Origin of the sequence: Lysobacter zhanggongensis (genome assembly GCF_046638635.1) — a bacterium.
Classification (GTDB): Bacteria; Pseudomonadota; Gammaproteobacteria; order Xanthomonadales; family Xanthomonadaceae; genus Novilysobacter; species Novilysobacter luteus.
This window is the reverse complement of the sequence record NZ_JBJXHK010000006.1, coordinates 1-54,989: the sequence shown is the minus strand read 5'-3', so window position 1 is coordinate 54,989 and position 54,989 is coordinate 1. Positions and strand designations below refer to the sequence as shown.

Here is a 54,989-nt window from a genome sequence, read left to right as displayed (position 1 = left end):
CATCACGTGGACGACGACGTCGCCCAGGTCCACCAGCACCCACTCGGCCTCGCGCTCGCCTTCCACGCCGAGCGGCATTACGTCCAGACGCTTGGCGAACTTGACCACCTCGTCGGCGATCGACTTGACGTGGCGCGACGACGTGCCGGAGGCGACCACCATGAAGTCGGTGACGCTGCTCTTGCCTCGCACGTCGATCTCGACCGTGTCCTTGGCCTTCAACTCCGCCACCGCTTCGCGTACGGCCTGCAGCAGGTCCTCGACGGCGGGTGGGGGGCTCGGCAGGCGGGTCTTGATGACTTGGGCGGGTGTGGTCAAGTGCGGACTCTGGGAACGGGTGGAGGCGGATTATAACCGTGCCGAGGATGCGTCCCGGGCTGCATACAGGCGGTGACGGGCGATGTAGGCGGCCACCGCCGGGGGCACCAGCCCGTCCAGCGGTTGCCCGGCGGCGACCCGCGCCCGGATCTCGGTGGCCGAGCCGTGCTGGAGCGGCTGGCGCAGTCGCAGCACCCGACCCGCCGGCACCTGGTGCAAGGCTGCGACGGCGTCCGTCCAGCGATCGGCGAGGAATGCCGCAATCGGTCCAGGCAGCACCGAACGGCCGATATCGACGCCAGGACGCTCGGCGACGATGAAATGGGCGAGGCCGAACAGGGCCTGCCAGTCTTTCCAGCCCGACAGGCCCAGCAGGCTGTCGGCGCCGATCAGTAGCGCGACCGGGGCTTTGGGTCCCAGTTCGCGGCGGACCTCGTGCAGCGTGTCGATGCTGTACGAGGGCGTCGCCCGCTGCAGCTCGCGCCGGTCCACCGTGAGCCGCGGCTCACCCGCAACCGCGAGGTCGAGCATCCGCGCCCGGTGGACCGCATCGGCGCCCGGAGGCGCCCGGTGCGGCGGGTCGGCGGCGGGCATCAGCCGGATCGTCGCGTCCAGCCGGTCGCGCGCATGCCGGGCCACGCCGAGATGGCCCCAATGGACCGGGTCGAAGGTGCCGCCGTAGAACACGGTCAACGCAGGCGCCGGGACGGCGACCTCAGGCACGCGCGAGCATCCGGGTCGCACGCGGTTCGGCCACGGCCAGCAACAGCCGCTCCAGCGCAAGCCATGCGTCGGCCGGGTCCTCGCCCCGGACACCACGTCCCTTGGCGATGCGGTCGACCCGCCCCGCCTGCGACACGAACGCATCCCAGCGCGGCGCAGGGTGGCGCTGCAGCGCGCGCTGGTACATCGGCTGCTTGGAGTCCCAGATGCGCTGCGCCTTGAACTCGGTCGACAGGTTGCCGCCGGCCGCCTTGATCCGCGCCAGCGCCGCGGTGCGTTGCAGTTCCATCACCACCATGCCGAGCAGTGCCGGCACGGCTTCGCCTTCGGACCGCAGGCGCGCCAGCATGCGCGCCACCTGTGCGGCCTGGCCGTTCATGGCCGCGTCGAGCACGCGGAACACGTCGAAGCGCGCCGCATCGGCCACCAGGGCGTCCATCCGGGCCACGTCCAGGCGCCCGCCGTCGGCCAGCAGGGCCAATTTGTCGACTTCCTGTGCGGCAGCCAGCAGGTTGCCGTCCACCCGCTCGGCCAGCCGCTGGATCGCGTCGCGGTCGGCCTGCAGGCCACGCGAACGCAGGCGCTGACCGATCCAGTCGGGCAGCTCGTGCGGCTTGACCGGCCAGCCCACCGCGACCTTGCCGATGCGGCCGATGGCATCGCTCCACTTGCCGGAATGCTTCCTCGACCAGTCGCCCGTCGTGACCAGCAGCACCACGTCCGGCGGCGGCGCCTGGCAATAGTCGACGATCATCTGCGCGCCCGGCTTGGCCGGCTTGCCGGAGGGGATGCGCACCTCGATCAGGCGGCGGCTCGCAAACAGGCTCGGCGCGGCCAGGCTCGCGTGCAGGGCGTTCCAGTCGTCCTCGCTCTGCCGGCCATCGAACTCGAACACTTCGCGCTCGTCGATGCCCTGGGCGCGGGCGGCCGCACGCACCGCATCGGCGCCTTCCAGCACGCGCAGGACCTCGGTGCCGGCGATCAGGTACGCCGGCAACAGCGGGCCGGCTTCGAGCTGGGCGGCCAGCTGTTCCGGCTTCAGCTCCATCTCAGTTCGCGGGGTCGGGCTCGGGCGCCGGCTGCGCGGGCGCCTTGTCGTCGGCGGCGTCGGCCGCCGGCGCCGTTTCCACGTCGGGCAACGGCATCGCGTTGGCGGCTTCCATCGCGGCCTCGGCCGCGTCGGTCAACTCGATGAACACCTTGTCGGCGCCGACCACACCGCCCTCGGAGGCGGCCGCGTCGATACGACGCAACACCGAGGCGGCCATCTCCCGGCGCATTTCGCGCACGAGGATGTCGCGCTCGCCCTCGGTGCCGATGGAGGCCTCCGGCACCGAAATGTAGTCGCGCGAGAGTTCGATGTTCTGCCGCGGCACCAGCAGCGTGCCGTCACCATTGCGCAGCTCGAACACCACTGCGTAGCGCAGGCTGAACTCCTGCGCGCGACCGCGCTCGTCGACGCTGACCGGGGTATCGCCCCAGCGCTCGGCCAGCAGTTCCAGGACCGCCGGGTTTTCCGTGTCGGCGGTTGCCGGCGTGGCACCGGCACGCGTCAGCGCCTCGGCCAGGGTCAGGGCGAGCGGGCTGTAGCGGTCGGTCGAGACCACCTTCACCGGATCGAGGTTGTACGGCAGCGCCATTGCGCCACGCAGGTGGAAGCCGCAGGCCGACAGGGCCAGCACGAGGATGAGTGTCGCGAAGCGGAAGGTCATGCCGGCAGTCTGTATGAGGGGAATGGGGGCGGCAAGCAGGAGAACCCGGCGAGGCTTAACCGGGCGCGAAAGCGGTCAGCCGGCGTCGGCGACGCGCTGCGGCGTGCCGAACCTGCCCAGCGGGGCACCGGCGAGCAGGTGCATGTGGATCTGGAACACGGTCTGGCCGCCGTGCTCGTTGCAGTTCATCACGATCCGGTAGCCATCCTCGTCGAAGCCCTGCTGCCTGGCGTAGTTGGCAGCCGCCAGCGCGAGCCGCCCGATGATGTCCGCCTGGGACGATTGCAGGTCGTTGAGCGTGGCGACCGGCGTCTTGGGCACGAACAGCACGTGCACCGGTGCCTGCGGCGCGATGTCGCGAAAGGCGATCAGGTGCTCGTCCTCATGGACGATGTCGGCCGGAATCTCGCGCCGGATGATCTTGCCGAAGATGGTGTCGTCGGTCATGGGTGTGCTCCGGAGTGCTTCAGGTCATCTCGCTGCGGGTGCCGAACGCATGCGACAGCGTCCCGCGATCGACGTACTCCAGCTCGCCGCCCAGCGGTACGCCGTGGGCCAGGCGGCTGGGACGGACACCGTGCTGGCGCGCCAGCTGGCCAAGGTAGTGGGCGGTGGCCTCGCCTTCGACCGTCGGGTTGGTCGCGATGATCATCTCCGATACCTCGCCCTCGGCCAGGCGCGCGCCGAGCCGGTCCAGCCCGAGCTCACCGGGGCCGATGCCGTCCAGCGGGCTCAGCCGCCCCTGCAGCACGTAGTACAGGCCGCGATAGCCGGTCGCCTGTTCTATCGCGAGCCGGTCGGCCGGCGTCTCGACCACGCAAAGCTGGTGCACGTCGCGCGAAGCGCTGGCGCAGGTAGCGCAGACCTCCTCCTCGCTGAAGTCACGGCAGCGCACGCAGTGGCCGATCTTCTCGACCGCCGCGGCGAGGGCATCGGCAAGCCGCCGACCCCCGGCGCGCTCGCGTTCGAGCACGTGGTAGGCCATGCGCTGGGCCGACTTCTGGCCAACCCCGGGCAGGACCCGGAAGGCCTCGACCAGCTGTTCGAGCAGGGGGGACGTCATCGATGCGGAAGCGGCAGGATCAGAACGGCATCTTCATGCCGGGCGGCAGCTGCATGCCCGCGGTGGCCGCGCCCATCTTTTCCTGGGAGGCCGCGTTGACCTTGTTGACGGCGTCGTTGATGGCGGCGGCAACCAGGTCCTCGGTCATTTCCGCATCCGTGATGACGCTGGGGTCGATGCGCACCTTGCGGCACTCCATGCGGCCGGTCAGGGTAACGCTGACCATGCCGCCGCCGGCGTTGCCGGTCACCTCGATGCTGGCCAGTTCTTCCTGCGCGCGCTGCATGTTTTCCTGCATCTTCTGCGCTTGCTGCATGAGTTGGGCGATGTTTCCGCGCATGTTCGTGTACTCGTCTTGTTGAAGGATGGGGCGGTGTCAGGCGGCGTCGTAGGGGCGGATGGAATCCGGCACCAGGCGCGCGCCGTGCTGGTTGATCAGGCGCTGGACTTCGGGGTCGCCCATGAACGCTTCCTCGGCGGCTGCCTGGCGTTCATCGCGCGCGCGCTCGGTACGCTGGCGGAGGGATTGGGCCGGGCTGTCGGCGGTTTCGAAGCGCAATTGCGGGCGGCTGCCGAACACCGGCGCGAGTGCGTCGGCGATCTCGTCCACCAGCACTGGCAGCTTGAGCATCTCGTCGTCGGCGGACAGGCTCAGGCGCAGCACGCCGGCGTCGCTGCCGATAAACCCCGCGTGTTCGGCCAGCACCCGGGCCGGCCCGCGCAGCGTGCTGCCGCCGACCCAGTCGATCCAGCCGTCCTCGTCAACGATGCCGTCGGCGGCGCGGTCGTCGTCGACGGCACGTGCGGCGACCGGCGGAGGTTCGTCGGAAGCTTCAGCAACCGGCGCTGCTTCCCGCTCGTGGATGACCTCGCGGGCAGGCGGTTCGTTGCGCGGTGCAGGCGTTTCGACCGCCGCACGCGTCGTGGCGACCGTCGGCGATGCGGCGTCTGGCGTGGTGGTCGCGGATGACGGCACCCGGGCAGACGGGATACCGGCGCGGACGCCCTCCCCGCCCGATGGCCGGAAGGCCAGCATGCGCAGCACGGTCATCTCGAATCCGGCGCGCGGGCTCGGTGCCAGCGGCAGGTCGCGGCGGCCATGCAGCGCCATCTGGTACCAGAGCTGGACCAGTTCGGGCCGGACCGCATCGGCCAGCGCATCCAATGCGACGCCGTCGGCCTCCATCGCCGCCGCCGGCACCAGCTGGCGCACCTGCAGCCGGTGCAGCGTCTCGGTCAATGCCTCCAGCACGCCGGACCAGTCGGGCGAGAACTCGGCGAGCGCGGCCACCTCGGCCATCAGGGCCTCGCCGTCGCCGCCGGCGAGTGCATTGAGAAGCGCGCCCACGCGGGTACGGTCCACCGTTCCGAGCATGGTGGCCACCGCCGCGTCGGTCAGCTGGCCGCCGGTGTAGGCAATGGCCTGGTCGAGCAGCGACAGGCCGTCGCGCAGGCTCCCGTCGGCGGCGCGGCTGAGCTGGCGCACCGCCCCGGGCTCGACCGCGATGCCTTCGGCCTCGAGGATGCGGGTGATCTGGCCACCGATCTGGTCCTCGTCGAGCCGCTTGAGGTTGAACTGCAGGCAACGCGACAGCACGGTCACCGGCAGCTTCTGCGGATCGGTGGTGGCGAGCAGGAACTTGACGTGCCCCGGCGGCTCCTCGAGCGTCTTAAGCAGCGCGTTGAACGCCGGCTTGGACAGCATGTGGACCTCGTCGATGAGGTAGACCTTCATTCGCCCGCGCGACGGCATGTACTGGGCGTTGTCGATCACCTCGCGGACGTCGTCGACACCGGTGTTGGAGGCCGCGTCGATCTCGAGCAGGTCGAGGAAGCGGCCGGCGTCGATGTCCTTGCAGGAATTGCACTCGCCGCAGGGTTCGGCCGAGGTGCCACGCTCGCAGTTGAGCGACTTGGCGAAGATGCGCGCGATGGTGGTCTTGCCGACGCCGCGGGTGCCGGTGAACAGGAACGCATGGTGGACGCGGCCGGTATCGAGCGCGTTGCTCAGCGCGCGCACCACGTGCTCCTGCCCGACCAGTTCGGAGAAGCGCCGGGGGCGCCACTTGCGGGCGAGGACGAGATAGGACATCGGGATCCCTGGTTGAGCGGCGGGGGGCGGGATTGCGGGCGCGGACGCGCCGCGCAGCCGGTCCCGGCATTGTGCCACGGCCATCGCGCGGCACCTGCGGCCTGGCACGTCGCCCTTGTCCACAGCCCCCGCGACAGCTAGAATTTGCGGCCCTGTTGGCGGCCGGATGCCGCATTCGGGGCTGCGTGGCCCAGGTGCGGAGAGGTGTCCGAGTGGTTGAAGGAGCACGCCTGGAAAGTGTGTAAGCGTCTAAACCGCGCTTCGGGGGTTCGAATCCCCCTCTCTCCGCCAGTTCACGCAGTTTCAGGTTTGCACGGACGCAGCAGCTTCACCGCAACCATCCATGGTGGCCCCGTCGGCCCCTCGCGACGCTAGGTCGAAAACTCCGCCAGGGCCGGAAGGCAGCAACGGTATCGACTGACGCGGGTGCCGAGGTCAGCCGGCGGGGCCATCGCCATTCGCGACGCCGGACGTGCCGAGAGCGCCTACCCCGCCCGCATCGCCGTCGTGTCGCGCAGCGCGACCCGCTCCCCCGGCAGACCGACCCGGTAGCCGCGCGCCGCCAGTACCTCGCCCTCCGCCGCGCTGGCGTAGTGGTACAGCAGGCAGCGCTCGAGCAGCGCGCGCGGGTACTCGCGTTCCAGATCCTCGATCCCGCTGTGCGACGGGTTCCCGTGCAGCGCACAGTCGTGGGCAACCAGTTCACCGGCGTCGGCGAACCGCGCCAGTACCTCGGGGATCGGGCGGGTGTCGCCGGTCCAGACCAGGCTGCCGTGCAGGCGCAGGCCGAAGGCGGTGTCGGGCCAGTGGTGCCTCGTCGGGAACACCTCCAGCCGCACGCCGTCGTGCCAGAACGCATCGCCCACCGGGATCACCTGGAACGCATCCCAGAAGTTCGCGCCGCCCTCGGCCAGCGGGTTGGGGTAGTCGCCCACGCGCTGGTGCAGCAGGTGTACCAGCCGCGCCGGCACGTACACGCGCACCCGGCCGCGCCGCGCCTCGTTGAAATAGCTCTCGACGAACAGCCGCTCGAACCCGGCGACGTGGTCGAGGTGGGTGTGGGTGATGAACAGCGCCCGCGGAGCCTCGCCGTACTCGTCCATGCAGGCGGTCAGGCCCTCGCCGCCGCAATCGATGGTCAACCATGGGCGACCATCGCGTTCGATCGTGGCCATCGCCGAGCCCAGTTCGACGGCCGATGCGTTGCCGACCCCGTGCAGGCGCAGCGACCAGGCCATCTCAGTACCCCTTGGCCCAGGTGCTGTCGTAGGCGCCGCGCAGGCGCGCGAAGTCGCGCTCCACGGCATCGGCCGGACGCTCGCCGCGCACCTTCAGCAACGAGCGCTTCAGCCGGGCGAGGTTGCGCTCGCGCCAGCCGGTGGCCGGGATGTGCAGCCGGCTCCGGTCCAGATCGATCACCCAGCCCTTGCCGGTCGGATCGAACATCAGGTTATGCGCGTTGAGGTCGGCGTGGTCGAGCCCGGCCCGGTGCGCACGCGCCACCAGCCGGCCCGCCTCTTCCCACGGCGCCCCGTCTCCGGCCACCGCGGAGCGGTCGGCCAGCGTGCGCACGTTGGGCAGCCGCTCGATCAGGATCGCGGCCCGGTAGTGCGCACCTTCGCGACGGTAATAGGCGGCGATCGGCCGCGGCACCGGCACGCCCTTCTCGGCCGCCGCCCGGGTCAGGCGGAACTCGGCAAAACTGCGGGTCCGCGCCGCGCCGCGCCACAGGTAGCGGTCGCGGCTGATATGGGCGACCAGGCCGCCGCGCAGGTAGCGCCGCAGTACCGCAGGCCCGAAGTCGGCGTCGATGAACCACGCACCGCCGCGCCCGCCGCTCTCGACCGGACGCGCCCGGTCTTCCCACCAGGCCGGCGTGAACCACTCCGGCTCGACTTGCCGCACCCTTGTGAGGTCGAACAGAATCGCGCCGAACCCGCTGTCGTCCCGGAACGGCGTCAGTCCTTCAGCGGCGTCATACCCCGTCATCTCCCGGAGCATACCAATTCACATCCCGCCCGCACCTGCTTCCATCTGCCTGCTGCGGCTTTCGGCGCTGGGCGACGTGACCCACGTGGTGCCCCTGGTGCGGACGCTTCGAGCGGCGTGGCCAGAGGTCGCGCTGACATGGGTGATCGGCAAGGGCGAGCACCGCCTGCTGGAAGGACTCGAAGGCGTGGCGTTCGTCGAGTACGACAAGAAGTCGGGGCTGGCTGGCATGCGCGCGCTGCGCCGGCAGTTGCGCGCGCGCGGCGGCCGCGCGGATGTGCTGCTGCAGATGCAGGTCGCCGCGCGGGCCAACCTGTTGTCGGCTTTCATCCCGGCACGTGTGCGGGTCGGCTACGACCGGGCGCGCGCGAAGGACGGCCACGGGCTGTTCGTGAACCATCGGATCCCGGACCGGCCGGGCATCCACGTGCTGGACGCGATCGGCAGCTTCTGTGAGCCGCTGGGACTTCGCCAGCAGCAGGTGCGCTGGGACCTGCCGGTGCCGGTGGAGGCGCGTGAGTGGGCCGCCGCCCAGTGGCCTGCCGACGGCGTTCCGGTGCTGATGATTTCCCCCTGCTCCAGCCACGTGCGTCGCAACTGGCTGGCCGACCGCTACGCCGCCGTGGCCGACCACGCTGCCTCACGCGGGTGGCGGGTGGTGCTGTGTGGCGGCCGCAGCCAGCTGGAACGCGATACCGCCGACGCAATCATCGCGGCGATGGCCGCACCGGTACTGGACCTGGTCGGCAAGGACACGCTCAAGCAACTGCCGGCGCTGCTGGAACGCGCCGACCTGGTGATGACCCCGGATTCCGGCCCGATGCACATCGCCAACGCGATGGGCAGCAAGGTGCTGGGGCTGCATGCAGCCAGCAACCCCGCGCGGAGCGGCCCGTACTCGGACCGGCGCTACTGCGTCGACCGCTACGACGCAGCGGCACGGCGCTACCTGGGCAAGCCGGCGGCGGAGCTCAAATGGGGTACCAAGATCGAGCACGACGGCGTTATGGAGCTGGTGACCGTGGACGATGCAATCGCGGCGTTCGAGCGCTATCGCGCCGACCACCCCGCCTGAACCCGCCAACGGAACTCAGGGGGCGCTGCCGCCCTTGTAGTCCTCGTAGGATTTCTCTTCGACATAGGCCGAACCCAGCGCGGTGTTGATCTCGCGCTTGATGCGCGCGCGTTCGTCGTTCTCGAAGTAGACGCTGCGGGCGAGCTTGACGAAGCCCTCGTCGAAGGCCTGCGCCTTTTCCTTGAGGCGGATGTCGTCCTCGATCTCCCACAGCCGCTCGTTGACCGTCTTCAGTTCCGCACGCAGGCGGACGATGTCGGTGCCGGCGGCCGGATGCGCCATCCAGGTCTTCTCGAGCGCGGAGAGCTCGTTGCGGACGTTGGCCAGCTTGGCGGGATCGTTCATGCGCTCGGACTTGATCTGCAGGATCGCGATCTTGTCGAGCAGTTCACCAAAGGACACCGGGACCAGGATTTCGGACATGACGCCGCCGTTCTGACAAAGGGGGCGCCCAGTCTATCGCGCGCCGGGGCCGCGCCACCGGGGACCTTGCCGAGTTGCGCGGTCGCCCGTATCATTTCCGGCTCGACTGCAACCGGAGAGGTGGCAGAGTGGTTGAATGTACCTGATTCGAAATCAGGCGTACGTTTATAGCGTACCGGGGGTTCGAATCCCCCCCTCTCCGCCAGATCGCAAGGGCTGCCTCGGCAGCCCTTTTTTTGTGCGCCTTGCCTCAAGGCCGGCCCGCCCCGATGATTCCGTTAACCATCTGAAGAGCCGACCGCGACAGGCATGATCGACACATGATCGAATTCGGACACCTGACGCACGTCGGCCTGCGCCGCCAGCTCAACGAGGACAGTTACTACGGCGACAGCGAGCTGGGCCTGTGGCTGGTGGCCGACGGCATGGGGGGGCACGAGTACGGCGAGGTGGCCAGTGCGATCGCCCGCGAATCCATCGTCCGCGAGGTGCGCGACGGCACCCCGCTGGCGCAGGCGATCCGGATCGCCGATGAAGAGATCATGCGCACCTCGCGTCGTCGCCACGACGCGCTGCCGATGGGCACCACCGTGGTCGCCGCACGCATCAGCGGCAACCGGTTCGAGGTCGCCTGGGTCGGCGACAGCCGAATCTACCTCTGGCGCGACGGCCAGCTGGCGCAACTGTCGCAGGACCACAGCTACGTGCAGGAGCTGATCGCCAACGGTGCGATCACCCACGAGCAGGCCCGCAGCCACCCGCACCGCAACGTCGTCACCCAGGCGCTCGGGGTCACCGACCCGCGCAACCTCAATGTCGAAACCATGACCGGCGAGCTTCGCCCCGGCATGCAGTTGCTGCTGTGCAGCGACGGCCTGACGGAGGAAGTCGACGACCGCAGCATCGCGCAGGTACTTGAGCAGGACGACTGCAGCGCGCAGGAATGCGTGGACCGGCTGGTCGCGGCCGCGCTCGATGGCGGGGGTTCGGACAACGTGACCGTGGTGCTGGTGCGCCGGCACTGACCGGCGCCAGACCGGTCAGCCGGCCAGTGCGGGCTCCTGCGGCTCGGCCGCCACCGGTTCGGAGAACCGGTCCCACAGTGCCTGCCCGGCCTTCTTGCGCAGCGTCGCCAAGCGGGCCTCATGCGCGGCCAGTTCGCCCGCCGCCACCGCAATGCGCGGCCGCGACCGGGACGTATCGGCGGTGAAGCGCGGTACAGCAACCGCCTCGACCGCCGGCGCCGCCGCGTCGAAACCGATCTCTTCCTGGCCGGAGGTCAGGCCGATGTACACCTCCGCCAGCAGTTGGGCATCGAGCAGCGCGCCATGCAACTGGCGATGCCCGTTGTCAACACCGAGCCGTCGGCACAGCGCGTCGAGCGAGTTGCGCTGCCCGGGGAACCGCTGGCGCGCGAGCAGCAGCGAGTCCTCGACCCGGCAACGGTCGCCCAGGCAGCCGTAGGAGGCGCCGGCCATCCGCAACTCGTTGTCGAGGAAGCCGACGTCGAATGCCGCGTTGTGGATCACCAGTTCGGCGCCATCGATGAACTCGAGGAACTCGTCGACGATCTCGGCAAAGCGCGGCTTGTCGGCGAGGAACTCCAGCGTCAACCCGGTGACTTCCTGCGCGCCCTGCTCGAACTCGCGATCCGGATTGAGGTAGCGGTGGAAGGTCCGTCCGGTCGGCCGGCGTTCGATGAACTCCACGCAACCGATCTCGACGACGCGGTTGCCGCGCTCCCAGCTCAGTCCGGTGGTTTCGGTATCGAGGATGACCTGGCGCATGGGCGTCAGTGTAAGCGAGCCGGCCGGGGTCGCCGACCCTCAGCGCGCATGCACGGCCGCCGCGGTGCGCAGCTTGATGGCCTCGTCGCGGGCCAGCACGTCGACGCGCTCGTTGTCGGGGTTGCCCGAGTGGCCCTTGACCCAGCGCCAGTCGACCACGTGGGGCTGCGCGGCGGCATGCAGCCGCTCCCACAGGTCCCGGTTCTTCACCGCGTCGCCGCCGGAGGTCTTCCACCCGCGCCGCAGCCAGTTGGCCATCCACAGGGTGATGCCCTGCCGCACGTACTGGGAATCGGTGTGCAGCACGACCTCGCACGGCGCGGTCAACGCCTCGAGTGCGGCAATGGCCGCCATCAGCTCCATCCGGTTGTTGGTGGTGTCGACCTCGCCGCCGACCAGCTCGCGCTCGCGCCCCGCACATCGCAGCAGCGCGGCCCATCCGCCGGGACCCGGGTTGCCCAGGCACGCGCCATCGGTGTGGATCTCAACCTGCTTCTTCGCATTCGTCATGCGCGCATTATCGGTGCAGCCGCCTCGCAGTGCGCGTCCGCCGCGGCGGCAATGCGACCGGCCTGCCAACGCAAATGCTGCAGGCGCGCCGGCGGGATGACGGCACGCTCGCGCTTGTTGACCGTGAGCGCGAAGCTCGCCCGCAGCCGATCGGTGGCGCCGACGCCGGCGCCGCCGGAACCCTCGCGCCAGTGCGACCCGATCCATTGCAGACTCACCGCGCCGCCGGGGAATCCGCAGCGCCGCAACGCCGACTGCCAGTAACCCGGATCGCGCGCACGCAGGCCACTGCGCGCCCAGCGCAGGCGATACGGGGTCCACGGGTTGAGCGCGGCAAGCCATAGCGTTCCGCCGGGGGCGAGGATGCGTGCGCACTCACCCAGCAGCACATCGGGCGCGCCGGCATCGTCGAGCACGTGCTGCAACAACACCGCACCAAACGCCTCGCTGGCCAGTGGCAACGGCAGGCCGCAGCGGATCGATCCATCCCACTGCGCGCCACGGCGCAACGCCAGTCCGCGGTTGCCGACCTGGGGGGTCGACGCGGCCCCCACCCCCAGCCAAAGCCGCGGAAGCGCCGGGCAGGCGGCAATCACGCGCTGCACCGCACGCGCTTCGTCGTCGAGCAGGCGCAGGCCCGCGACCCCGCCGAACCAGTCGAGCGGCTCGGCGTGGATCCCGGTTTGACGATCGGGCACGGTCAGGGGCATGGTCGCGAAGCCTCGCCACCGGATGGCGACGGGTCATTCTGCGCCAGACCGGGCGCATCCCCCAAGGAGCCGCCGATGCAGCTGCACGCACTCCCCGCGCTGTCCGACAACTACATCTGGCTGGTAAGAAGCGCCACGGGCGTACTGGTGGTCGACCCCGGCGATGCCGCACCGGTGTTGCACGCCGCTGACGCGGGCGGCTTTGCCGTCGACGCCGTCCTGCTCACCCACCACCACCACGATCACATCGGCGGCGCCGCGCGACTCCGGGCGCGCTGGCCGGCGATTGCTGTGCTCGCCCCGCATGACGAGCGGATCGAAGTGGCGACACAACGCGTCGCTGATGGCGACTCGGTACGCGCCGCAGGCCTCCATTTCGACGTGATCGCCGTCCCGGGTCACACCACCAGCCATGTCGCGTTCTTCCACGACGGCCCGGCGGAGCGCTTGCTGTTCTGCGGGGACACCCTGTTCAGCCTTGGTTGCGGGCGGCTTTTCGAGGGTAGCGCGGCGCAGATGCACGATTCACTATCGCGCCTGGCCGCCCTGCCCGCTTCCACGCGGGTGTGTTGCGGCCACGAGTACACGTTGTCCAACGCCGCCTTCGCGCGCGTGGTCGACCCCGACAACCAGGCGCTCCGACGCCGAACCGAAGAGGCCCAGGCCATGCGCGACCAGGCACGCCCGACCCTGCCCAGCACGATCGCCGATGAGCGCGCGTGCAATCCGTTCCTGCGTTGCGGCGAGCCGGCCGTAGTGGCTGCAGTAGAGCGCCACGTTGGCCAGTCGCTGGCCGATGCGACCGCGGTGTTCGCCGGCCTGCGGCGCTGGAAGGACGGATTCGCCGCATGAGGGGCCGGACGCGGAGGTTCGCGTTGGCGGTGGTGTGCAGCGCGTCGATGGGGATGCTGGCAACGCCAGCGGCCAGCGCGGCCGCAGGCCCCGGCGCGATCGCCGGACCGGTGGCGGCAGCCGAGGCACGCACCGGCCATGACATCTACCGGCAGTTCCGCGACGGCCTGTCCGCACCGGCCTGCCCGGCTGGCGTGAGCGAACGCTGGCGCACCCACTTCGCTGCCGCACCCGGCCGCCTCGCCCAGCCCGACGAGGGCACGCTCGCGCTGTTCGGCTACGTCCTGGACGCGCTGGAGAAGGCCAGCCTGCCGAGCGAGTACGCGCTCATCCCGTTCGTTGAAAGCGGCTACAAGCCCGACGCCCGCAGCCCCCTCGGGCCGGCCGGCATGTGGCAGATGATCAAGCTCACCGCACGCAACCACAAAGTACCGATCCGCGGTGGCTACGACGGCCGGCTGTCCCCGGTGGACTCGACCCGCGCGGCGGTCCGCTACCTCAAGACCCTGCACGGCATGTTCGCCGGTGACTGGCGCCTGGCAGCCATGGCATACAACGCCGGCGAGTACCGCATCCTCGGCGCGCTGCGGAAGTCGGGCCAGGTCGCGCGCGATGCCAAGCCGGAAGCGCTGCCCGGCGTGGCGGGCATCACCCACGCCTACGTGAGGAAGCTGCAGGCGCTGGCCTGCCTGCTCGAGGAGGCCGAGGACCAGGAGCAGTGGATGCAGGCGCTGGATCGTCCGGTGCCACGGCTGGAGGCAGTTCCGGTGGCCACCGACGTGACCCGCGTCGACGTCTGGGCGGACGCCAACGGTCGTGACCCGCGGCGACTGCGCCGGCTCAACCCGGCGTTCGTTGCCGGGCGGATCCGTCACGACGGGGGCGCGGTGCACCTGCTCGTTCCCACTCCGGCCTACGCCGCGCTCGTGGTCGACGAAGCGCCGGACGCGGAAACGCAGCCGGCGATCGCCCGGGCGGAGGGGGCCGAATCCACGGTCAATGGATCCCCAACCCAGGTCCAGGCGGGCCGCGCCGCCGGCGACGACTGAACGCCGCCGCGCGTGCCACCGGGCACATCGTGCCCGCGGCGGGTGGTTAAACTAGCGGATTGCCGGCCCTGCCCGGCCGCCACGAGCATCGAGGAGCAATCATGGGTTTCCTGCAAGGCAAGCGCGCACTCATCACCGGCATCGCCAGCGACCGCTCGATCGCCAGCGGCATCGCCGAGGCCATGCACCGCCAGGGTGCCGAGCTGGCATTCACCTACCTCAATGACAAGCTGCGCCCGCGTGTCGAGAAGGCCGCCACCGCGCTTGGCAGCGATATCGTGCTGCCCCTCGACGTGTCCAGCGACGACCAGATCACCGCCTGCTTCGAGCAGCTCGGCCAACGCTGGGACGGGTTCGACATCCTGGTCCACGCGATCGCCTACGCGCCGCGCGAGGCGATCGAGGGCGAGTTTCTCGACGGCCTGACCCGGGAGAACTGGAACACCGCCCACGAGATCTCGGCGTTCTCGCTCGCCGCGATGGCGAAGGCCGCACGCCCGCTGATGGCCCACCGCAACGGCGCGATCCTGACCCTGAGCTACCTGGGCGCCGAGCGCGCGCTGCAGAACTACAACGTGATGGGCGTGGCCAAGGCCAGCCTCGAGGCGACGGTGCGCTACCTCGCGCTGAACCTCGGCCCGGAGGGCACCCGCGTCAACGCGATTTCCGCCGGCCCAATCAAGACCCTGTCGGCCGCCGGTATCGCGAACTTCCGCAAGATGCTCGGCCATTTCGAACAGTACGCGCCGCTGCGCCGCAGCGTCACCATCGAGGACGTCGGCAACACCGCCGCGTTCCTGTGTTCGGACCTGGCCGCGGGCATCACCGGCGAAGTCACCTACGTCGATTCGGGGTACAACATCCTCGGCATGACCGGCATCGGCGACGAGGACTGAGCGGCCCGCTGCTCCACGAAAAAGCCCGGCGCGAAGCCGGGCTTTTTTTGTTCTGAGTCGCGGATCAGAGGTTTTCTTCGACCACCTCGATCTCCATCCCGGCACGCAACGCCGACACCAGCGCCTGGACGTCGTTCGCCCCGGCAAACTGCGCGACCTGCTGGGCCAGCATCTCCCGCTGCGCCGCCGGCACTTCGGCGATGTCGCCGGGGGTGACCTTCTCCACCGCGAAAAGCACGATGGTGCCGTCATCGAGCACCTGCATCCCGTGCGCCGGCTTTTCCGTCCCGTCCACCCGCGTGGCGAAGATCGCCTGCGACACCGACGCGTCGACCAGTGGGGCGCCACGCGGCACGCCCGGGACCGACTGCGGCGCCGGCAGCGACTCGGCCTCGGCCAGCGCTGCCAGCGTGGTACCCGCATCCAGCTTGGCCAGCAGGCCACGGGCGCGCTGCTCGGCGGCCTGCCGCGAGCGGTCGGCACGGATGGCCGCGATCACCTGCTCACGCACTTCCGCCAGCGGCCGGGCGCTTTCGGGCAGGTGGTCGGTTACGCGGATCCAGACATTGCGGCCGGGGCCGACTTCGATCGGGTCGCTGACCGTGCCGTCCTCCACCAGTACTTCGGAGAATGCCGCGTTGCGGACTGCCGCGTGTGCCGCCACGCCCTCGGTCGCCGTGCGAGCGAACGGACCAAGCTTCTGCACCTGCACGCCCGCGATCTCTGCGGCCGGTGCCAGCGCACCGGGGTTGGCAAGCACGGCATCGACGACCTGCGACGAGATGTCGTTGAAGGCCTGTTCGCGGTCGGCCTCGGCCTGCTCGGCCGCCAGCGTCTCGCGCACTTCTTCGAAGGACTCACGCGCACCGGCCTTGACCTCGTGCAGCTTGATTACGTGCCAGCCGAAATCGGTCTTGACGGGGTTGCTCACCGATCCCGGCTCCAGCGCGAACAGCGCTTCGGCAAAGGGGCCCGGCATCATGTCGCGGCTCATCCAACCCAGGTCGCCACCAGCGGCACTGGAGCCCGCGTCGTCGCTGTAACGGGCCGCCAGCGCAGTGAAATCCGCGCCTTCGGCCGCCGCGAGGCCGGCGACCTCGGCCGCTTCCGCCGCCGCGGCCTGTTGGGCGTCGGCATCGGCGTCGGCCGCCACCTCGATCAGAATGTGCGAGGCGTGGCGCTGCTCCTGCGAAGCGAACTTGTCCTGCTCCTGCTGGTAGCGCGCCCGCAGTGCCGCTTCATCGGCCGCAGCCGGCGCCGGCAGCGCCGCCATGTCGAGCTCGATGTATTCGATTGCCACCCGCTCCGGTGCCCGGTAGTCGGCCAGGTGGGCGTCGTACCACGCCTGCACGTCCGCATCGGACACGTCGGTGGTGTCGGCCGCGGCCGGCGGGGCGACCAGAAGGCTCACGTCACGCCGCTCGCCCATCAGGCGGATCAGGCGATCCAGTTCAGCGTCGGTCACGAAATTGCTGTTGGCGATGGCGGTCGTGACCAGGCTCTGCTGCAGGCCTTCGCGCACAAGCTGGTCGAACTGCGCCGGCGTCTGCGCCGGCACCTGCGAGGCGAGCGCGAGCTGGTAACGGGACGGGTCGAAGCGGCCATCGACCTGGAACGCCGGGATCGCCTGGATCGCGTCGCGCACCATCGCATCGCTGACCACCACGCCCGCCTGTTCGGCCGCCATCGCCTGGACGCGCTGGTCGATCAACGTCTCCAGCACCATGCGCTTTGTTTCGGCACTCTCGAAGTCACGCGCGTCAAAGGCGTCGCCGAGCTCGGCCCGCTGTTGCTGCCGCACCTGCTCGAAGCGCTGGCGGAATTCGTCGACGCTGATCTCCTCGTGGCGCCAGAACACCGACACCGGCCAGAAGGACGGCGCGTCGGCCCACCACGTCGGCGGCGCCTGGATGGTGGCGACCGTGGTATTGCTGCGCTGGACCATGTACTGCTCGAGCCCGAAGAAGGCGAACGGGATGATCAGCAGCCCGAGGATCACCGTGGCGATCCAGCCGGAGGTCTTGTCGCGGAGTTTCTGCAGCATGGGGACGTAGTGGGCAAGTCGGAAGCCGCACAGTCTAGCGCGGTTGCCCTGTCGGCTGGCGGGCCAAAAAAAAGGCGCCGTTTCCGGCGCCTTCTACAACTCGACAATGGCGGAGCGGACGGGACTCGAACCCGCGACCTCCGGCGTGACAGGCCAGCATTCTAACCAACTGAACTACCGCTCCACGTCGCAAAACACTGGTTGCCGAACCGGCTGCAACCGGCCGCACAAAAGCGCGGCTCTCATAAAAAGCAGAAGCGCCGGAATCATCCGGCGCTTCTGGTGTAACTGGCGGAGTGGACGGGACTCGAACCCGCGACCTCCGGCGTGACAGGCCAGCATTCTAACCAACTGAACTACCACTCCGCACTTTGAAGCATTACCCGGTGCTGGTGGGTGCTGAGGGTTTCGAACCCCCGACCCTCTCCGTGTAAAGGAGACGCTCTACCACTGAGCTAAGCACCCTGGATCACAGGACCGCCGCGATGCATTGCGGCGGCGGGTGAGCTGCTTAGTTTACAGCGTCCTTAAGGGCTTTGCCAGCCTTGAACGCAGGATTCTTGGAAGCCTTGATCTTGATCGTCTCACCGGTCTTCGGGTTGCGACCCTGACGGGCGGCACGCTTGCGGACCTGGAAGGTGCCGAAGCCGACCAGCGTCACCGTGTCGCCCTTCTTCAGCGCCTTGGTGATGACACTGACCATCGCGTCGACGGCATTGGCGGCATCGGTCTTCGACAGCTCTGCAGCGTCGGCGACGGCGGCAACAAAATCACCCTTGTTCATTCGTGTGGACTCCCTGTGCGGATACGGACCGCGGTGTGCTGAGAATCGAAGTGCCCCCCGCGCACGGCGGACCTCCGACCGACTTTGCCGCATCGCCAGCCAACCCCCCCGGCTGCAATGCGGTTGCCTGCGTTATACCAGTGGCATTTAGGGGGTGCAAGCCGGAAAGCTAGCAATGACGCGGGTTTCAGCGGATCGGACGCATTTTTGGCAATTGCCGCCAATCAATGCTTGACGCCGGCCTGCTCGACCCGCTCGCCCTTGCCCCTGACCGGTACCGCACCCTCGCCCGAAGGCTGCGAGGGCGTCACAGGGCGTTCCAGCGCCACGTCGAGGACTTCGTCGATCCACTTGGCCGGGACGATCTTCAACCCCTGGGTCACGCTCTTCGGCAGGTCGACCAGGTCCTTCTCGTTCTCCTCGGGAATGATGACCGTGGTGATGCCGCCACGCAGCGCCGCCAGCAACTTCTCCTTCAGACCGCCGATCGGAAGCACGCGACCGCGCAGGGTGATTTCGCCGGTCATCGCCACCTCCGCGCGCACCGGATTGCCGGTGAGCATCGACACCAGCGCAGTCGCCATCGCGATGCCGGCGCTCGGGCCGTCCTTCGGCGTGGCGCCCTCGGGCACGTGGACGTGGATGTCCTGCTTCTGCAGGAACTCAAGGTCGATGCCCAGGCGCTCGGTCCGCGCCCGAACCACCGACAGCGCCGCCGACGCCGACTCCTTCATGACGTCGCCCAGCTGGCCGGTCAGCAACAGCTGGCCCTTGCCCGGCACCATCGTCGATTCGATCTGCAGCAGGTCGCCGCCGACCTCCGTCCACGCCAGTCCGGTCACCAGGCCGATCTCGTTCTGCTCCTCGGCACGGCCGAAGTCGAACCGGCGCACGCCCAGGTACTTGTCGAGGTTCTTGGGGGTGACGTTGACCGTCTTCGCCTTCTTCTGCGGCCCGGCCAGTGCGATCTCCTTGACCACCTTGCGCGCGATCTTGGAGATCTCGCGCTCGAGATTGCGCACGCCGGACTCGCGCGTGTAGTAGCGCACGATGTCGCGTACCGCCGCCTCGCTGATCTTGACCTCGTCCGACTTGAGCCCGTTGGCCTTGATCTGCTTTGGCAGCAGGTAACGCATGGCGATGTTGAGCTTCTCCTCCTCGGTGTAACCCGGGATGCGGATCACCTCCATGCGGTCCAGCAGCGGACCAGGGATGTTGAGCGAGTTGGAGGTGGCCACGAACATCACCTCGCTCAGGTCGAGGTCGACCTCCAGGTAGTGGTCGTTGAAGCTGTGGTTCTGCTCGGGATCCAGGACCTCGAGCAGCGCGGACGACGGGTCGCCGCGGAAGTCCATCGACATCTTGTCGATCTCGTCGAGCACGAACAGGGGGTTCTTCGTGCCGACCTTGTTGAGGTTCTGCACGATTCGCCCAGGCATCGAGCCGACGTAGGTGCGGCGGTGGCCACGGATCTCGGCCTCGTCACGCACGCCGCCGAGCGACATCCGGATGAACTTGCGGTTGGTCGCCTTGGCGATCGATTGGCCCAGCGAAGTCTTGCCCACGCCCGGAGGGCCGACCAGGCACAGGATCGGGGCCTTCATCGTCTTGACCCGGGTCTGCACGGCCAGGTATTCGAGGATGCGCTCCTTCACCTTCTCAAGGCCGAAGTGGTCGGCGTCAAGCACTTCCTGCGCGGCACGCAGGTCCTTGCGGACCTTGCTGCGCTTCTTCCACGGCACGCCGAGCAGCCAGTCCAGGTAGTTGCGCACCACCGCGGCCTCGGCCGACATCGGCGACATCTGCTTGAGCTTGTTGAGCTCGTTGCGCGCCTTGGCCTCGACCGGCTTGGGCATGCCGGCCGCGGCGATCTTGCGGGTCAGCTCCTCGATGTCATTCGGCGCGTCGTCGATCTCGCCCAGCTCCTTCTGGATCGCCTTCATCTGCTCGTTGAGGTAGTACTCGCGCTGGCTCTTCTCCATCTGCGACTTGACCCGGCCGCGGATGCGCTTCTCCAGCTGCTGCACGTCGATCTCGCCGTCGACCAGGCCGACCAGCTGCTCCAGTCGGGCGCCGACGTCATGGGTCTCAAGCAACTTCTGCTTGTCGCCGATACGCACCCCGAGGTGGGCAGCGATGGTGTCTGCCAGGCGCCCCGGCTCGTCGATGCCCGAAAGGGTCTGCATCAGCTCCGGCGGGAGCTTGCGATTGGTCTTGACGTACTGCTCGAACAGGCCCATCAGCGAGCGTGCGATGGCGTCGAGTTCACGCTCCTCGCGGTCGGCCACGGGCTCGATCACGCGGGCGCTGCCGGACAGCGTGCCTTCGTGTTCAACCACGTCTTCGACGCGCGCGCGCGCCACGCCTTCCACCAGCACCTTGATGGTGCCGTCGGGCAGCTTGAGCAGTTGCAGGACATGGGCCAGCGTGCCCACCTCGTAGAGATCGCCGGCGACCGGGTCGTCGGTCTCGGCCGACTTCTGCGCCACCAGCAGGATCTGCTTGTCGGCTTCCATCGCCAGGTCGAGGGCGCGGATCGACTTGTCGCGCCCGACGAACAACGGGATCACCATGTGCGGGAACACCACGACGTCGCGCAGCGGCAACACCGGCAGCTCGAGAGGTTCGTGCCCGGTCGTGCGGGAGGATTCGGTCCGGGTGGATTCGGTCATGGAGGGCTCCGGGCGGTCAGGCCGCCGGACGGGCGTCCGGCGCAGTAAACGGGAAAGCGCCGGCATCGCCGGGGCCTTGGCAACGGTTATGGGGGCCCGCGCGGAGGGATGCAAGCGGCGTCAGGGAGCCGATCCGGGCGGTTCGGGAAACCCAAATGAAATCAGCCGCTTGCGAGGCGCAAACGGCTGATCCGGTCAACGGCGGGTGCGGCCCGGTTCAGTCGCCCGAAGCGGCCTTCTGCGGAGCCGCCGGCGGCGTCTGGTAGATCAGGTAGGGATCGGTCTTGTGGTCGATCACCGACTCGTCGACCACCACCTTGCTCACGTTCTCCTGCGACGGCAGCTCGTACATCGTGTCGAGCAGCACCGACTCCACGATGGTGCGCAGGCCACGCGCGCCGGTCTTGCGCTTGAGGGCCTTGCGGGCGATCGCCGCAAGGGCGTCGGGACGGAACTCCAGCTCGACGCCTTCCATCTCGAACAGCTTGCGGAACTGCTTGGTGATCGCGTTGCGCGGCTCGGTCAGGATGGTGATCAGGGCCTCCTCGTCGAGTTCCTCGAGTGTCGCGACGACCGGCAGGCGGCCGACGAACTCGGGAATCAGGCCGAACTTGATCAGGTCCTCGGGCTCGACCTCGGCCAGGATCTTGCCGACCTCGGTCTTGCGCTCGCTGCTCTTGACCTTGGCGCCAAAGCCGATGCCACCGGCCTCGGTGCTGCGCTGCTGGATGATTTTGTCCAGACCGGCGAAGGCGCCACCCACGATGAACAGGATGTTGCGCGTGTCGACCTGCAGGAACTCCTGCTGCGGATGCTTGCGGCCGCCCTGCGGCGGCACGCTGGCGACGGTGCCCTCGATCAGCTTCAGAAGCGCCTGCTGGACGCCCTCGCCAGACACGTCGCGGGTGATCGACGGGTTGTCGGACTTGCGCGAGATCTTGTCGATCTCGTCGATGTAGACGATGCCCTGCTGCGCCTTGTCGACGTCGTAGTCGCACTTCTGCAGCAGCTTCTGGATGATGTTCTCGACGTCCTCGCCGACATAGCCGGCTTCGGTCAACGTCGTCGCGTCGGCCATCGTGAACGGCACGTTGAGCATGCGCGCCAGCGTTTCGGCCAGCAGCGTCTTGCCCGAACCGGTCGGCCCGACCAGCAGGATGTTGGACTTGGCCAGCTCGACGTCGTCGTTCTTCTGGCGGCTCTCGATGCGCTTGTAATGGTTGTACACGGCGACCGCGAGCGTGCGCTTGGCGCGCGCTTGGCCAATCACGTACTGGTCGAGGACCTCGAGGATCTCCTTGGGCTTGGGCAGGTGGCTGCGCGCCGACTGCGCCTTCTCCTCGAGTTCCTCGCGGATGATGTCGTTGCACAGCTCGACGCATTCGTCACAGATGAACACGCTGGGGCCCGCAATCAGCTTGCGCACCTCGTGCTGGCTCTTGCCGCAGAACGAGCAGTACAGAATCTTGTTGCTGTCGCCGGTACTGCGGCCCTGTCGATCGTCGGTCATGCGCTTGCCTGAAGTTCCATGTGCGGAGCCGGTCGCGCAAGGCCTGCGCGCACGGGTACCGGATGATGCGGCCCGAGAATAGCACAGCATCCCGGCAAGCCCCGGGGGCCTGCCGGAACCGCTGAAAGCGTCACGGAATCAATAACTTGTGCGATTGTGTTCGGGTCGAGCAAATAGCCGTCAACCGGCTTGGATGGACTCGTCGGGGCGGCGTTCGAGCACCTGGTCGACTAGGCCGTACTCGCGGGCGGCCTCGGCGCTCTTGAAGTTGTCGCGCTCGGTGTCGCGCGCGATCGTCTCCAGCGGCTGCCCGGTGTGGTGGGAGAGTACCTCGTTCAGCTTCTGCTTGAGCGCGAGGATCTCGCGGGCGTGGATCTCGATGTCGCTGGCCTGGCCCTGGAAGCCGCCGAGCGGCTGGTGGATCATCACGCGCGAGTTCGGCAGCGCGTAACGCTTGCCCTTGGCACCTGCCGCCAGCAGCAGCGCGCCCATCGAGGCGGCCTGGCCGACGCAGATCGTGCTCACGTCCGGCTTGATGTACTGCATGGTGTCGTAGATCGCCATGCCGGCCGTGACCACGCCGCCGGGGGAGTTGATGTAGAGGCTGATGTCCTTCTCGGGGTTTTCGGCCTCGAGGAAGAGCATCTGCGCGACGATCACGTTGGCCACGTGGTCGTCGACCCCGCCCACCAGGAAGATCACCCGCTCCTTCAGCAGGCGCGAGTAGATGTCATACGCGCGCTCGCCGCGGCTGGTCTGCTCGACCACCATCGGCACCAGGTTCAGGGCTTGGGTTCGGTTGTCCATCCGGATGCGGGACCTTCGGTTACGTGTGTGCGGCTAGTCAATCTGGGGCTGGCCGCGCGGCGATGCAAGCCCCGCCGGGGTCAACCGCGCCCCGCGGGGCGCGGCGGTTCATCCAACTACTGGCGGATGGCCTCGGAGAAGGACATCGGCTGCTCGGTGTGCTGGGCGCGCTCGGCGATCCAGTCGATCACCTGCTCTTCCATCACCCGGCCCTGAAGACCCTGCATCAGCTGCTGGTCCTGGCGGTAGAGCTCGATGACCTGCTGCGGCTCCTCGTAGGTCGAGGCGATCAGGTTGAGGGTCTCGGACACGCGCTTGGGATCAAGCTTGAGTTCGTTGCGGCGCGCGACCTCACCCACGAGCAGGCCGACCAGCACGCGCTTGCGCGCGGCCTCCATGAACGACTCGTGGGCGTTGTCGGGCAGTTCCACCTTGCGGCCTTGGCGACGCGCCTGCTCGGCGGCCTGGCGGGCCATGTCGCGGGCCTCGTTCTCGACCAGGCGCGGCGGCATCTCGACCGAGGCGTACTCGGCGATCAGCTGCTCGCCGACCTCGCGGCGCAGGCGGGTCATCAGCGCGCCCTTGAGCTCGCGCTCGAGGTTGCTGCGGATGTCCTTGCGGAACTGTTCCGCATCGCCGCTCTTGATGCCGAAGCTCTTGATGAAACCCTCGTCCACTTCCGGCAGGACCGGCTCGGAGACCTTGGTCGCCTTGACGGTCACGTCCACCTTGCGGCCGGCGAACTGCGGCACGCGCCAGCTCGCGGGGAACTCGACCTCGACCGTCTTCTCCTCGCCCGCCTTCATGCCGACCAGGGCGGCTTCGATCGCCGGGAACATCGCGGCCGAACCGACCACGGTGGCGCCGCGCTCGGCGCCTTCCGCCGGGAGGCGCTCGCCGTCGACGGTGGAGAAGGTCTCCAGCTCAACCGCGTCGCCTTCCTGTGCGGCGCGCTCGACCGGGTTCCAGGTGCGGCGCTGCAGGCGGAGGTTCTCGATCATCGCGTCGATGTCGGCGTCCTTCACCTCGGAGGTGTGGCGCACGACGTTGAGCTTCGCGACGTCGATGTCGCCGAAGTCCGGCACGACCTCGAAGGTGGCGACGTAGGCCAGCTCTTCGCCTTCGGCGGGCTCGATCCGCGGGTTGCCGGCGATCTGCAGCGACTGCTCGCGCACCGCGTTGCCGAAGCTTTCGCGCAGCAGGCCGTCCAGCACCTCGGCGCGAACCTGCTGGCCGAAACGCTGCTCGATGACCTTGGCGGGCACCTTGCCGGGGCGGAAGCCCTTGATCTTGGCGCCGCGTGCGATTTCGCGCAGGCGACCACCGACGGTGCTCTCCAGGCGGTCTGCCGGGAGGCTGAAGGTCATGCGGCGCTCGAGGTTACCGAGCGACTCGACCGACGCGGACTTTTCTACGGCTGGCATATCCACTCCTGCGACCGCGACCGGTCGTCGCGGCAAGCTGTTTGTTGAACCGGTCGCCCGGGCGGACACTGGGCCGGCCATGGGCGGAACGACGTAGTTTGGCTGATTCCGGGCGCCGCTTCCAGTTGCCGATCGCCTGCTCCGGCTTGGGAGAAGGTCGTTGCGACGGAAGACAAGCACGCGCGACCACTCACGCGGGCCACCGGTCGCGCAGGCCGTTGCCCGGGATGGTGCGAAAGGGGGGACTCGAACCCCCACGCCTTGCGGCACTGGAACCTAAATCCAGGGCGTCTACCAATTCCGCCACTTTCGCGATGCCGCCCGCCGGCAGGGCCGGTGGCGGCGATTCTACGGGCGTCCGCCAAGGGCACGCCACGGCCGCCGCACCGCGGGCAAGAAAAAAGCACCTGGCGCGAACCAGGTGCTTCCGTCTTGGTGGGCCGTCAAGGATTCGAACCTTGGACCTATTGATTAAGAGTCAACTGCTCTACCAACTGAGCTAACGGCCCGTTAGCGCTGAAATTGTAGCAGGAAGGACCTGCCTGAAGCCAACACCCGCATGAACCGCGAGTGGGGTGGAAGACGGGATTCGAACCCGCGACCCCCGGAATCACAATCCGGTGCTCTAACCAACTGAGCTACATCCACCACAGAACCCAACACTTGCATCGCAGTCTGGCGCGCCCGGCAGGACTCGAACCTGCAACCACCGGCTTAGAAGGCCGGTGCTCTATCCGGTTGAGCTACAGGCGCCTGCACACATCTTAGCCGGCGCCCCGAGTGGTCGGGGCAGAGGGATTCGAACCCCCGACCCTCTGGTCCCAAACCAGATGCGCTACCAGACTGCGCTATGCCCCGATCCGGGCTTCCGTTGCGCGCCAGCGCCGCGAAAGGCCGGTCATTTTGGGCGGCGGGGGCTGGACTGTCAATGATCCAGCAGGCAACCGGCGTTGTATCCTCGGGGCAGTGCCCGCACCGGGCTCGAACCAGACACACAGGGGACTACACATGATCCGCAGCGGTAACCCGGCTCTCAAGGACTCCACCTTCCTCGACCTCGGCAGCGGCGCGATCGTGCGCGGCGGCGACAACGTGATGACGCTCGCCGGCACGGTCAACAAGACCGGGATGCTGCTGCTGATGGCGGTGCTGACCGCCACCTTCACCTGGTACCAGGTGTCGACCCCCGCCGGCATCGTCGGCGCCGGCCCCTACCTGTGGGGCGGCATGATCGGCGGCCTGGTGCTCGCGCTGGTGACGGTCTTCAAGAAGGAATGGTCGCCGGTTACCGCCCCGCTGTACGCGCTGGTCGAGGGCTTCTTCCTCGGTGCCATCTCGGCGATGTTCAACCACATGTACGAAGGCATCGTCATGCAGGCGGTGCTGCTGACCTTCGGCACGCTGTTCGCGCTGCTGTTCGTTTACCGCACGGGCCTGATCAAGGCGACCGAGAACTTCAAGCTGGGCGTCGCCGCCGCCACCGGCGGCATCTTCCTGGTCTACATGGCCAGCATCGTGCTGGGCCTTTTCGGCATCCAGATCCCCATGATCCACGAGTCGGGGATAGTCGGTATCGGATTCAGCCTGTTCGTGGTGGTGATCGCCGCGCTCAACCTGGTGCTGGACTTCGACTTCATCGAGACCGGCGCCGAACAGGGCGCGCCGAAGTACATGGAGTGGTACGGCGCGTTCGGGCTGATGGTCACGCTGGTGTGGCTGTACATCGAGTTCCTGCGGCTGCTGGCCAAGCTGCGCGACTGACCGCACGCACCACCCGGATGTAATGAAAAGGGCGCCTCCCGGGCGCCCTTTTCATGTTCCGACCTGCCGTCAACGGGACACGTGGCGGGGCCTGCCCGGCCACAGCATGAAACCAATCGCCACGAGCGCCAGCAGCCAGCAGTACCAGACCTTGCCGGCGATCATCAGGGGCGACAGCCCGGCCAGCGAACCGGCCAGCAGGATCTGGGCGCCGTAGGGCAACACGCCCTGGACGACGCACGAGTAGATGTCGAGCACGCTCGCGGCGCGGCGCGGCGCGATGCCGTGCCGGCTGGCGATGTCGCGCGCGAGGCTGCCGCTGACGAGGATGGCCACCGTGTTGTGGGCCGTCAGCGCATCGCTGCCGGCGGCAAGCGCGGCGATGCTCAGCTCGCCGGACCGGCGACCGGTGTGGCCGCGGGCGAAACGCGCGATCACGCCGGCCAGCCACTCCAGCCCGCCTCCCGCCTTGATCAGCGCCGCCAGGCCGCCGATCAACAGGGACAGCAGCGTGATCTCGACCATGCTCTCGAAGCCGTCGTAGATGTCGTTGGCGTAGCTGACCAGGTCGTAGCCCCCGGCCAGCAGGTAGCCGAACACACCGGTCAGTACCAGCCCGATCGCCAGCACGAGGACCACGTCCAACCCGAGCAGGGCGAGCACCAGCACCGCCAGGTAGGGCAGCACCAGCCACGGCGACGCGGCGCCTGGCGCCTCCACCGGCGCCGCATCCCCGAACCAGGCCAGCAGCGCGACGGTGGCGATCGCCGCGGGCAGCGCGATCCTGAAATTCTCGCGGAACTTGTCCGGCATCCGCGCCCCCTGGCTACGGGTGGCGGCGATGGTCGTGTCCGAGATGATCGACAGGTTGTCGCCGAACATCGCGCCGCCGACCACCGCCCCCAGCACCAGTGCGCGGTCCAGGCCGGCCGCGTCGGCCAGGCCGGTGGCGATCGGGACGACCGCCGCGATGGTGCCCATTGATGTGCCGATCGACAGCGACACGAAGCCGGCCACCAGGAACAGCCCCGGCAGAATCAGCGCCGGCGGCATCGCGCCGAGCCCGAGCGCCACCACTGCATCGACCGCGCCGATGGCCCGTGACACGTTTGCGAAGGCGCCGGCCAGCAGGAACACCAGCACCATCAACATCACGTTGGGATGGCCCATTCCTTCCAGCAAGGTGTCGACCGGCCGGATCCCGCGGCGCCGGACCAGCCATGCCCCGAGCGCGAGCGCGGGCAGGATCGCCACCGGCGCGCGCAACTGGTAGAACCCCATCGCCTCGCCCTGCGCAGTGAAATACAGCCCGGCGCCGAAGAACAGCGCCAGGAACACCAGCAAGGGGGTCAACGCGAGCGCGCTCGGTGGCGCCGGCGGCGGCGAAGCGGCGTTATCCATCGCTCTATCCGGATACAGGGAAACGAGCGCGAGTGTGGCGGCTGCCCCGACGGCTGTCGAGCGCGATGGATGGAACGCTGTCGCGACATTCGCGGCAATGGCGCGCCCCGCCCCGGCGCGCTGCCCCCAAAGCAGACGGGGCGCCCGAAGGCGCCCCGTCTGGTACCGACCTGGCGGAGGTCAGACCCGGCTGGCGATCGCGCGGGCGAACGACATCGTGTCGCTGGAACCGCCGAGGTCGCCGGTCAGGCTGTCCTTGGCCTCGAGCGTGGCCACGATGGCCTGGCGCAGGCGGGTGGCCTTGTCGGCCATGCCGAGGTGGTCGAGCATCTGCGCGGCGCCCAGCAGCAGCGCGCACGGATTGGCCTTGCCCTGCCCGGCGATGTCCGGCGCGGTGCCGTGGACGGCCTCGAAGATCGCCGCGTCGGTGCCGATGTTGGCGCCCGGGGTGAGGCCGAGGCCACCGATCAGGCCGGCGCACAGGTCGGAAATGATGTCGCCGAACAGGTTGGTGGTGACGATCACGTCGAACTGCTCGGGCCGCATGACCAGCTGCATGCAGCAGTTGTCGACGATCATTTCCTCGCAGTTGATCTCGGGGTACTCGGCCGCCACTTCACGGGCGGTTTTCAGGAACAGCCCCGAAGTCGACTTGAGGATGTTGGCCTTGTGGACGACGGTGACCTTCTTGCGGCCGGTCTTCCTGGCCAGTTCGAACGCGTAGCGGACGATCCGCTCCGAGCCGCGGCGGGTGGTGCGGGTGATCGAGGTGGCGGTTTCGCCGTCCTCGGACACTGCCTGCCCTTCGGCGCTGTAGGCACCCTCGGTGTTCTCCCGCACGGTGATCAGGTCGACCCCGGACGGGAAGCGCGACTTGGTGTTCGGGAACGACGTCGCCGGGCGCACGTTGGCGTACAGGTCGAAGCGCTTGCGCAGCTCGACGTTGATCGACGAGAAGCCGCCGCCAACCGGCGTGGTCAGCGGGCTCTTGAGCGCCACGCGGTTCTTTCGGATCGAGTCCATGGTCGCCGCCGGCAACAGCTCACCGGTCTTCTCCAGCGCGACCAGGCCGGCGTCGGCGAACTCGTACTGCAGGCCGAGCTGCATCGCGTCGAGCACGTGCAGGGTGGCGTCCATGATTTCCGGGCCGATACCGTCGCCGCGGATGACCGTGATGGTCTGTGTCATTTGGGGGATTTTCCGTCTGGGGGGCGCCGCGACGGGCCGTACGGCGCCGTGTGTGAACCGCGGAATTATGCCAAAAGCGGGACGCTCCCGCAGTCTGCCGCCTGCTCAGCCGTGTTCATGGGCCCCAGGCGCACCTGCTTCGCCCTGCTCGAGGCGATCGAGGAAGTCGACTGCGCGGCGCATGTGCGGGATCACGATCGATCCGCCCACCACCAGCCCGACCGAGAACGCTTCGAACATCTCGTCCCGCTTGACCCCCGCCTCGCGGCACTGGGCAACGTGGTAGCTGATGCAGTCGTCGCAGCGCAACACCAGCGAGGCCACCAGGCCGAGCAGCTCCTTGGTCTTCAGGTCGAGCGCGCCGGGCTGGTAGGTCTGGGTATCGAGCGCGAAGAACCGCCGCACCACCTGGTTGGGCTCGGCCAGGATGCGCTCGTTCATGCGCTTGCGGAACGCGGTGAACTCGGCGACGCGATCGGCCTCGGCCGGGTCCGCCGGGCCGGTGCTCACGCTTCGCCCTCGAACAGCGGCTCCAGCTTGCCTTCGCGGTGCAGCGCGATCATGTCGTCGTAACCACCGACGTGGGTGTCGCCGACGAAGATCTGCGGCACGCTGGTCCGGCGGGTCAGCGCCATCATCTTCTCGCGCTCGGCCGGGTCCAGGTCGACCCGCACCTCGGTCCACTCCCGCCCCTTGCTCTTGAGGAAGTTCTTGGCCGCCACGCAGTAGGGGCAGACCGCAGTGGTGTACATGGTGACCTGGGGGGAGGGCGAAGGCGTGCTCAAGGGACTCTCCTGTGAACTCGTGGGAAGGGCTGTGGTCGAATGCTCGCACTGAAGTGGGGTCGACCGTCCGGTTTTTCCACGGTCGCCGGCCGCCCTCGCGATTAACTGCATGTTCACGCCTGCGGCCCGGCCGCCCTGCATCCTGCGGGAACCCGGCGCCCGCCCTGGAGATTCCGTTGCGTCGCATCCTCCCGCTCACCGCCGCCGTCACTTTCGCCCTGGCCAGCCTGGGCGCACCGGCCCAGGAGTCCTCGCTGCCCGACATCGGCTCGTCGGCGGGGCAACTGCTCACGCCCCACCAGCAGGAGCAGTACGGCGCGATGATGCTGGCGCAGCTGCGCCACTACGACTACCTGCTCGAAGACCCGCTGGTGGACGGCTGGCTCGACAGCCTCGGTGCCCGCCTGGCCGCCAACAGCGACCTGCCGCGACAGCCCTTCACCTTTTTCATGATGGGCGACCGGCAGATCAACGCCTTCGCCACCCTCGGCGGCTACATCGGCGTCAACGCGGGCCTGGTGCTGGCGGCCGAACGCGAGGACGAGGTCGCGGCGGTGATGTCGCACGAGATCGCCCACGTCACCCAGGAACACGTGCTGCGCGGCGTCGAGCGCGCCCAGCGCGACCAGGTCCCGATCCTGTTGGCGATGCTGGGCGCCGTGGTGCTGGCGCAGTCCGCCGGCGGCAACTCCAGCGACGACGCCGCGCAGGCCGCGATCGTGTCGGCGATGGGCCTGGCCCAGCAGCGGCAGATCAACTACACCCGCTCCAACGAGCACGAAGCCGACCGGCTTGGCATCCAGACGCTCGCGCGCAGCCATTACGACACCGATGCGATGGCGGACTTCTTCGGCACCATGCTGACGCGTTCGCGCGCCAACGCCGCCGGCGCCTACGACACCCCCGACTACCTGATGACCCACCCGGTCACCACCACGCGCATCAGCGAAGCCAAGTCCCGCGCCGAGCAGCTGGCAAGGTCGCCGGGCGGATTCAGCGTCGGCCCGCGTACCAGCGACAACCCGCTGCTGCCCGGCGGCCTGGTGATCGGTGGCGATGCGCTGCAGTCGGGCGGCACCGGCCAGTTCGAGCTGGCCCGCGAGCGCCTGCGCGTCTTGAGCGCGGACACCCCACCGGCCGCGGTGCGCGAATACCAGCAGATGGCCGCCACCGGTCCGCTGACCGAAGCGCAGCAGTACGGCCTGGCCATCGCGCAGCTGCGCGCCAACGAGCCCGGGGCAGCGGTCGCCGGGCTGACACGGTTGCTCGCGCGCCGGCCGGGCGATCTGTGGGTCGCGCTTGGCCTGGCAGAGGCCGAGTCACGCAGTGGCGACCGCAAAGCGGCCGACGCCCGCTTTGCCGAACTGTTGCAGCGTGCGCCGGGCAACCGCGCCATCGTGCTGACGTACGCGCGGGTGCTGTCGGAGCGCAATACGGTCGACGCCGGCAAACGCGCCCAGGCGGTGTTGCGCCCGCTGATGGCGCGCTCGGCCGAAGACCCCGAGTTCCAGCGGACATTTGCCCGTGCCAGCGAGATCGCCGGCGAACCGATCCGCGCCGGCGAGGCTTATGCCGAGGCGACGCTGCTCAGTGGTCGTGCCGAGCAGGCACTGGTCCAGCTCAACACCCTGAAGAAACGCCCGGAGGTGGACTATTACGCCCGCCAGCGGATCGAGGCGCGGATCGCCCAGATCACCCCGATGGTGCTCGAGCTGCACCGCCAGGGCATCCACGACAAGGTGCTGGACCGCCGCTGAGTCGGGCTGCGCGCATGTGACGGTTCCGCGGCGCCTGTCACCGCCGTGTCATAAAACGGTAGTGTACTGGGGCGGCCTCGGACCCCGGCCGCGCGCCGCTCCGAGATGGCTCCGTACCACTCCCGGTGACCCGTGCACAAACGCATCCTGATTGTCGAAGACGAACCCGCGATCCGCGACATGGTGGCGTTCGCCCTGCGCAAGGGCGAATACGAGCCGGTCCACGCCGGCGATTCCCGCGAGGCCCAGGCGGCGATCGCCGACCGCGTGCCGGACCTGATCCTGCTGGACTGGATGCTTCCCGGCACCAGCGGCCTAGAACTGGCCCGGCGCTGGCGCAAGGAACCGCTTACCCGCGAGGTGCCGATCATCATGCTGACCGCGCGCGGCGAGGAGAACGACCGTGTCGGCGGGCTCGAGGCGGGCGTCGACGACTATGTCGTCAAGCCGTTCTCCGCGCGCGAGCTGCTGGCGCGCATCCGCGCCGTGCTGCGACGCTCGCGCGAGGACGACGAGGACGGCAGTATCGCGTCGGGCGCACTGCGCATCGACGGCGCCGCACACCGGGTGTTCGCCCGCGGCGCCAGCGGCGACGAGCCGGTGCAGATCGGACCGACGGAGTACCGCCTGCTGCACTTCTTCATGACCCACCCCGAGCGCGTCTACTCACGCGCGCAACTGCTGGACCATGTGTGGGGCGGCAGCGTGTACGTCGAGGAACGCACGGTCGACGTGCACATCCGGCGCCTGCGCAAGACACTGGAGCCGCACCTGCTCGACGGCATGATCCAGACCGTGCGCGGCGCCGGCTACCGGTTCTCGGCCTCGGCCTCGGCCTGACCCCGATACTGCCGCCATGCCACCCCATGCCCGCTCCGCCTGGCTTCGCACCCTCGGCCTGCTGGCCCTGTGCATGGCGGCCGCCGCGCTGCTGGGCCTGGCGGTCGGGCACCCGTGGCCGGTGGTCACGCTGGCCGCGTTCGGCGTGCTGGGCTGGCACTACTGGCGCCTGCGGCGCGTGCTGCAGCGCCTGACCGCCCGGCGCCGGTTGCCGCCACCTTCGGGCGAGGGCGTGTGGAACGAGCTGGACCGCCTGCTCCACCGCAGCCAGGCCGAGATGCGCGGACGCAAGCGGCGGCTGGTGGAAATGCTGCGTGCCTACCGCGCCGTGGCGGCCGCCCTGCCCGATGCGGTCGTCGTGGTCGACCGCAACAGCCAGCGGGTCCAGTGGTTCAACCAGGCGTCCGGGCCGCTGCTGGGACTGCGCTACCCGGGGGACCTCGGCGTTCCGCTGGTACAGCGCCTGCAGCCGCTGCCACTCGCCCACTGGCTCGCTGGCGGGCGCAATGCCGAGCCGCTGGAGACACCGTCCCCGCTGGACCCTGCGGTCACCCTGAGCATGCGGTTGATCCCGTACTCGGAAAACCTCTGGCTGCTGGTCGCGCGCGACGTCAGCCGCCTGCTGCAGCTGGAGCAGATGCGGCGCGACTTCGTCGCCAATGTCTCCCACGAGTTGCGCACCCCGCTGACCGTGGTGCACGGCTACCTCGACCTCATCGACGATGGCCAGTACCCCGAGCTCACGCCGATGCTGGCCGAGATGCAACGCCAGTCGCAGCGCATGGCACAGCTGGTCGAGGACCTGTTGACCCTGTCACGGCTGGAGTCCCAGGACGGGCTGCCGGCGGAGGAACCCGTGGCGATGGCGCCGATGTTGAGCACGTTGCGTCGCGAGGCGCTCGCGCTCAGCCAGGGCCAGCACGGCATCACGATCGAGGACAGCGCAGGAGTCGACCTCGTCGGCTCGGGCAAGGAGCTCCACAGCGCGTTCTCCAACCTGGTGGCAAACGCGATCCGGTACACACCGGCCGGTGGCGAGGTCACGGTGCGGTTCCGCGCCGACGGTCCCGCCAACCCGCAGGGCGTGGTGCTGGAAGTGAGCGATACCGGCTACGGCATCCCCGCCGCGCACCTGCCGCGCATCACCGAGCGCTTTTACCGGGTTTCCACCAGCCGCTCGCGCGAGTCGGGCGGGACCGGCCTGGGGCTGGCGATCGTCAAGCACGTGCTGCAGTTGCACCGGGCCCGGCTCGAAATCACCAGCGAAGTGGGCCGGGGCAGTATCTTTGCCTGTCACTTCAGCCGCGACCGCGTGCGTCGGCGGGACGAACCGGGGGCATCCAGCCCGCCCGGCGCGGACCCCGCCGCAGCGCGCGCATGAGGGAAGCAGGACGATGAACCGCTCCAGGGAACTCGACCCCACCGGGCACGCACCGCTCGATGCGGGCCTGTATACCGACGCGCCGGCCGCCGACCCGCTGCGCGACCCGTCGCTGTACTCCAACCGCGAGCTGTCGCAGCTGGACTTCAACTTCCGCGTGCTCGCCCAGGCGCAGGATCCGCAGGTCCCGCTGCTCGAGCGGCTGCGCTACCTGTGCATCAGTTGCACCAACCTCGACGAGTTCTTCGAGATCCGCGCCGGCACCCTGCGCCACGCGCAGGACCTGGGCCTGGTGGCGGGGCCGGACGGTCTGGCACCGTCGGCGGTGCTCGCGCGCATCCACGACCGCGCGGCCGAGCTGGTCGACGCCCAGTACGAGTGCTGGAACAAGGTGCTGAGGCCCGCGCTCAACCAGGCGGGCGTGCGGGTGCTGGCGCGCGACAACTGGAACCCGCGCCAGGCCGAATGGCTGCGCGGCTACTTCCGCGACGAGATCATGCCGGTGCTGTCGCCCTTGGGCCTCGACCCGGCGCACCCGTTCCCGAAGATCCTCAACAAGTCGCTCAACATCGTGGTGGTGGTCAGCGGTCGTGATGCCTTCGGTCGCGACGGCAACCTCGCCATCGTGCGCGCGCCGCGCTCGTTGCCGCGCATCATCCAGGTCCCCGAGGAGGTCAGCGGGGGGCCGACCGACTTCGTGTTCCTGTCGGCGGTGCTGTCGGCCTTCGTCGATGAACTGTTCCCGGGCATGCAGGTCAAGGGCGCGTACCAGTTCCGGGTCACCCGCAATTCCGAGCTGCTGGTGGACGAGGAGGAGGTCGACAACATCGCCCTCGCCCTGCGTGACGAGCTGGTGGGGCGCGGTTACCTGCGCGCCGTACGGCTGGAGATTGCCGACCACTGTCCCGAGCCGATCGTCCGCACCCTGCTCGAGAACTTCGACCTCACCGAGAACGCGGTCTACCGGATCAACGGCCCGGTCAACCTCAACCGCGCGGTGCAGGTGTACGACCTGGTCCAGCGCGCCGACCTGAAGTTCCCGCCGTTCCAGCCCCGCCCGCTGGCCGGCATCGACACGATGTTCGAGACCGTGTCGCGCGGCGACGTACTGCTCCACCACCCGTTCGACGCGTTCACCCCCGTGCTCGAACTGCTGCGCCAGGCCGCCGACGACCCGAGCGTGCTCGCGATCAAGCAGACCCTGTACCGCTCCGGCAAGGACTCGCAGATCGTCGACGCGCTGGTCCAGGCCGCGCGCAAGGGCAAGGACGTGACGGTGGTGGTGGAGCTGCGCGCGCGCTTCGACGAGGAGGCCAACCTGGGCTTCGCCGACCGCCTGCAGGAGGCCGGGGTGCAGGTGGTGTACGGCGTGGTCGGCTACAAGACCCACGCCAAGATGTTGCTGATCGTCCGCCGTGAAGGCCGGGTGCTGCGCCGCTACGTGCACCTGGGCACCGGCAACTACCACGCCGGCACGGCCCGCCAGTACACCGACCTCGGGCTGATCACCGCACACCCCGACATCGGCAACGACGTCCACCTGATCTTCCAGCAGCTCTCCGGGCTGGCACCGCAGTTGCAGCTCAAGTGCCTGCTGCAGTCGCCGTTCACCCTGCATGGCGGCGTGCTGCGGCGGATCGAGCGCGAGATCGCGCACGCGCTGGACGGCCGTCCGGCGCGCATCGTCGCCAAGATGAACGCCCTCAACGAGGAGCGCGTGATCCGCGCGCTCTACCGCGCATCGCAGGCCGGGGTGCAGATCGACCTCATCGTGCGTGGGGCCTGCACCCTGCGGGCCGGCGTGCCGGGCGTGAGCGAGAACATCCGCGTGCGTTCGATCGTGGGCCGCTTCCTCGAGCACAGCCGGGTCTACTGGTTCGGCAACGACGGCGAGCCTGAACTGTTCTGCGCCAGTGCCGACTGGCTCGAGCGCAACCTGTTGAGGCGGGTCGAGACCTGCTTCCCGATCCTCGACCCGGCGGTGGCCGCGCGCATCCGCGAGGAAGCGCTCGACAATTACCTGGGCGACAACCTCAACGCCTGGCTGTTGCAGCCCGACGGGCAGTACCTGCCGGCAGCGCGCGCAGAGGGCGCCGAGCCCCACTCGGCGCAGGCGTGCCTGCTGGCGAAACTGTGCGCATGACCGGTACGCCATTGCCCGGCGACGACTTCCCGACCTCGGCGCTGTCGCTGCGCGACGGCGACCTGCTGGCCGCGGTGGACCTGGGTTCCAATAGCTTCCACATGGTGGTGGCGCAGTACCTGCTCGGCCAGTTGCGCGTGGTCGACCGGCTGCGTGAGCAGGTGCGCCTGGCCGAAGGACTGGACGGGCGCGGCGGGTTGTCGGCCGAAGTCCGCACACGCGCGTTCGAATGCCTGTCGCGCTTCGGCCAGCGCATCCGCGACATCCCACCACAGCAGATCCGAGCCATCGCCACCAACACGGTGCGGCGGCTGTCCGCGCCGCAGTCGTTCCTGATGCCCGCCGAAAGCGCGCTTGGACACGCCATCGAAGTGGTATCCGGCCGTGAGGAGGCGCGCCTGGTCTACCTGGGCGTGGCCCACGCGCAGCCGTCCCGGCCCGACGAGTTGCGCCTGGTGATCGACATCGGCGGTGGCTCGACCGAGTGCATCATCGGCAGCGGATTCGAGGCCATCGAGCGCGAAAGCCTGCAGCTGGGCTGCGTGGCCACCACGCGCCGATACTTCGGCGACGGCAAGCTCACCCCGCGCCGTTGGCAGGAGGCGCTGACCGAGGTGACCGCCGAGTTCCAGCAGTTCGCTGCCGCCTACCGGGCGCTGGGCTGGGACGATGCGATCGGCTCTTCCGGTACCAACAAGGCCATCGGCGAAGTCTGCGCGGCGATGAAGCTCACCAAGGGCGCGGTGATCGCCGATGCATTGCCGCAGGTGCGCGATCGCCTGCTGGCGGCCGGGCGCATCGATGCGATCGATCTCCCCGGCCTGTCGGCCGACCGCCGGCCGGTGATCGCTGGCGGCCTGCTGATCCTCGAGGCGGCGTTCGATGCGCTGGGCCTGCAGCGGATGATGGTCAGCAAGGCGGCGATGCGCGAGGGCGTGCTGTACGACATGCTCGGCCGCGGCGGCGCGGATGACCCGCGCGACGCGTCGGTTGCCGCGTTGATGCTGCGCTACGGCATCGACAAGGCCCAGGCCGCGCGCGTGGAAGCCACCGCACTGCGGTTGTTCGACGACGTTGCCGAGGGTTGGCAACTCAGCGTCGATGACCGCCTGATGCTGTCGCGGGCCGCGCGCCTGCACGAGCTTGGCCTCACCATCGCCCACAGCCAGTACCAGGTGCACGGCGCCTACGTGGTCGAGCACACCGACATTTCCGGTTTCTCGCGCCAGCAGCAGCAGTTCCTCGCCGCGCTGGTGCGCACCCACCGCCGCAAGGTCCCCAAGTCCGCGTTCGACGCCCTGCCCGACCGCCTGCTGCCGTCCGTCCGCCACCTGTCCGCGCTGCTGCGGCTGGCCGTACTGATGCACCGCGCACACGAGGCCGACCCGATCCCGCGGCTGGAAGCACGTGCCGAAGGCGAGCGGTTGACGTTGACGTTGGACCGGCGCTGGCTGGCGGCGCGGCCGCTGCTCAATGCCGACCTCGACGGCGAGCCGGCCGACATGGCCGCACTCGGCGTGCGCCTGCGCGTCGCGGCGGACTGACCCCACCGCACCCAACCTGTCACCCGACGGTCATCCGGCTGCCATGGTGGTTTCATCCGGCCCGCGCATCCTCCGCGGAACCGGAGAACGCGCATGCGCTACGCGATCGTCACCGAGACCTATCCGCCCGAAGTGAACGGTGTGGCTTTGACCGTGCAGGCGTTCGAGGCCGGCCTGCGCGGGCGCGGCCACGAGGTCGACCTGGTCCGCCCGCACCATCGCGATGAGCGCCCGGGCGGTACGGACGCGATGCTGGTGCGGGGCGCCGGGCTGCCACGCTACCCCGGCCTGCAGTTCGGACTGCCCGCCCGACGGCGGCTGCTTGCCCGTTGGCGCTCTCGTCGTCCCGATGCGGTCTATGTCGCCACCGAAGGCCCGCTCGGCTGGTCGGCGGTGACGGCCGCGCGCCGGCTTGGCATCCCCGTCGCCAGCGGATTCCACACCCGGTTCGACCACTACATGCGCGACTACGGCGCACGCTGGCTTGAACCGGCCGCCCTCGCCTGGATGCGGCGGTTCCACAACCGCACGCAGGCCACGCTGGTGCCGACGCGGGAGCTGGCCGACGAACTCGGCGCGCGCGGTTTCGCCCAGGTGCGCCGGTTGCCGCGAGGCATCGATATCGCGCGCTTCGACCCGGCCCATCGCGACGACGGCCTGCGCCGCGAGTGGGGCATTGCCGGGCCCGGACTTGTGGTGATCCATGTCGGGCGGATCGCCGCGGAGAAAAACCTCGATCTCGCCGTGCGTGCCTTCCGCCGCCTCCAGTCGGAACGCCCCGATGCGCGCTTTGTCTGGGTGGGTGACGGCCCGGCACGTACCGCACTGGCGGACGCGAATCCCGACTTCGTGTTCCGTGGCGTGCAACGCGACGACGCGCTGGCCCGGCATTTCGCCAGCGCCGACCTGTTCCTGTTCCCCAGCCTGAGCGAGACCTTCGGCAACGTGACACTGGAAGCCATGGCCAGTGGCCTGCCCATCGTCGCCTACGACTACGGGGCCGCGCGCGAGCACCTGCGCGACGCCGTCCCCACCGCGGTGGTGCCGGTGGGCGACGAAGCGGCGTTCATCGACGCCACCCTGCATCTGGCCACCGATGACGCGGCACGCGTCGCGGTCGCCCGCGCCGTCCGACCGGCCACCGCCGCGCTGCACCCGGGTCGGTTGGCGGCCGATTTCGACGCGATGTTGCAGGCCCTCGCCGAGGAGGCGCGGCGATGAACCGCAGTCCATGGCACCAGCGGCTGGCGCTGGGTGAATCGAGCTGGTGCCTGCGCGCCAACCGCATCTGCGCGCGGCATCCGTCGCGGGCGTACTTCGCGCTGGTCAGTCGGCTCGGCGACGGGGCGTTCTGGTACGTGCTGATGGCCGCGATGGTCGTCTTCGATAGCTGGCGCGGGTTGGCCGCGTCGGCCCACCTGGCCTTGACCGGCGCGATCGCGCTGGCGCTCTACAAGTTGCTCAAGCGCTGGACCCGGCGACCGCGGCCATTCGCCTCCGACCGTCGGATCCGGGCCTGGGTCGCGCCGCTGGACGAGTTCAGTTTCCCGTCCGGCCACACGCTGCATGCGGTGGCCTTCAGCCTCGTCGCGGCGGCCCACTACCCGGTCCTGGCCTGGTTGCTGGCGCCCTTCACGGTGAGCGTCGCGGCGTCGCGGGTCGTCCTCGGGCTGCACTATCCGAGCGACGTGCTGGCCGCCGGCGCGATCGGAACCGCGCTGGCGGGGTTGTCGCTGTGGCTGGCACCGACGGTGCCAGCCATCGCCTAGCCGCTTCAGGGCGCGCGCGCGGTCCGCACCGTTCCACCCAGCTGGTACCAGTCGACCTTGCGGGTCACCGCCATCAGCGCCGCCAGGATCACGAACAGCAATCCGGCCCCGAGCACCAGTGCGTTGTCCTCCGACACCAGCAACCCGTAGAGGCTGGCGTACAGCGTCGACAGCATCGCCGCGAACCCCAGCGCCCGCACCACGCTGCGCAACACCGCGCTCAGGTAGAAGGTGATCAGCCCGATGCACGCCACCGCGGCGGCCAGGTACGACCAGCCGAATGCGAAGTGCTCCCCAAGGCTCAACAACAGCAGGAAGAAGATCGCCAGCGCCAGACCGACCAGCCCGTACTGGATCGGGTGGATCGGCAACTGCTTGACCAGCTCGAAGATGAAGAAGCCGACGAAGGTGAGCAGCACGAACAGCACGCCGTACTTGGTCGCGCGGTCGGTCTTGGCGTAGGCATCGACCGGGTCCACCAGCGCGATGCCCACCGCATCGCGCATCGCCGCGGACGAGGCAGCGCCGTCATGGTCGCCCGGATCCAGCAGGTACTCGCGGGCGTTGCTGGCCAGGCCGGGAATGCTCCACTCGGCCCGGAAGCCGCTGGCGTCGATGTCGCGGCGGCGTGGCGAGCTGCCCATGAAGCTCGGGTGCGGCCACGTCGACGCCAGGGTGATCGTGTTCTCGTCGGCAACCGGCAACAGCGACAGCCGCTCGGTGCCGGCCAGCACGAAGTCCAGTCGCGTCTCAAGCCGGGGCGCGCGGCCGGGCGCGAGCGCGTCCAGGCGTACGTGGACGCCCTCGCCCGCGCGGTAGCCCTGTCCGGGGGCGAGCGTGCGCCGGCGTCCGCCGACCTGCAGTACCGGCGCGCCGACCAGTCCGCGGACGTCGCCAATCGCGTAGCTCAGGTAGGGCTCGCCGACATGGCGCGCCGCGGCCGGGCCCGGGTCCGCCGGGATGTCGACCTCGAACTGCGCCCTCGCGCTGCCGGTCCACTCGTACACGCGCACCTGGTGGAGGTTGCGACGCCGCACGTCCGGCTTGAGGTCGCCGTCGACCGCCAGCGTCGTCGGGAAGAACGTCCAGGCGTCCTCGCGCACCCGCGTCGCGGTGCGCACCACGCCCTGCGCGTCGGCCTCCTCCACTTGGACCACCTGCCGGTACGGCACCACCAGAACGGGCCCGGCGAAGGACTGCGCGCCGCCGTGGCTGGCAGCGACATCGCGGACCACCTGCTGGCGGTACTGCTGCCGCTCGTGCACGACGCCGCGGACCATCGCCAGCGGCACCAGGATCGCAAGCGTCATCCCGAACACCACGATCATCTTCATCCAAAGTCGCATCTCCCACCCTCCGTCATGGCAATGCCGGCAGGATCGGGACAGCGCGTGCGGGGACGAAGGCGCCCGGGTGAAGCGGGTGCGAAGTGGTGCGCTACACCGCCGGCAGCACGAGGCGTGCAACCGCGCCGCCGCCGTCGCGGTTCGCCAGCGTTGGCGCACCCCCGTGCAGCGCGGCGACCTCGGCGACGAAGCACAGGCCCAGCCCGCTGCTGCGGCTGCCCCCCAACGGCCGCGGCAACGAGTAGAACCGCTCGAACACGCGCGGCAATGCGTAGTCGGGCACGCCTGGTCCCTCGTCGCACACCTCGACCACCACGTCCGACCCGCGGCGGTGTACGCCGAGTTCGACCACGCTGCGGTCGGGCGCGAAATCCAGCGCGTTGTCGACCAGGTTGGCCAGCGCCTGCCGCAACAGGAACCGGTCGCCGGACACGCGCGCCGTCGCATCCGCATCCAGGCGGAGCTCCACCCGTCGCCGTGCCAGCCGCGGTGCACTGGATTCCACCACCTCGCCGGCCAGCTCGACCAGGTCGACGGTTTCCGGACGCTCGATGCGCTGGCGGTGCTCGACCGCGGCAAGGGCGAGCAGCTTGTCGATCATCTGCGCAAGCCGCTCACTCTGGACCAGGATGCTGCCGGCGAACCGCGCCCGGTCGGACTCGGGCAAGGGGGTTTCGAGCAGTTCGGCGCTGCCACGTATGGCGGCCAGCGGTCCCTTCATCTCGTGGGTCAGCGCGTGGACGTACTGCTCCACGTACTGCTTGCCTTCAAGCCGCGCGCGCATCGTCTCCAGCGCGTCGCCGAGTTCGCCGAACTCCCCGGCCGCCCGGGGTGGGCTGGCCCGCTCGCCGGCGGTCACCGCGTGCGCGTAGCGGCGCAGCCCGCCGAGCTGGCGCGCCAGCCACCAGGCCGCGAACAGCCCGACCAGCAACGCGGCGCCCATCAGCACCGCGCCCCAGCGGAGGATCACGCCCTCGCTGCGATCGATGAACGGCTGCAGCGCACGATTCGGCTTGGCGACTGTCAGCACGCCGGCAATCGTGCCCTGCCCGTCGCGGATCGGCGCGGCGACATGCATGACGGTGGAGTCCGGGTCCTCTGGCGTTGCCGCGGTCGAGCGCGCCCCGTATTCGCCGCGCAGGGTCAGGTAGACATCGTTCCAGCGTGAGTAGTCTGCGCCCATCGCCTCGCCGGTACTGTCGAACACGACGATGCCCCGTGCGTCGGTGACGTAGACGCGGTAGCTGCTGCCACGCTTGTCGAAGCCCCAGATATCCGCGCCGAAGTCGCGCCCGGCCAGCGCGCGCACGCGACGGGCGAAGCTGCCGTCGTCGATGCGTCCGGCCAGGAAGTCGTCGGTCGCCAGCTCGGCCAGGAGGTTGGCGGTGTCGACCAGGGTGTCCTCCATTGCCTGCCGCACCCCCGGCTTGACCTCCTCGACGAACACCCGGGCCAGCAGCAGCGCGGCGAGGGCCACGATCAGGAAATAACCCAGGAATATGCGCAGGCCGATCTTCAAGTGGCACCGCCGTCGGGATCGATCGAGTAGCCCAGCCCGCGGTGCGTGCGGATCGGGTCCGCATCGGGCGCAATGGCATGGAGCTTGGCCCGGACCGTCTTGACGTGGGTGTCGACCGTGCGGTCCCCGCTGTCGGGCGCATCGCCCCAGACCCGGTCCATGAGCTGCGCACGCGACAGCACGGCGCCGGGGCGGCGCAGCAGTGCGGCCAGCACCCCGTACTCATAGCGGGTCAGCTCGAGCAGGCGGCCGTGGTAACGGATGCGACGCCCGTCTGCATCATGTTCGAAACCCGCGCAGGAGGTTCCCGTGCCGGCTTCGGCGCCATTACCGGCGCGTCGCAGCACCACCCGCACGCGGGTGGCCAGCTCGCGCGGCGAGAACGGCTTGGTGACGTAGTCGTCGGCCCCGATCTCGAGGCCGAGGATGCGGTCGGCCTCGGCGCCCTGCGCGGTCAGGAAGATCACCGGCAGCGTGCCGTCGCGACGCAACTCGCGGCATAGCGCGAATCCGCCGATGTCCGGCAGGCCCACGTCGAGCACCGCCAGGTCGAACGGCTCCGCGCAGGCAAGGCGGAGCGCCTCGCCGCCGGTCAGGCAGTGGACCGCCTCGAAACCGTCCGCGCGCAACGCGTACAGCACGGTGTCGGCGATCGCCGGCTCGTCTTCGACCAGGAGGATGCGGGGCATGCGGGGGTCCGGAGTTGCGGGAGTCCGGTGCCGAGCATAGCCGCGTGCCTGCGTGCGGCGCCGACGGAAGATTGGCCCGGAGTCAGCGCGTCCGTTCGAGTGGCCGCAGCCAGGCGGTCAGCGTGTGCATCACCTCGCCCTCATCGGGTTCGGGCCACGGCATGCTGACGCGGATCGACGCATGCGGGGCGTAGCCGCGCTTGCGCCAGAACCCGACGCTGTCGCGACCGAACGGTGGACGCCGCGGGTGGGTGTCGGGCCGATCGACCGCCAGCAACGCGGTGTAGTCGAACCCGGACAGGCCCCGCGCGTGCGATTCGCGCTCGTCGAAGAACCGGTGCCCGATGCCCCGGCCTCGCCACGGCGCGGCGAGCATCGACTCCCGGCACAGGAAGATCCGCCCCGGGTCCATGCCGGCCGCCTCGAACGGTGCCCGCACGGCCTCGTGCTCATCGACCAGCGGCAATCCGGTCGACGCCCCGACCAGCGCGTCACCATCGAATGCCAGCACGGCGACGCTGCGCCACGAGGCCACGCACGGGGCCAGCTGGGCGGCGGCCTGGTCGAACGCGCCGGCGAAGAGGCACGGCCACTCACGCATCACCTGCAGGCGCAACCGCGCGATCGCGTCGCGATGGATGGCGATGGCCGAGCCGACCGCCAGCCGGACCTCGGGCGCGCGCGCGGCCGGGTGGTCGTGTCCCCGGCCGGCAACGGTGAGTGGTGTCATGGACGGTGGCATCGTTTCCCCCTGTGGCTGGACGGCACCCGGGCGCGTCGTGTCCCGGGTGACACCCGGTTTCCAACGCGATCCCCACCGCCGCGCGGCCGTTCCAGGGCCGCGGAGCGAGCGTCCCACCCCCAGGCGCACTGCACAAGCCTCGCGCAGGCTACCCTTGCGCCGATGAATTACCGCCACGCCTTCCATGCCGGCAACCATGCCGACGTCCTCAAGCACGTCACGCTGCTGGCGCTGTGCGATGCGCTGACCGCCAAGCCGACGCCACTGTTCGCACTGGACACCCATGCCGGCCGCGGCCTGTACGCGCTGGACAGTGCCTCTGCGCAGCGCACCGGCGAGGCCGAGGGCGGCATCGGGCGGCTGATGGCGGAGGCGCCCAAGCACCCGGCCATTGCCCGCTACCTGTCCGCGGTGCGTGCCTGCCGGGCCGAACACGGCAATGCCAGCTATCCCGGCTCGCCCTGGCTGCTCGGGCACGCGTTGCGGGAGCAGGACCGCATCGCCGCGTGCGAACTGATGCCCGAGGAGGCCACGCAGCTGGCGGCCAATTTCGCTGCCGACCCGCGCGTGGCCGCGCACACCCGCGACGGCTACGCGGCGATGAAGGCACTGCTGCCGCCGCGCATCGGCACGACACGGTTCGCCCGCGGCCTGGTCCTGATCGACCCGCCGTACGAGGCGCAACTGGAGGAATTCGACACGATCATCGGCGCCCTGCGCGACGCGCTGGTCCGGTGGCCGCAGGGCACGTACGCGGTGTGGTATCCGATCAAGCGGCGCCGCTCGCTGCTGCCGTTCTTCCGGCGTGCGACCACGCTGCCGGCCAAAGGCGTGCTACTGGCCGAGCTGATGGTCCACCCCGACGACTCGCCCCTGCGCATGAACGGCAGCGGCATGCTGCTGGTCAACCCGCCGTGGCAGCTGGACCAGACCCTGCAGTCGGCGCTGCCATTGCTGCAGCGCGCGATCGGGGAGGCCGGCGCCGCGTCGCGGACCGAATGGTTGAAGCGGCCGGCCTGAACGCGTCCGCCTGAGGCACGGCTGCCTGACGCGCCGCCTATACGGGCGCGTCGGCCGGGTCAGCGCACCACGTCGGGTTCGAAGAAACTCCAGCGCACTTCCGGGAACGCCTGCTTCATCGCTTTCTCGACGACGTTGATCTCGGCGACCGCGGCCTCCATGTCACGGGTCTCGCGCATCCTGACTTTCACCGACACCATCGCCTCGTTGCCCAGTTGGAGGGTGATCAGGTTGAACACCTCGGCGATCTCCGGGCGCCCGTCGAGGAATTGCTTGATCTGGGCCTGCCGTTCGGGGTCGACGCTCTGGCCGATCAGCATCGCCTTGACCTCGATGGCGACGAACACCGCCACCACGATCAGCAGCGCGCCGATGCCGATGGTGCCGATCGCGTCCCAGGTCGGGTCGCCGGTGATCATGGTCACCACCACCGCGACCAGGGCGAACGTCAGGCCCAGCAGCGCCGCCAGGTCCTCGCCGAAGATCACCACCAGCTCGGCCTGCCGGCTCTCGCGGAACCAGCGCCACATGCTGCGCTCGCCGCGGGACTTGTTGACCTCCTGGATGCAGGTCCGCATCGAGATCCCTTCGACGATGATGCCGAAGCTCAGCACGGCCACCGCCCACCACAGGCTGCTGCCCGGCTCGACATGCTCGGCCTGCAGCTTGTGGATGCCCTCGTAGAGCGAAAACATGCCGCCCACGGTGAAGAGCATCACCGCGACCAGGAACGACCAGAAGTAGATGGCCTTGCCGTACCCCAGCGGATACTCCGGCGAGGGGGGCGCCTTGGCCTGCTTGAGGCCCAGCAGCAGCAGGCCCTGGTTGCCGCAGTCCGCCAGCGAGTGGACGGTCTCGGCGAGCATCGCGCTCGAGCCGGTAAAGAACGCCGCCACTCCCTTGGCCACGGCGATCGCGAAGTTGGCACCAAGCGCGTAATAGATCGCGCGTGTGGAGTTGCCGGCCATGACTCGTTCCGTGATTGAAGGCGGCGCGAGTCTAGCACCGGGTTCCGTGTGGGCCGGGTGGGTTGGAATCCCGCAACGCGTTACCTCGCCGTGAGCGCGGAATGAAGAAGGGCCAACGGGGGCCTATGCCAATATCGCCCCATGGCCACGCGCGAACGCCTCCCCCCTTGGCACGAACGTCAACGCCTGCCCAACGGCCGCGAGGTGCTGATCCGACCGATCCGCCCCGAGGATGCCGGACCGTTGCGGGCAGGTTTTGCCCTGTTGCAACCCGAGGAAGTGCGACAGCGCTTCCTCAGTTCGATGCGCGAGTTGCCGGCCGAGACGGCCGAGCGCTTCACCCGGATCAACCCCAAGAACGAGTTCGCCCTGGTCGCGGCCGAGCCGTTGCCGCCGGGCGAGGCGCTGGTGGGCGCGGTGGCGCGGATCGTGGTCGACCCCGACGGCCGCGCTGGCGAGTTCGCCATCCTGGTCAGCCACTACATCGCCGACATGGGCCTGGGTCGCTACCTGATGACCCGGCTGGTGAAGTGGGCCAAGGGCAAGAAGCTGGAGCGGATCTACGGCGACGTGTTCGAGCACAACCACCCGATGCTGGCGCTGGCCGAGTCGCTCGGGTTCGAGCGTGAGTCGCACGAGAACGCGTTGATCCGGTTGGTCCTGCAGCTCAAACCGTCGGCTGCGTAGCGGTGGCGCAACACCGCTGATGCCAGGTGTCCCCGCGCCGGTCGGGCCGCGGTCCGGCATCGGCTAAAATCGGGGCCTCATGCAAGCCCCCCGCCCCCCCCGACTTCCGTCCCCGCCGCTGCCCAGGGCCGGCCAGCAGCGCGCCTGGTGGCGTGCGCCGGCTTCGCCATCGGCGCTCGCCCACCACCTCGTCGAAGCGGCCACCGCCCACGACGGCCCGCTGCTGGTCGTCGCGCGCGACAACCATGCCGCCCAGCAGCTCGAGTCGGACCTGCACTCGCTGCTGGCTGGCGCACCGGCCGACGGTGGGTTGCCGATAGTGCATTTCCCGGACTGGGAAACGCTGCCCTACGATCACTTCAGCCCGCACCCCGAAATCGTCAGCCAGCGCCTGGCCGCGCTGCACCGGTTACCGACCCTCAAGCGCGGCATCGTGGTCGTGCCGGTGCAGACGCTGCTGCAGCGGCTGGCGCCGCTGCGCCACATCGTCGGCGGCAGTTTCGACGTCCGGGTCGGTGAGCGGCTGGACCTCGACGCCGAGAAGCGGCGGCTGGAATCGGCCGGCTACCGCCACGTCCCGCAGGTGCTGGACCCGGGCGACTTCGCGGTGCGCGGCGGCCTGCTCGACGTCTACCCGATGGGCGCAGACCAGCCGTTCCGCGTCGAACTGCTGGACGATGAGATCGACACCATCCGCGGCTTCGACCCCGAGAGCCAGCGCTCGCTCGACAGGATCGAGGCGGTGCACCTGCTGCCCGGCCGCGAGGTCCCGCTCGACGAGGCCTCGCTGAAGCGTGCGCTGGATGCGCTGCGCGACCGGTTCGACCTCGACACCCGCCGCAGCGCGCTCTACCAGGACCTCAAGGCGGGCATCGCCCCGGCCGGCATCGAGTACTACCTGCCGCTTTTCTTCGACGACGAACGGGGCCGCGAGCCCACCAGCCTGCTGTTCGACTACTTCGATGCGAGCGCCTTGCCGGTGATCGGCGACGGCGCGCTGGAGGCGGCCGAGCAGTTCTGGAAACACACCGGCGAGCGCTACGAGCAGCGCCGCCACGACGTCGAGCGCCCGCTGCTGCCGCCGGAGGCGCTGTACCTGTCGCCCGATGCGCTGCGCGAGCGGCTCAACCAGGCGGCCCGGATCGAGGTCTGCGGCGAAGGCCATCCGCAGCGCGAGCGCGCCGAGCCGCTGGGCAGCCAGCCCGCGCCGTCGCTGCCGCTGGTCGCGCGCGACCACGCCCCGGCCGACGCACTCAAGTCCTTCCTGCGCAGCTACCCCGGCCGGGTACTGGTGGCGGCCGACTCGCCTGGCCGCCGCGAGGCGCTGCTCGAGATCCTGGCGTCCGCCGGTCTGCAGCCCGTGGTGCTGCCGGACTTCCGTACCTTCCTCGAGCGCGCACTGGGAGGCTCCGGCGCGCCCAAGGAGATGCTGTCCATCGCGGTGGCACCGCTGGAGGACGGCTTCGCCCTCGACGTCCCGCAGCTCACCGTGCTCACCGAGCGCCAGTTGTTCCCCGAACGTGCGGGCCAGCCACGTCGCCGCAAGCGCGCCGGGCGCGAACCCGAGGCGATCATCCGCGACCTCGGCGAACTGGCCGAAGGCGCGCCGATCGTCCATGAGGACCATGGCGTCGGCCGCTACCGCGGCCTGGTCACGCTCGAAGCCGGCGGCGAGAAGAACGAGTACGTCGAGATCGAGTACGCCAAGGGCGATCGGCTGTACGTGCCGGTCGGCCAGTTGCACCTGATCAACCGCTACTCCGGCGCCTCGCCGGAGACGGCGCCACTGCACAGCCTGGGCGGAGAGCAGTGGACCCGCGCCAAGAAGAAGGCACAGGAGAAGGTCCGCGACGTCGCCGCAGAACTGCTGGAGATCCAGGCCAAGCGCCAGGCCCGCGCCGGCCTGGCGATCGAGGTCGACCGCGCGATGTACGAGCCGTTCGCGGCCGCGTTCCCGTTCGAGGAGACCCCCGACCAACACGCTGCGATCGAGGCCGTGCTGCGCGACCTGCAGTCGAGCCAGCCGATGGACCGGGTGGTGTGCGGCGATGTCGGCTTCGGCAAGACCGAAGTCGCGGTGCGTGCGGCGTTCGCGACCGCGATCGCCGGCAAGCAGGTCGCCGTGCTGGTCCCGACCACGCTGCTGGCCGAGCAGCACTACCGCAATTTCCGCGACCGCTTCGCCGACTGGCCGCTCAAGGTGGAGGTGCTGTCGCGCTTCAAGACGGCCAAGGAGATCAAGGCCGAACTGGAGAAGGCCGCCGAAGGCACGCTCGACGTCATCGTCGGCACCCACCGTCTGCTGCAGAAGGACGTGCGTTTCAAGAACCTCGGCCTCGTGATCGTCGACGAGGAGCAGCGCTTCGGCGTCCGCCAGAAGGAAGCGCTGAAGGCCTTGCGCGCCAATGTCCACCTGCTGACCCTGACCGCTACGCCGATCCCACGCACGCTCAACATGGCGATGGCCGGCCTGCGCGACCTGAGCATCATCGCCACCCCGCCCGCGCACCGGCTGGCGGTGCAGACCTTCGTCGTGCCGTGGGACGACAGCCAGCTGCGCGAAGCGTTCCAGCGCGAGCTCGCCCGCGGCGGCCAGGTGTACTTCCTGCACAACGATGTCGAGAGCATCGGCCGCATGCACCGCGAACTGCAGGAACTGGTGCCCGAGGCGCGCATCGGCGTCGCCCACGGCCAGATGCCCGAGCGCGAGCTGGAGCGGGTGATGCTCGACTTCCACAAGCAGCGTTTCAACGTGCTGCTGTCGACCACCATCATCGAGTCGGGCATCGATATCCCCAACGCCAACACGATCATCATCAACCGCGCCGACCGGTTCGGACTGGCGCAGCTGCACCAGTTGCGCGGTCGCGTGGGCCGCAGCCACCACCGCGCCTACGCCTACCTGGTGGTGCCCGACCACCGCTCGATCACCGCCGACGCGAAGAAACGGCTCGATGCCATTGCGGCGATGGATGAACTGGGCGCCGGCTTCACCCTGGCCACCCACGACCTGGAGATCCGCGGCGCCGGCGAGCTGCTGGGCGAGGACCAGAGCGGGCAGATGGCCGAGGTTGGCTTCAGCCTCTACACCGAGTTGCTGGAGCGCGCGGTCCGGTCGATCAAGCGCGGCGAACTTCCCGACGTGGACGCCACCGAAGCGCGCGGCGCCGAGGTCGAGTTGCACGTCCCGGCACTGATCCCCGAGGACTATCTGCCCGACGTCCACACCCGCCTGACGCTGTACAAGCGCATCGCGGGCGCGCGCGACGCCGACGAGCTGCGCGAACTTCAGGTCGAGATGATCGACCGCTTCGGCCTGCTGCCCGACCCGGCGAAATACCTGTTCGCGATCGCCGACCTCAAGCTGCAGGCCACGGCCCTGGGCATCCGCAAGCTCGACATCGGCGAGAGCGGCGGGCGGATCCAGTTCGTCGAGAAGCCCAACGTCGACCCGATGGCGATCATCCGCCTGATCCAGGGCCAGCCCCGCCTCTACCGGATGGACGGTCCGGACAAATTGCGCCTGACGCTGGACCTGCCCGGTGCGCCGGAGCGGCTCAATGCGGCGCGCGGGCTGTTGACGGTGCTCGGCAAGGGCTAGCGCGACGCGGCTGGCGCGACTTCCGGCGCTGGACGCGCGCGCCTGATGCGTGCAGGGTTAATCGCACGCAAGCACCTACGGACCGCCCATGCACACCGGATTCCGCTTCGCCCTGCTCCTGTCGACGCTCGCGATCCTGGCCGGCTGCGCCAGTGGCGCCCGCGTCGCGGACGCCGGATCGGCGGTCACCTTCGTGGTGGTCCGCCACGCCGAAAAGGCCGCCGGCGATGCCGAGGACCCGCCGCTGACCGCCGAGGGCGAGGCACGCGCGCGGGCACTGGCCGACAGCCTGGCCGGCACCGACGTCGTCGCGGTGTACTCGACCGCGTTCCAGCGCACCCGCTCGACCGCCGCCCCCACCGCAGCGGCGCACGGTCTGGCGGTGACCACCTATGACGCCAAGCAACCGACCGACGCACTCGCGGCGACGCTCCGGCGCACCCACCGCTCCGGCACGGTGCTGGTGGTCGGCCACAGCAACACCGCCCCGGCGATCACCGCAGCGCTGTGCGGGTGCGACGTGGCGTCGATGACCGAGGCCGAATACGGGCGCCGGATGACCGTGCACTTCGACGACGACGGTGATGTCACCCTGCTGGTGGCGCCGCTGCCGCGGTGACGCCGTCATGGCATTCACAGCCCTCGCGCTAGCGTCGGCGGACCTTCCGACGACGGTGCCGCCATGTCCCGCAACCTGCTCCTGGCCTGCCTGATGGCCTCCACGCTCCCGGCCTGCGCCAGCGGCGGCGCCTCCGTCGCGCCGACCGGGCAACCCATCGTCATGCAGGTCGGCGAGCGCGTGGTGCTGCCGGACCGGTCGACCTTGCGCTACGTAGGGGTGACGGCCGATTCGCGCTGCCCGCCGGGTGTCCAGTGCATCCGTGCCGGCGATGCGGACGTGGCGTTCGAGCACACCCCCGATGGCGGCAGCGCCGCCGCGGTCACGCTCAATACACCCGAGGCGGCGTCGACGGTGGTCGCCGGCTGGCGGCTGCAGCTGCTTTCACTCGCGTTCGGCGAGGCGCCCGCGGCGACCGTGCAGGTCGATCCGGACCGCTAAGCCACTTTGCCCTATTCATCCGGAGCGCATTCGGACCTGTTTGTCAACGCCCCCGATCTGCTTTATGGTCAGAGCCGCAGCCATGTGTACGGCTGCGTACAGGGGGAATTCGATGAACAAGACGGCTCTTTGCCTGCCATTGTTGTTGCTGGCCGCCAGTGCGGCGCACGCGCAGGACGTGGCGGGCTGTCCTCAACTGCCTGCCGGCTCCGATCTGGTCTGGGAGCACCGGGCCACCGGCGATGCCGACTTCTGCCGCGCATTGCGTGCGGATGGGAGCGAAGCCTTCGGCCTCTACATCAGCCGCGAAGCGACGTTCGATCCAAAGCGCGCCAACCGGCAGGAAGCCGGCGCGATCGACGGCCGCGAAGTCCACTGGTACCGCGCCGAACTGGCCACCAAGCCGAACATCGAGGCACGCGAAACACTGCTGAAGCTCGACGACGGCCGGGTCGCCCATGTCTGGCTGCAGGCCGCCCCGGGCGCGCCGCTGCAGCAGGCGTTCGACATGGCTTCCGGGCTGCGTTTCGGCGCCGACCGCCAGGTCGCGGCCGGCCAGTAACCGGCACGACCGCGGGCTGAGGGGGCCGGTGTCAGAACCGGCCCTCCTGGTAGTCCACGAACGCCTGCATCAGTTCCTGCCGGGTGTTCATCACGAACGGACCGTGCCGCGCGACCGGCTCGCGCAGTGGCCGGCCGGCCACCAGCAGCACCCGGCTGTCGGCTGCCTGCGCCTGCAGGCGCACGAGCGGACCGCCTCCCAGCACCGCCAGTTGCGGCGCCTCCAGCACGCGCGCGCCCTCGTCCGCGCCGATCGACACCGCGCCCTCGAACACGTAGGCGAACGCATTGTGTCCGTCGGGGACGGCGTATTCCCAGGCCGTGCCGGCCGCCAGCGAAATGTCCAGGTAGACCGGCTCGGTCGCCGGCTGCGCGATCGGTCCGCGCACGTCGCCGATCCCGCCGGCCACGACCTTCACCGTGACACCTGCCGACGGCTGCAACTGCGGGATCCGCTCCGGTGCGAACTCCTGGTAACGCGGTTCGACCATCTTGTCGCGCGCCGGCAGGTTGACCCACAGCTGGAAGCCACGCATCCGGCCGGACTCCTGCTCGGGCATCTCCGAATGGACCAGCCCGCGGCCAGCCGTCATCCATTGCACGCTGCCAGGCACCAGCACGCCCTCGTTGCCGTGGTTGTCCTTGTGGCGCATGCGGCCGTCGAGCATGTAGGTCACCGTCTCGAAGCCACGGTGCGGATGGTCGGGGAAGCCGGCGAGATAGTCCTCCGGCCGGTCGGTGCCGAACTCGTCGAGCATCAGGAACGGATCGAGGTCCGGCAGTTGCGGCGTGCCGATCACCCGGGTCAGGCGCACTCCGGCGCCGTCGGACGCGGGCGTGCCGTGGACGGTGCGGTCCACGCGGGCGTAGCGGTCGGTCGAAGTGACCATGGTCGGCTCCTGCAGGGTCTTGCCCACAGGATGGTGGCGGGTCTCGCGCAACGCCAGCGGCAAGGGCGCAAGCCTGTGTTCCACCGTGTGAACGATGGAACCGCCGCCATCCGCTACCGCCCCGGGTCCGCCCTCAGCGCCTGACCAGCCGCCAACACCGGTGGATGCGGGCGTGGCGGGCGAAATCGGGCGGGATGGTGGCAGCGCTGATCTCCTCGAACCGGGCGAACTCGGCCACGGCGGCTTCGTCGAGCTTGAACCGCCGGAAATTGTTGGAGAAATACAGCACCCCGTCGGTCGACAGCCGGTCCACCGCGGCCCTCAGCAGGCGCACGTGCTCGGCCTGCACGTCGAAGTCGCCGGCGCGCTTGGAGTTGGAGAATGTCGGGGGGTCGCAGAACACCAGGTCGTACTCACCGCGGTCGGCCTCGAGCCAAGACACTGCGTCGGCCTGTACCAGCTTGTGGCGGGCACCACCAATGCCGTTTTCGGCGAGGTTGTCGGCGCACCACTGCAGGTAGGTCGCCGAGAGGTCGACGGTAGTGGTGGCTCGGGCGCGGCCGACCGCTGCCTGCACGGTGGCGGCGCCGGTGTAGCCGAACAGGTTGAGGAAGCGGGTGTCCTCGGCCTCCGCCGCAATGCGCAGGCGCAGCGGCCGGTGGTCGAGGAACAGGCCGGTGTCCAGGTAGTCGAACAGGTTGACCCGCAGCCGCGCGTCACCCTCGCGCACGACGATGAACTCGCCACGCTGGTCGAACCGGCCGTACTTGCTCCCACCTTTGCCGCGCGTCCGTGTTTTCAGTGCGACATGCTCACGCGGGACCTCGAAGACTTCCCGCGCGGCAGCCATCAATTCGTTGAGACGGCGGCGCTGCACGGGCTCCGGGATTTCCGCCGGCGCGGCGTACTCCTGCACGTGCAGGAAGGTGCGCGGGGTGGCTTCGTCCGTGGTGTAGACGTCGATCGCCGCGGCGTACTCGGGCAAGTCGGCGTCGTAGGCGCGGAAGCAGGCGACGTCCTCGCGCTGCCGCCACGGTTTGAGCCGGCGCAGGTTCCGGCGCAGGCGGTTGGCGACCATCTGCGCGCCGTCGCCCAGCGGTGCCTGCGCCCCGACGGGCGCCTCGCGGCGTGCGGGTGCGACCGGGTCGACCACGATCAACGTGCACTCGATCGCGCCGTTGAACAGCTGGTACTTCTTCTGGGCGCGCAGGCCGGTGGCGTGGGCCAGCTCGGCGTCGCCACACAGCAGGCTCGCACGCCAGCCGGGGACCGCGTTTCGAAGGCCGTCGCCCAGTGCGCGATACAGCGCGGGGTCGGCAGCGAGCCGGATGTCGTACGGCGGATTGCAGACCGCCAGCCCGCGTTCGGGCACCCCGTCGGCGAAGGTATCCGGGGCGAGCGAATCGACCCCGGCCACGCGCAGGTCGATCAGGCCGGCGAGCCCGGCCATGACCTCGTTGTCGCGCGCCACACGGGTGGCGTGCGGATCACTGTCGCGGCCGAAGAACGCCGGCCGCAGCGCGGCACGGCCGGCCTCCTCGCGCGCCAGCGCTTCGCTGCGCAGTCGTGCCCACGCCGCCTCGTCGAATCCCTTCCAGCGGGTTGGCGGGAAACCGCCGTGGCGCAACAGCCCCGGCGCCACGTCGGCGGCCATCAACGCACCCTCGATCAGCAGCGTGCCGCTGCCGCACATCGGGTCCAGCAGCGCACCGCCGTCCGCGTAAACCTGCGGCCAGCGCCCGCGCAGCAGCACCGCGGCGGCGAGGTTCTCCTTCAGTGGTGCCTCACCCTGTTGCTGGCGCCAGCCACGGCGGTGCAGCGGGCCGCCACCGAGATCGATCGAGACGATCGCGCGGCCCTTGCGGACGACCAGGTTCAGGCGCAGGTCCGGGTGTTCGACGTCGACATCGGGGCGCGCGCCGGTGGCGTCGCGCATGACGTCAACGACCGCATCCTTGACCCGCTGGGCGGCGTAGCGGGCATGGGTCAGTCCGTCGCCGGATACGTGCGCATCGACCGCGATGGTGTCGCCGTCGGCCAAGTGCTCCGGCCACGGCAGCGCGGCGACGCCCGCATACAGCGCGTGCTCGTCGGGGCAGTCGAACTCGGCGATCGGCCACAGCACGCGGCTGGCCACGCGCGACCAGAGCACCGCCTTCTGGGCGTCGACCAGCTCGCCTTCGACATTGACGCCGGCAATGGCGGCGGTGGCGCGTTTGCATCCCAGCGCGAGCAGCTCGTCGGCGAGCAGATATTCCAGGCCCTTGCCGCAACTTGCGAAGAATTTCATGTCAGAGCGCCGCCAGCAGTTGGCCGAACGCGTCGGCGCTGGCCTGCACGTGCCGGGACAGGCGATGGCCGTCGTCGACCATCAGCAGCCGCGCGCGGCGGCTGGCCGCCCAGGCGAGCACGTCGTCGGGCCGGCACAGGTCGTCGTCCCAGCCGTGGATGATCGAGGTGGGCACCGCTGCCGCATCCAGCGGGTGTGCGGCGTGCATGCGCACCGGCGGCGCCATGAGGAACAGGCCTGCCACGTTCACCTGCAACGACACGTGTCCCGAGATCCATGCGCCCAGGCTGGAGCCGGCCAGGACCAGCGGACCGCGCGCGGCCGCGGCGCTGGCCAGACCATGCAACCGGCGGATCCGTCCGGCGACGTCACCGAGGTCGCCGGCGTCCTGCATGGAGTCCAGGTCGGTGTAGTCGGGGCGTTCGCAGGTCCAGCCGAGCCGCTCGGCGGTCTCGGCCAGGGCGGTGACCTTGGTCGCGTCGGGGCCGCTCTCGAAACCGTGGGAAAGGATGCAGTGTCCGCGCATGGGGAGTCGCGCTCGGGAAAAGGTGTGGGCGGGCGTGGCCCGGACGCGCCGGGCCGGTCGCGGCAGGCGCGCGTGGCGGCC

Annotated in this window: 51 protein-coding genes, 10 tRNA genes and 1 other RNA gene (1 of these 62 running past the window's edge); 22 read left to right on the top strand and 40 right to left on the bottom strand. The window is 69.5% G+C overall.

The window, feature by feature from the left end:
• From rsfS to dnaX, 8 genes are all read right to left on the bottom strand, one after another.
• A protein-coding gene (gene rsfS / locus ACKVMH_RS02345) for a ribosome silencing factor (RefSeq protein ID WP_412699085.1) crosses the window boundary here: on the bottom strand, positions 1–318 show its 5' portion. Its footprint begins 135 nt before the window's first position; only the first 318 of its 453 coding nucleotides appear in the window; its start codon is at positions 316–318; its stop codon lies beyond the left edge, outside the window.
• A gap of 30 nt (positions 319–348) precedes the next feature.
• The gene (gene nadD, locus ACKVMH_RS02340) at positions 349–1,005 is read right to left on the bottom strand and encodes a nicotinate-nucleotide adenylyltransferase (RefSeq protein WP_412699084.1); all 657 of its coding nucleotides are present in this window, start codon (positions 1,003–1,005) and stop codon (positions 349–351) included.
• Positions 1,006–1,033: 28 nt separating this feature from the next.
• Entirely contained in the window at positions 1,034–2,089 is a 1,056-nt protein-coding gene (gene holA, locus ACKVMH_RS02335) for a DNA polymerase III subunit delta (RefSeq protein WP_412699083.1), read from the bottom strand.
• A 1-nt stretch (position 2,090) separates the two neighbouring features.
• Positions 2,091–2,753 (bottom strand): LPS-assembly lipoprotein LptE, encoded by a 663-nt coding sequence (locus ACKVMH_RS02330; protein WP_412699082.1) that lies wholly within the window; start codon positions 2,751–2,753, stop codon positions 2,091–2,093.
• Positions 2,754–2,828: 75 nt separating this feature from the next.
• Positions 2,829–3,200, bottom strand: coding sequence for a histidine triad nucleotide-binding protein (locus ACKVMH_RS02325; protein WP_412699081.1), 372 nt, complete (start codon positions 3,198–3,200; stop codon positions 2,829–2,831).
• 19 nt (positions 3,201–3,219) lie between these two features.
• Positions 3,220–3,816 (bottom strand): recombination mediator RecR, encoded by a 597-nt coding sequence (gene recR, locus ACKVMH_RS02320; RefSeq protein ID WP_215218369.1) that lies wholly within the window; start codon positions 3,814–3,816, stop codon positions 3,220–3,222.
• Between the two features lie 19 nt (positions 3,817–3,835).
• The gene (locus ACKVMH_RS02315) at positions 3,836–4,156 is read right to left on the bottom strand and encodes a YbaB/EbfC family nucleoid-associated protein (protein WP_215218370.1); all 321 of its coding nucleotides are present in this window, start codon (positions 4,154–4,156) and stop codon (positions 3,836–3,838) included.
• Positions 4,157–4,192: 36 nt separating this feature from the next.
• The gene (dnaX, locus tag ACKVMH_RS02310) at positions 4,193–5,908 is read right to left on the bottom strand and encodes a DNA polymerase III subunit gamma/tau (RefSeq protein ID WP_412699080.1); all 1,716 of its coding nucleotides are present in this window, start codon (positions 5,906–5,908) and stop codon (positions 4,193–4,195) included.
• 198 nt (positions 5,909–6,106) lie between these two features.
• Between dnaX and ACKVMH_RS02305 the strand changes: the two genes are divergently transcribed.
• Positions 6,107–6,199: transfer RNA gene (locus tag ACKVMH_RS02305), tRNA-Ser, on the top strand.
• 61 nt (positions 6,200–6,260) lie between these two features.
• Positions 6,261–6,357, top strand: an RNA gene (gene ffs / locus ACKVMH_RS02300) — signal recognition particle sRNA small type.
• Between the two features lie 36 nt (positions 6,358–6,393).
• Here ffs and ACKVMH_RS02295 read toward each other — a convergent pair.
• The gene (locus ACKVMH_RS02295) at positions 6,394–7,146 is read right to left on the bottom strand and encodes an MBL fold metallo-hydrolase (RefSeq protein WP_412699079.1); all 753 of its coding nucleotides are present in this window, start codon (positions 7,144–7,146) and stop codon (positions 6,394–6,396) included.
• A gap of 1 nt (position 7,147) precedes the next feature.
• The gene (locus ACKVMH_RS02290; protein ID WP_215218373.1) at positions 7,148–7,897 is read right to left on the bottom strand and encodes a 3-deoxy-D-manno-octulosonic acid kinase; all 750 of its coding nucleotides are present in this window, start codon (positions 7,895–7,897) and stop codon (positions 7,148–7,150) included.
• Between the two features lie 22 nt (positions 7,898–7,919).
• Here ACKVMH_RS02290 and ACKVMH_RS02285 point away from each other — a divergent pair, with 22 nt between their 5' ends.
• Positions 7,920–8,972: a glycosyltransferase family 9 protein gene (locus ACKVMH_RS02285; protein ID WP_412699093.1), complete on the top strand. Its 1,053-nt coding sequence runs from the start codon at positions 7,920–7,922 to the stop codon at positions 8,970–8,972.
• A gap of 15 nt (positions 8,973–8,987) precedes the next feature.
• On the opposite strand, the gene ACKVMH_RS02280 is transcribed toward ACKVMH_RS02285, so the two are convergent.
• On the bottom strand, positions 8,988–9,395 hold the full coding sequence (locus ACKVMH_RS02280; protein ID WP_412699078.1) for a DUF6165 family protein: 408 nt from the start codon (positions 9,393–9,395) through the stop codon (positions 8,988–8,990).
• 114 nt (positions 9,396–9,509) lie between these two features.
• On the opposite strand from ACKVMH_RS02280, the gene ACKVMH_RS02275 reads away from it, so the two are divergent.
• Together ACKVMH_RS02275 and ACKVMH_RS02270 are read left to right on the top strand one after the other, a co-directional pair.
• Positions 9,510–9,600, top strand: a tRNA-Ser gene (locus ACKVMH_RS02275).
• Positions 9,601–9,715: 115 nt separating this feature from the next.
• Positions 9,716–10,420, top strand: coding sequence for a Stp1/IreP family PP2C-type Ser/Thr phosphatase (locus ACKVMH_RS02270; protein ID WP_215218375.1), 705 nt, complete (start codon positions 9,716–9,718; stop codon positions 10,418–10,420).
• Positions 10,421–10,435: 15 nt separating this feature from the next.
• On the opposite strand, the gene dnaQ is transcribed toward ACKVMH_RS02270, so the two are convergent.
• Genes dnaQ through ACKVMH_RS02255 form a run of 3 tightly spaced genes read right to left on the bottom strand, consistent with a single transcriptional unit; the run spans position 10,436 to position 12,402 of the window.
• On the bottom strand, positions 10,436–11,182 hold the full coding sequence (dnaQ, locus tag ACKVMH_RS02265) for a DNA polymerase III subunit epsilon (RefSeq protein ID WP_412699077.1): 747 nt from the start codon (positions 11,180–11,182) through the stop codon (positions 10,436–10,438).
• Between the two features lie 39 nt (positions 11,183–11,221).
• Positions 11,222–11,692: a ribonuclease HI gene (gene rnhA / locus ACKVMH_RS02260; protein WP_215218377.1), complete on the bottom strand. Its 471-nt coding sequence runs from the start codon at positions 11,690–11,692 to the stop codon at positions 11,222–11,224.
• Positions 11,689–12,402: a methyltransferase domain-containing protein gene (locus ACKVMH_RS02255; protein ID WP_215218378.1), complete on the bottom strand. Its 714-nt coding sequence runs from the start codon at positions 12,400–12,402 to the stop codon at positions 11,689–11,691. Before ACKVMH_RS02255 ends, rnhA begins: the two co-directional genes overlap by 4 nt.
• Before the next feature lie 75 nt (positions 12,403–12,477).
• Between ACKVMH_RS02255 and gloB the strand changes: the two genes are divergently transcribed.
• From gloB to ACKVMH_RS02240, 3 genes are all read left to right on the top strand, one after another.
• Positions 12,478–13,254, top strand: coding sequence for a hydroxyacylglutathione hydrolase (gloB, locus tag ACKVMH_RS02250; protein WP_412699076.1), 777 nt, complete (start codon positions 12,478–12,480; stop codon positions 13,252–13,254).
• Positions 13,251–14,303, top strand: a complete 1,053-nt coding sequence (locus ACKVMH_RS02245) for a lytic transglycosylase domain-containing protein (RefSeq protein WP_412699075.1) — start codon at positions 13,251–13,253, stop codon at positions 14,301–14,303. Before gloB ends, ACKVMH_RS02245 begins: the two co-directional genes overlap by 4 nt.
• Before the next feature lie 101 nt (positions 14,304–14,404).
• Complete coding sequence (locus ACKVMH_RS02240) at positions 14,405–15,199, top strand: enoyl-ACP reductase FabI (RefSeq protein ID WP_215218381.1); 795 nt, start codon at positions 14,405–14,407, stop codon at positions 15,197–15,199.
• A gap of 64 nt (positions 15,200–15,263) precedes the next feature.
• On the opposite strand, the gene ACKVMH_RS02235 is transcribed toward ACKVMH_RS02240, so the two are convergent.
• The 14 genes from ACKVMH_RS02235 to ACKVMH_RS02170 form a co-directional block, all read right to left on the bottom strand.
• Positions 15,264–17,243: a peptidyl-prolyl cis-trans isomerase gene (locus ACKVMH_RS02235; protein WP_412699074.1), complete on the bottom strand. Its 1,980-nt coding sequence runs from the start codon at positions 17,241–17,243 to the stop codon at positions 15,264–15,266.
• Positions 17,244–17,350: 107 nt separating this feature from the next.
• Positions 17,351–17,427 (bottom strand) — tRNA-Asp (locus ACKVMH_RS02230).
• A gap of 105 nt (positions 17,428–17,532) precedes the next feature.
• Positions 17,533–17,609 (bottom strand) — tRNA-Asp (locus ACKVMH_RS02225).
• Between the two features lie 24 nt (positions 17,610–17,633).
• Positions 17,634–17,708 (bottom strand) — tRNA-Val (locus ACKVMH_RS02220).
• 46 nt (positions 17,709–17,754) lie between these two features.
• Positions 17,755–18,027 carry an HU family DNA-binding protein gene (locus tag ACKVMH_RS02215; RefSeq protein ID WP_215218383.1) on the bottom strand — a complete coding sequence of 91 codons (273 nt, stop codon included), beginning with the start codon at positions 18,025–18,027 and terminating at the stop codon, positions 17,755–17,757.
• Positions 18,028–18,251: 224 nt separating this feature from the next.
• Positions 18,252–20,699, bottom strand: coding sequence for an endopeptidase La (gene lon / locus ACKVMH_RS02210; protein ID WP_412699073.1), 2,448 nt, complete (start codon positions 20,697–20,699; stop codon positions 18,252–18,254).
• A 217-nt stretch (positions 20,700–20,916) separates the two neighbouring features.
• A complete protein-coding gene (clpX, locus tag ACKVMH_RS02205) occupies positions 20,917–22,209 on the bottom strand; it encodes an ATP-dependent Clp protease ATP-binding subunit ClpX (protein WP_215218385.1) in 1,293 nt (430 codons plus the stop codon).
• 180 nt (positions 22,210–22,389) lie between these two features.
• Positions 22,390–23,016, bottom strand: a complete 627-nt coding sequence (clpP, locus tag ACKVMH_RS02200) for an ATP-dependent Clp endopeptidase proteolytic subunit ClpP (RefSeq protein WP_412699072.1) — start codon at positions 23,014–23,016, stop codon at positions 22,390–22,392.
• A gap of 116 nt (positions 23,017–23,132) precedes the next feature.
• Positions 23,133–24,440 carry a trigger factor gene (gene tig / locus ACKVMH_RS02195; protein ID WP_412699071.1) on the bottom strand — a complete coding sequence of 436 codons (1,308 nt, stop codon included), beginning with the start codon at positions 24,438–24,440 and terminating at the stop codon, positions 23,133–23,135.
• A gap of 228 nt (positions 24,441–24,668) precedes the next feature.
• Positions 24,669–24,753 (bottom strand) — tRNA-Leu (locus ACKVMH_RS02190).
• A 120-nt stretch (positions 24,754–24,873) separates the two neighbouring features.
• A tRNA-Lys gene (locus ACKVMH_RS02185) sits at positions 24,874–24,949 on the bottom strand.
• Positions 24,950–25,011: 62 nt separating this feature from the next.
• A tRNA-His gene (locus tag ACKVMH_RS02180) sits at positions 25,012–25,088 on the bottom strand.
• Positions 25,089–25,116: 28 nt separating this feature from the next.
• Positions 25,117–25,193, bottom strand: a tRNA-Arg gene (locus ACKVMH_RS02175).
• A 28-nt stretch (positions 25,194–25,221) separates the two neighbouring features.
• Positions 25,222–25,298 (bottom strand) — tRNA-Pro (locus ACKVMH_RS02170).
• Between the two features lie 150 nt (positions 25,299–25,448).
• Here ACKVMH_RS02170 and ACKVMH_RS02165 point away from each other — a divergent pair.
• A complete protein-coding gene (locus tag ACKVMH_RS02165) occupies positions 25,449–26,201 on the top strand; it encodes a Bax inhibitor-1/YccA family protein (RefSeq protein WP_412699070.1) in 753 nt (250 codons plus the stop codon).
• Positions 26,202–26,270: 69 nt separating this feature from the next.
• Here ACKVMH_RS02165 and ACKVMH_RS02160 read toward each other — a convergent pair whose 3' ends face one another.
• The 4 genes from ACKVMH_RS02160 to grxC all read right to left on the bottom strand — a co-directional run bounded on the left by ACKVMH_RS02160 (position 26,271) and on the right by grxC (position 29,542).
• Positions 26,271–27,602 (bottom strand): Na+/H+ antiporter NhaC family protein, encoded by a 1,332-nt coding sequence (locus ACKVMH_RS02160; protein WP_412699069.1) that lies wholly within the window; start codon positions 27,600–27,602, stop codon positions 26,271–26,273.
• Between the two features lie 180 nt (positions 27,603–27,782).
• Positions 27,783–28,790: an isocitrate dehydrogenase gene (locus ACKVMH_RS02155; RefSeq protein WP_412699068.1), complete on the bottom strand. Its 1,008-nt coding sequence runs from the start codon at positions 28,788–28,790 to the stop codon at positions 27,783–27,785.
• A gap of 105 nt (positions 28,791–28,895) precedes the next feature.
• A complete protein-coding gene (locus ACKVMH_RS02150) occupies positions 28,896–29,231 on the bottom strand; it encodes a carboxymuconolactone decarboxylase family protein (protein ID WP_215220354.1) in 336 nt (111 codons plus the stop codon).
• A 65-nt stretch (positions 29,232–29,296) separates the two neighbouring features.
• Complete coding sequence (gene grxC / locus ACKVMH_RS02145; protein ID WP_215220355.1) at positions 29,297–29,542, bottom strand: glutaredoxin 3; 246 nt, start codon at positions 29,540–29,542, stop codon at positions 29,297–29,299.
• Between the two features lie 203 nt (positions 29,543–29,745).
• Between grxC and ACKVMH_RS02140 the strand changes: the two genes are divergently transcribed.
• From ACKVMH_RS02140 to ACKVMH_RS02110, 7 genes are all read left to right on the top strand, one after another.
• A complete protein-coding gene (locus ACKVMH_RS02140; RefSeq protein WP_412699092.1) occupies positions 29,746–31,332 on the top strand; it encodes a M48 family metalloprotease in 1,587 nt (528 codons plus the stop codon).
• 132 nt (positions 31,333–31,464) lie between these two features.
• Complete coding sequence (gene phoB / locus ACKVMH_RS02135) at positions 31,465–32,172, top strand: phosphate regulon transcriptional regulator PhoB (RefSeq protein WP_412699067.1); 708 nt, start codon at positions 31,465–31,467, stop codon at positions 32,170–32,172.
• Between the two features lie 16 nt (positions 32,173–32,188).
• Positions 32,189–33,553: a phosphate regulon sensor histidine kinase PhoR gene (gene phoR, locus ACKVMH_RS02130; protein WP_412699066.1), complete on the top strand. Its 1,365-nt coding sequence runs from the start codon at positions 32,189–32,191 to the stop codon at positions 33,551–33,553.
• A 13-nt stretch (positions 33,554–33,566) separates the two neighbouring features.
• Positions 33,567–35,696, top strand: coding sequence for a polyphosphate kinase 1 (gene ppk1 / locus ACKVMH_RS02125; RefSeq protein WP_412699065.1), 2,130 nt, complete (start codon positions 33,567–33,569; stop codon positions 35,694–35,696).
• Positions 35,693–37,240 (top strand): Ppx/GppA phosphatase family protein, encoded by a 1,548-nt coding sequence (locus ACKVMH_RS02120; protein ID WP_412699064.1) that lies wholly within the window; start codon positions 35,693–35,695, stop codon positions 37,238–37,240. Before ppk1 ends, ACKVMH_RS02120 begins: the two co-directional genes overlap by 4 nt.
• A 93-nt stretch (positions 37,241–37,333) precedes the next feature.
• Positions 37,334–38,461, top strand: coding sequence for a glycosyltransferase family 4 protein (locus tag ACKVMH_RS02115; RefSeq protein ID WP_412699063.1), 1,128 nt, complete (start codon positions 37,334–37,336; stop codon positions 38,459–38,461).
• Positions 38,458–39,009 carry a phosphatase PAP2 family protein gene (locus ACKVMH_RS02110; protein WP_412699062.1) on the top strand — a complete coding sequence of 184 codons (552 nt, stop codon included), beginning with the start codon at positions 38,458–38,460 and terminating at the stop codon, positions 39,007–39,009. The genes ACKVMH_RS02115 and ACKVMH_RS02110 overlap by 4 nt, the downstream gene beginning before the upstream one ends.
• Before the next feature lie 5 nt (positions 39,010–39,014).
• On the opposite strand, the gene creD is transcribed toward ACKVMH_RS02110, so the two are convergent.
• The 4 genes from creD to ACKVMH_RS02090 form a co-directional block, all read right to left on the bottom strand.
• Positions 39,015–40,355, bottom strand: coding sequence for a cell envelope integrity protein CreD (creD, locus tag ACKVMH_RS02105; RefSeq protein ID WP_412699061.1), 1,341 nt, complete (start codon positions 40,353–40,355; stop codon positions 39,015–39,017).
• A 91-nt stretch (positions 40,356–40,446) separates the two neighbouring features.
• Entirely contained in the window at positions 40,447–41,874 is a 1,428-nt protein-coding gene (gene creC, locus ACKVMH_RS02100) for a two-component system sensor histidine kinase CreC (protein ID WP_412699060.1), read from the bottom strand.
• The gene (gene creB / locus ACKVMH_RS02095; RefSeq protein ID WP_412699059.1) at positions 41,871–42,563 is read right to left on the bottom strand and encodes a two-component system response regulator CreB; all 693 of its coding nucleotides are present in this window, start codon (positions 42,561–42,563) and stop codon (positions 41,871–41,873) included. The genes creC and creB overlap by 4 nt, the downstream gene beginning before the upstream one ends.
• A gap of 82 nt (positions 42,564–42,645) precedes the next feature.
• Positions 42,646–43,293, bottom strand: coding sequence for a GNAT family N-acetyltransferase (locus ACKVMH_RS02090; protein WP_412699058.1), 648 nt, complete (start codon positions 43,291–43,293; stop codon positions 42,646–42,648).
• Positions 43,294–43,467: 174 nt separating this feature from the next.
• Here ACKVMH_RS02090 and ACKVMH_RS02085 point away from each other — a divergent pair, with 174 nt between their 5' ends.
• The gene (locus ACKVMH_RS02085; RefSeq protein ID WP_412699057.1) at positions 43,468–44,325 is read left to right on the top strand and encodes a 23S rRNA (adenine(2030)-N(6))-methyltransferase RlmJ; all 858 of its coding nucleotides are present in this window, start codon (positions 43,468–43,470) and stop codon (positions 44,323–44,325) included.
• A 59-nt stretch (positions 44,326–44,384) separates the two neighbouring features.
• Here ACKVMH_RS02085 and ACKVMH_RS02080 read toward each other — a convergent pair whose 3' ends face one another.
• Positions 44,385–45,293 (bottom strand): cation diffusion facilitator family transporter, encoded by a 909-nt coding sequence (locus tag ACKVMH_RS02080; protein WP_412699056.1) that lies wholly within the window; start codon positions 45,291–45,293, stop codon positions 44,385–44,387.
• Positions 45,294–45,434: 141 nt separating this feature from the next.
• Between ACKVMH_RS02080 and ACKVMH_RS02075 the strand changes: the two genes are divergently transcribed.
• From ACKVMH_RS02075 to ACKVMH_RS02055, 5 genes are all read left to right on the top strand, one after another.
• On the top strand, positions 45,435–45,980 hold the full coding sequence (locus ACKVMH_RS02075; RefSeq protein ID WP_215218403.1) for a GNAT family N-acetyltransferase: 546 nt from the start codon (positions 45,435–45,437) through the stop codon (positions 45,978–45,980).
• 79 nt (positions 45,981–46,059) lie between these two features.
• Positions 46,060–49,581: a transcription-repair coupling factor gene (gene mfd, locus ACKVMH_RS02070; RefSeq protein ID WP_412699055.1), complete on the top strand. Its 3,522-nt coding sequence runs from the start codon at positions 46,060–46,062 to the stop codon at positions 49,579–49,581.
• 88 nt (positions 49,582–49,669) lie between these two features.
• Positions 49,670–50,200, top strand: a complete 531-nt coding sequence (locus tag ACKVMH_RS02065) for a phosphoglycerate mutase family protein (RefSeq protein WP_412699054.1) — start codon at positions 49,670–49,672, stop codon at positions 50,198–50,200.
• Between the two features lie 63 nt (positions 50,201–50,263).
• The gene (locus ACKVMH_RS02060; RefSeq protein ID WP_215218406.1) at positions 50,264–50,641 is read left to right on the top strand and encodes a hypothetical protein; all 378 of its coding nucleotides are present in this window, start codon (positions 50,264–50,266) and stop codon (positions 50,639–50,641) included.
• Between the two features lie 112 nt (positions 50,642–50,753).
• On the top strand, positions 50,754–51,203 hold the full coding sequence (locus ACKVMH_RS02055; protein ID WP_215218407.1) for a hypothetical protein: 450 nt from the start codon (positions 50,754–50,756) through the stop codon (positions 51,201–51,203).
• A 31-nt stretch (positions 51,204–51,234) separates the two neighbouring features.
• Here ACKVMH_RS02055 and ACKVMH_RS02050 read toward each other — a convergent pair whose 3' ends face one another.
• From ACKVMH_RS02050 to ACKVMH_RS02040, 3 genes are all read right to left on the bottom strand, one after another.
• Positions 51,235–52,092: a pirin family protein gene (locus tag ACKVMH_RS02050; protein WP_412699091.1), complete on the bottom strand. Its 858-nt coding sequence runs from the start codon at positions 52,090–52,092 to the stop codon at positions 51,235–51,237.
• Between the two features lie 133 nt (positions 52,093–52,225).
• Positions 52,226–54,382, bottom strand: a complete 2,157-nt coding sequence (gene rlmKL, locus ACKVMH_RS02045) for a bifunctional 23S rRNA (guanine(2069)-N(7))-methyltransferase RlmK/23S rRNA (guanine(2445)-N(2))-methyltransferase RlmL (RefSeq protein ID WP_412699053.1) — start codon at positions 54,380–54,382, stop codon at positions 52,226–52,228.
• A 1-nt stretch (position 54,383) separates the two neighbouring features.
• Positions 54,384–54,908 carry an alpha/beta family hydrolase gene (locus tag ACKVMH_RS02040; RefSeq protein ID WP_412699052.1) on the bottom strand — a complete coding sequence of 175 codons (525 nt, stop codon included), beginning with the start codon at positions 54,906–54,908 and terminating at the stop codon, positions 54,384–54,386.
• Positions 54,909–54,989 lie beyond the last annotated feature (81 nt).

Coding starts and splice junctions, on each gene's coding strand:
- mfd (WP_412699055.1), top strand. CDS start 46,060: ATGCAAGCCCCCCGCCCCCCCCGACTTCCGTCCCCGCCGCTGCCCAGG.
- ACKVMH_RS02240 (WP_215218381.1), top strand. CDS start 14,405: ATGGGTTTCCTGCAAGGCAAGCGCGCACTCATCACCGGCATCGCCAGC.
- ACKVMH_RS02295 (WP_412699079.1), bottom strand. CDS start 7,146: ATGGCCTGGTCGCTGCGCCTGCACGGGGTCGGCAACGCATCGGCCGTC.
- ACKVMH_RS02255 (WP_215218378.1), bottom strand. CDS start 12,402: ATGCCCCTGACCGTGCCCGATCGTCAAACCGGGATCCACGCCGAGCCG.
- rnhA (WP_215218377.1), bottom strand. CDS start 11,692: ATGACGAATGCGAAGAAGCAGGTTGAGATCCACACCGATGGCGCGTGC.
- ACKVMH_RS02050 (WP_412699091.1), bottom strand. CDS start 52,092: ATGGTCACTTCGACCGACCGCTACGCCCGCGTGGACCGCACCGTCCAC.
- ACKVMH_RS02155 (WP_412699068.1), bottom strand. CDS start 28,790: ATGACACAGACCATCACGGTCATCCGCGGCGACGGTATCGGCCCGGAA.
- ACKVMH_RS02060 (WP_215218406.1), top strand. CDS start 50,264: ATGTCCCGCAACCTGCTCCTGGCCTGCCTGATGGCCTCCACGCTCCCG.
- dnaX (WP_412699080.1), bottom strand. CDS start 5,908: ATGTCCTATCTCGTCCTCGCCCGCAAGTGGCGCCCCCGGCGCTTCTCC.
- ACKVMH_RS02290 (WP_215218373.1), bottom strand. CDS start 7,897: ATGACGGGGTATGACGCCGCTGAAGGACTGACGCCGTTCCGGGACGAC.
- tig (WP_412699071.1), bottom strand. CDS start 24,440: ATGCCAGCCGTAGAAAAGTCCGCGTCGGTCGAGTCGCTCGGTAACCTC.
- ACKVMH_RS02080 (WP_412699056.1), bottom strand. CDS start 45,293: ATGGCCGGCAACTCCACACGCGCGATCTATTACGCGCTTGGTGCCAAC.
- clpX (WP_215218385.1), bottom strand. CDS start 22,209: ATGACCGACGATCGACAGGGCCGCAGTACCGGCGACAGCAACAAGATT.
- ACKVMH_RS02270 (WP_215218375.1), top strand. CDS start 9,716: ATGATCGAATTCGGACACCTGACGCACGTCGGCCTGCGCCGCCAGCTC.
- ACKVMH_RS02330 (WP_412699082.1), bottom strand. CDS start 2,753: ATGACCTTCCGCTTCGCGACACTCATCCTCGTGCTGGCCCTGTCGGCC.
- recR (WP_215218369.1), bottom strand. CDS start 3,816: ATGACGTCCCCCCTGCTCGAACAGCTGGTCGAGGCCTTCCGGGTCCTG.
- ACKVMH_RS02235 (WP_412699074.1), bottom strand. CDS start 17,243: ATGCTGCAGAAACTCCGCGACAAGACCTCCGGCTGGATCGCCACGGTG.
- ACKVMH_RS02110 (WP_412699062.1), top strand. CDS start 38,458: ATGAACCGCAGTCCATGGCACCAGCGGCTGGCGCTGGGTGAATCGAGC.
- ACKVMH_RS02115 (WP_412699063.1), top strand. CDS start 37,334: ATGCGCTACGCGATCGTCACCGAGACCTATCCGCCCGAAGTGAACGGT.
- ACKVMH_RS02065 (WP_412699054.1), top strand. CDS start 49,670: ATGCACACCGGATTCCGCTTCGCCCTGCTCCTGTCGACGCTCGCGATC.
- holA (WP_412699083.1), bottom strand. CDS start 2,089: ATGGAGCTGAAGCCGGAACAGCTGGCCGCCCAGCTCGAAGCCGGCCCG.
- ppk1 (WP_412699065.1), top strand. CDS start 33,567: ATGAACCGCTCCAGGGAACTCGACCCCACCGGGCACGCACCGCTCGAT.
- ACKVMH_RS02245 (WP_412699075.1), top strand. CDS start 13,251: ATGAGGGGCCGGACGCGGAGGTTCGCGTTGGCGGTGGTGTGCAGCGCG.
- rlmKL (WP_412699053.1), bottom strand. CDS start 54,382: ATGAAATTCTTCGCAAGTTGCGGCAAGGGCCTGGAATATCTGCTCGCC.
- ACKVMH_RS02325 (WP_412699081.1), bottom strand. CDS start 3,200: ATGACCGACGACACCATCTTCGGCAAGATCATCCGGCGCGAGATTCCG.
- ACKVMH_RS02075 (WP_215218403.1), top strand. CDS start 45,435: ATGGCCACGCGCGAACGCCTCCCCCCTTGGCACGAACGTCAACGCCTG.
- creB (WP_412699059.1), bottom strand. CDS start 42,563: ATGCCCCGCATCCTCCTGGTCGAAGACGAGCCGGCGATCGCCGACACC.
- ACKVMH_RS02160 (WP_412699069.1), bottom strand. CDS start 27,602: ATGGATAACGCCGCTTCGCCGCCGCCGGCGCCACCGAGCGCGCTCGCG.
- dnaQ (WP_412699077.1), bottom strand. CDS start 11,182: ATGCGCCAGGTCATCCTCGATACCGAAACCACCGGACTGAGCTGGGAG.
- ACKVMH_RS02215 (WP_215218383.1), bottom strand. CDS start 18,027: ATGAACAAGGGTGATTTTGTTGCCGCCGTCGCCGACGCTGCAGAGCTG.
- ACKVMH_RS02150 (WP_215220354.1), bottom strand. CDS start 29,231: ATGAACGAGCGCATCCTGGCCGAGCCCAACCAGGTGGTGCGGCGGTTC.
- phoR (WP_412699066.1), top strand. CDS start 32,189: ATGCCACCCCATGCCCGCTCCGCCTGGCTTCGCACCCTCGGCCTGCTG.
- ACKVMH_RS02090 (WP_412699058.1), bottom strand. CDS start 43,293: ATGACACCACTCACCGTTGCCGGCCGGGGACACGACCACCCGGCCGCG.
- ACKVMH_RS02165 (WP_412699070.1), top strand. CDS start 25,449: ATGATCCGCAGCGGTAACCCGGCTCTCAAGGACTCCACCTTCCTCGAC.
- lon (WP_412699073.1), bottom strand. CDS start 20,699: ATGACCGAATCCACCCGGACCGAATCCTCCCGCACGACCGGGCACGAA.
- ACKVMH_RS02055 (WP_215218407.1), top strand. CDS start 50,754: ATGAACAAGACGGCTCTTTGCCTGCCATTGTTGTTGCTGGCCGCCAGT.
- ACKVMH_RS02120 (WP_412699064.1), top strand. CDS start 35,693: ATGACCGGTACGCCATTGCCCGGCGACGACTTCCCGACCTCGGCGCTG.
- grxC (WP_215220355.1), bottom strand. CDS start 29,542: ATGTACACCACTGCGGTCTGCCCCTACTGCGTGGCGGCCAAGAACTTC.
- ACKVMH_RS02315 (WP_215218370.1), bottom strand. CDS start 4,156: ATGCGCGGAAACATCGCCCAACTCATGCAGCAAGCGCAGAAGATGCAG.
- ACKVMH_RS02085 (WP_412699057.1), top strand. CDS start 43,468: ATGAATTACCGCCACGCCTTCCATGCCGGCAACCATGCCGACGTCCTC.
- creD (WP_412699061.1), bottom strand. CDS start 40,355: ATGCGACTTTGGATGAAGATGATCGTGGTGTTCGGGATGACGCTTGCG.
- ACKVMH_RS02280 (WP_412699078.1), bottom strand. CDS start 9,395: ATGTCCGAAATCCTGGTCCCGGTGTCCTTTGGTGAACTGCTCGACAAG.
- ACKVMH_RS02040 (WP_412699052.1), bottom strand. CDS start 54,908: ATGCGCGGACACTGCATCCTTTCCCACGGTTTCGAGAGCGGCCCCGAC.
- clpP (WP_412699072.1), bottom strand. CDS start 23,016: ATGGACAACCGAACCCAAGCCCTGAACCTGGTGCCGATGGTGGTCGAG.
- gloB (WP_412699076.1), top strand. CDS start 12,478: ATGCAGCTGCACGCACTCCCCGCGCTGTCCGACAACTACATCTGGCTG.